At 71.4% G+C, this 41,999-nt stretch carries 43 protein-coding genes; 28 read left to right on the top strand and 15 right to left on the bottom strand.

The window, feature by feature from the left end:
- From AC1DV7_RS13795 to AC1DV7_RS13755, 9 genes are all read left to right on the top strand, one after another.
- Positions 1-840: molybdopterin dinucleotide binding domain-containing protein (locus AC1DV7_RS13795; protein ID WP_477597707.1), on the top strand; the 840-nt coding region annotated here is incomplete at its 5' end.
- A gap of 35 nt (positions 841-875) precedes the next feature.
- The gene (gene nuoH, locus AC1DV7_RS13790; protein ID WP_477597708.1) at positions 876-2,228 is read left to right on the top strand and encodes an NADH-quinone oxidoreductase subunit NuoH; all 1,353 of its coding nucleotides are present in this window, start codon (positions 876-878) and stop codon (positions 2,226-2,228) included.
- Positions 2,221-2,931 (top strand): NADH-quinone oxidoreductase subunit NuoI, encoded by a 711-nt coding sequence (gene nuoI / locus AC1DV7_RS13785; RefSeq protein ID WP_477597706.1) that lies wholly within the window; start codon positions 2,221-2,223, stop codon positions 2,929-2,931. The genes nuoH and nuoI overlap by 8 nt, the downstream gene beginning before the upstream one ends.
- A complete protein-coding gene (locus AC1DV7_RS13780; RefSeq protein ID WP_477597705.1) occupies positions 2,928-3,698 on the top strand; it encodes an NADH-quinone oxidoreductase subunit J in 771 nt (256 codons plus the stop codon). The genes nuoI and AC1DV7_RS13780 overlap by 4 nt, the downstream gene beginning before the upstream one ends.
- Entirely contained in the window at positions 3,695-3,994 is a 300-nt protein-coding gene (gene nuoK / locus AC1DV7_RS13775; protein WP_477597704.1) for an NADH-quinone oxidoreductase subunit NuoK, read from the top strand. The genes AC1DV7_RS13780 and nuoK (AC1DV7_RS13775) overlap by 4 nt, the downstream gene beginning before the upstream one ends.
- A gap of 12 nt (positions 3,995-4,006) precedes the next feature.
- Entirely contained in the window at positions 4,007-5,944 is a 1,938-nt protein-coding gene (gene nuoL / locus AC1DV7_RS13770) for an NADH-quinone oxidoreductase subunit L (protein WP_477597703.1), read from the top strand.
- Complete coding sequence (locus tag AC1DV7_RS13765) at positions 5,944-7,470, top strand: NADH-quinone oxidoreductase subunit M (protein ID WP_477597702.1); 1,527 nt, start codon at positions 5,944-5,946, stop codon at positions 7,468-7,470. Before nuoL ends, AC1DV7_RS13765 begins: the two co-directional genes overlap by 1 nt.
- On the top strand, positions 7,470-9,068 hold the full coding sequence (gene nuoN, locus AC1DV7_RS13760) for an NADH-quinone oxidoreductase subunit NuoN (RefSeq protein WP_477597701.1): 1,599 nt from the start codon (positions 7,470-7,472) through the stop codon (positions 9,066-9,068). Before AC1DV7_RS13765 ends, nuoN begins: the two co-directional genes overlap by 1 nt.
- A 14-nt stretch (positions 9,069-9,082) precedes the next feature.
- A complete protein-coding gene (locus AC1DV7_RS13755) occupies positions 9,083-10,087 on the top strand; it encodes a polyprenyl synthetase family protein (protein WP_477597700.1) in 1,005 nt (334 codons plus the stop codon).
- A gap of 74 nt (positions 10,088-10,161) precedes the next feature.
- Here AC1DV7_RS13755 and AC1DV7_RS13750 read toward each other — a convergent pair whose 3' ends face one another.
- Positions 10,162-12,183 (bottom strand): PhoX family protein, encoded by a 2,022-nt coding sequence (locus AC1DV7_RS13750; protein WP_477597699.1) that lies wholly within the window; start codon positions 12,181-12,183, stop codon positions 10,162-10,164.
- A 148-nt stretch (positions 12,184-12,331) separates the two neighbouring features.
- Here AC1DV7_RS13750 and AC1DV7_RS13745 point away from each other — a divergent pair, with 148 nt between their 5' ends.
- Positions 12,332-13,477 (top strand): amino acid deaminase/aldolase, encoded by a 1,146-nt coding sequence (locus AC1DV7_RS13745; protein ID WP_477597698.1) that lies wholly within the window; start codon positions 12,332-12,334, stop codon positions 13,475-13,477.
- Positions 13,474-14,802 carry a D-arabinono-1,4-lactone oxidase gene (locus tag AC1DV7_RS13740; protein WP_477597697.1) on the top strand — a complete coding sequence of 443 codons (1,329 nt, stop codon included), beginning with the start codon at positions 13,474-13,476 and terminating at the stop codon, positions 14,800-14,802. Before AC1DV7_RS13745 ends, AC1DV7_RS13740 begins: the two co-directional genes overlap by 4 nt.
- An 18-nt stretch (positions 14,803-14,820) precedes the next feature.
- Here the strand turns inward: AC1DV7_RS13740 and rarD are convergent, their stop codons facing one another.
- The 10 genes from rarD to AC1DV7_RS13690 all read right to left on the bottom strand — a co-directional run bounded on the left by rarD (position 14,821) and on the right by AC1DV7_RS13690 (position 23,797).
- Positions 14,821-15,678, bottom strand: coding sequence for an EamA family transporter RarD (gene rarD, locus AC1DV7_RS13735; RefSeq protein ID WP_477597696.1), 858 nt, complete (start codon positions 15,676-15,678; stop codon positions 14,821-14,823).
- Positions 15,679-15,767: 89 nt separating this feature from the next.
- Positions 15,768-16,865 carry a 2-oxoacid:ferredoxin oxidoreductase subunit beta gene (locus tag AC1DV7_RS13730; protein ID WP_477597695.1) on the bottom strand — a complete coding sequence of 366 codons (1,098 nt, stop codon included), beginning with the start codon at positions 16,863-16,865 and terminating at the stop codon, positions 15,768-15,770.
- A complete protein-coding gene (locus AC1DV7_RS13725) occupies positions 16,862-18,784 on the bottom strand; it encodes a 2-oxoacid:acceptor oxidoreductase subunit alpha (protein WP_477597694.1) in 1,923 nt (640 codons plus the stop codon). The genes AC1DV7_RS13730 and AC1DV7_RS13725 overlap by 4 nt, the downstream gene beginning before the upstream one ends.
- Before the next feature lie 214 nt (positions 18,785-18,998).
- Complete coding sequence (locus tag AC1DV7_RS13720) at positions 18,999-19,247, bottom strand: SCO4226 family nickel-binding protein (RefSeq protein ID WP_477597693.1); 249 nt, start codon at positions 19,245-19,247, stop codon at positions 18,999-19,001.
- Between the two features lie 37 nt (positions 19,248-19,284).
- Positions 19,285-20,055: an urease accessory protein UreD gene (locus tag AC1DV7_RS13715; RefSeq protein ID WP_477597692.1), complete on the bottom strand. Its 771-nt coding sequence runs from the start codon at positions 20,053-20,055 to the stop codon at positions 19,285-19,287.
- Positions 20,039-20,767, bottom strand: coding sequence for an urease accessory protein UreG (gene ureG, locus AC1DV7_RS13710; RefSeq protein WP_477597691.1), 729 nt, complete (start codon positions 20,765-20,767; stop codon positions 20,039-20,041). The genes AC1DV7_RS13715 and ureG overlap by 17 nt, the downstream gene beginning before the upstream one ends.
- A complete protein-coding gene (locus AC1DV7_RS13705; RefSeq protein WP_477597690.1) occupies positions 20,760-21,428 on the bottom strand; it encodes an urease accessory protein UreF in 669 nt (222 codons plus the stop codon). The genes ureG and AC1DV7_RS13705 overlap by 8 nt, the downstream gene beginning before the upstream one ends.
- Positions 21,429-21,436: 8 nt before the next feature.
- Positions 21,437-23,146: an urease subunit alpha gene (locus tag AC1DV7_RS13700; RefSeq protein WP_477597689.1), complete on the bottom strand. Its 1,710-nt coding sequence runs from the start codon at positions 23,144-23,146 to the stop codon at positions 21,437-21,439.
- Positions 23,139-23,492, bottom strand: a complete 354-nt coding sequence (gene ureB, locus AC1DV7_RS13695; RefSeq protein ID WP_477597688.1) for an urease subunit beta — start codon at positions 23,490-23,492, stop codon at positions 23,139-23,141. The genes AC1DV7_RS13700 and ureB overlap by 8 nt, the downstream gene beginning before the upstream one ends.
- A gap of 2 nt (positions 23,493-23,494) precedes the next feature.
- On the bottom strand, positions 23,495-23,797 hold the full coding sequence (locus tag AC1DV7_RS13690) for an urease subunit gamma (RefSeq protein ID WP_477597687.1): 303 nt from the start codon (positions 23,795-23,797) through the stop codon (positions 23,495-23,497).
- Positions 23,798-23,894: 97 nt separating this feature from the next.
- Here AC1DV7_RS13690 and AC1DV7_RS13685 point away from each other — a divergent pair, with 97 nt between their 5' ends.
- Complete coding sequence (locus AC1DV7_RS13685; protein WP_477597686.1) at positions 23,895-24,581, top strand: hypothetical protein; 687 nt, start codon at positions 23,895-23,897, stop codon at positions 24,579-24,581.
- A 116-nt stretch (positions 24,582-24,697) separates the two neighbouring features.
- Here the strand turns inward: AC1DV7_RS13685 and AC1DV7_RS13680 are convergent, their stop codons facing one another.
- Positions 24,698-26,170, bottom strand: a complete 1,473-nt coding sequence (locus AC1DV7_RS13680) for an HNH endonuclease signature motif containing protein (RefSeq protein WP_477597685.1) — start codon at positions 26,168-26,170, stop codon at positions 24,698-24,700.
- 94 nt (positions 26,171-26,264) lie between these two features.
- Here AC1DV7_RS13680 and AC1DV7_RS13675 point away from each other — a divergent pair, with 94 nt between their 5' ends.
- From AC1DV7_RS13675 to AC1DV7_RS13665, 3 genes are read left to right on the top strand one after another with little or no spacing between them, the layout of a single operon-like run.
- Positions 26,265-26,612 (top strand): DUF2087 domain-containing protein, encoded by a 348-nt coding sequence (locus AC1DV7_RS13675; protein WP_477597684.1) that lies wholly within the window; start codon positions 26,265-26,267, stop codon positions 26,610-26,612.
- A gap of 32 nt (positions 26,613-26,644) precedes the next feature.
- Positions 26,645-27,625, top strand: coding sequence for a glycoside hydrolase family 68 protein (locus AC1DV7_RS13670; RefSeq protein ID WP_477597683.1), 981 nt, complete (start codon positions 26,645-26,647; stop codon positions 27,623-27,625).
- A 54-nt stretch (positions 27,626-27,679) separates the two neighbouring features.
- The gene (locus AC1DV7_RS13665) at positions 27,680-28,219 is read left to right on the top strand and encodes a GNAT family N-acetyltransferase (RefSeq protein ID WP_477597682.1); all 540 of its coding nucleotides are present in this window, start codon (positions 27,680-27,682) and stop codon (positions 28,217-28,219) included.
- A gap of 73 nt (positions 28,220-28,292) precedes the next feature.
- On the opposite strand, the gene AC1DV7_RS13660 is transcribed toward AC1DV7_RS13665, so the two are convergent.
- Positions 28,293-28,796, bottom strand: a complete 504-nt coding sequence (locus AC1DV7_RS13660; RefSeq protein ID WP_477597681.1) for a DinB family protein — start codon at positions 28,794-28,796, stop codon at positions 28,293-28,295.
- 56 nt (positions 28,797-28,852) lie between these two features.
- Positions 28,853-29,500 carry an LON peptidase substrate-binding domain-containing protein gene (locus AC1DV7_RS13655; RefSeq protein WP_477597680.1) on the bottom strand — a complete coding sequence of 216 codons (648 nt, stop codon included), beginning with the start codon at positions 29,498-29,500 and terminating at the stop codon, positions 28,853-28,855.
- Between the two features lie 70 nt (positions 29,501-29,570).
- Between AC1DV7_RS13655 and AC1DV7_RS13650 the strand changes: the two genes are divergently transcribed.
- The 12 genes from AC1DV7_RS13650 to AC1DV7_RS13595 all read left to right on the top strand — a co-directional run bounded on the left by AC1DV7_RS13650 (position 29,571) and on the right by AC1DV7_RS13595 (position 39,713).
- Positions 29,571-29,930: an NADH-quinone oxidoreductase subunit A gene (locus AC1DV7_RS13650; protein WP_477597679.1), complete on the top strand. Its 360-nt coding sequence runs from the start codon at positions 29,571-29,573 to the stop codon at positions 29,928-29,930.
- Complete coding sequence (locus AC1DV7_RS13645) at positions 29,930-30,514, top strand: NADH-quinone oxidoreductase subunit B (protein WP_477597678.1); 585 nt, start codon at positions 29,930-29,932, stop codon at positions 30,512-30,514. The genes AC1DV7_RS13650 and AC1DV7_RS13645 overlap by 1 nt, the downstream gene beginning before the upstream one ends.
- Positions 30,511-31,041 carry an NADH-quinone oxidoreductase subunit C gene (locus AC1DV7_RS13640; RefSeq protein ID WP_477597677.1) on the top strand — a complete coding sequence of 177 codons (531 nt, stop codon included), beginning with the start codon at positions 30,511-30,513 and terminating at the stop codon, positions 31,039-31,041. The genes AC1DV7_RS13645 and AC1DV7_RS13640 overlap by 4 nt, the downstream gene beginning before the upstream one ends.
- Positions 31,038-31,997: a complex I subunit 1/NuoH family protein gene (locus AC1DV7_RS13635; RefSeq protein ID WP_477597676.1), complete on the top strand. Its 960-nt coding sequence runs from the start codon at positions 31,038-31,040 to the stop codon at positions 31,995-31,997. The genes AC1DV7_RS13640 and AC1DV7_RS13635 overlap by 4 nt, the downstream gene beginning before the upstream one ends.
- Positions 31,994-32,584, top strand: a complete 591-nt coding sequence (locus tag AC1DV7_RS13630; RefSeq protein ID WP_477597675.1) for a NuoI/complex I 23 kDa subunit family protein — start codon at positions 31,994-31,996, stop codon at positions 32,582-32,584. Before AC1DV7_RS13635 ends, AC1DV7_RS13630 begins: the two co-directional genes overlap by 4 nt.
- The gene (locus AC1DV7_RS13625; protein WP_477597674.1) at positions 32,581-33,084 is read left to right on the top strand and encodes an NADH-quinone oxidoreductase subunit J family protein; all 504 of its coding nucleotides are present in this window, start codon (positions 32,581-32,583) and stop codon (positions 33,082-33,084) included. The genes AC1DV7_RS13630 and AC1DV7_RS13625 overlap by 4 nt, the downstream gene beginning before the upstream one ends.
- On the top strand, positions 33,081-33,413 hold the full coding sequence (gene nuoK, locus AC1DV7_RS13620) for an NADH-quinone oxidoreductase subunit NuoK (RefSeq protein ID WP_477597673.1): 333 nt from the start codon (positions 33,081-33,083) through the stop codon (positions 33,411-33,413). Before AC1DV7_RS13625 ends, nuoK (AC1DV7_RS13620) begins: the two co-directional genes overlap by 4 nt.
- Entirely contained in the window at positions 33,410-35,281 is a 1,872-nt protein-coding gene (locus tag AC1DV7_RS13615; RefSeq protein ID WP_477597672.1) for an NADH-quinone oxidoreductase subunit 5 family protein, read from the top strand. Before nuoK (AC1DV7_RS13620) ends, AC1DV7_RS13615 begins: the two co-directional genes overlap by 4 nt.
- Positions 35,275-36,750, top strand: a complete 1,476-nt coding sequence (locus AC1DV7_RS13610) for a complex I subunit 4 family protein (protein ID WP_477597671.1) — start codon at positions 35,275-35,277, stop codon at positions 36,748-36,750. Before AC1DV7_RS13615 ends, AC1DV7_RS13610 begins: the two co-directional genes overlap by 7 nt.
- Positions 36,747-38,309: a proton-conducting transporter transmembrane domain-containing protein gene (locus AC1DV7_RS13605; RefSeq protein WP_477597670.1), complete on the top strand. Its 1,563-nt coding sequence runs from the start codon at positions 36,747-36,749 to the stop codon at positions 38,307-38,309. The genes AC1DV7_RS13610 and AC1DV7_RS13605 overlap by 4 nt, the downstream gene beginning before the upstream one ends.
- A gap of 55 nt (positions 38,310-38,364) precedes the next feature.
- On the top strand, positions 38,365-39,252 hold the full coding sequence (gene htpX / locus AC1DV7_RS13600) for a zinc metalloprotease HtpX (protein ID WP_477597669.1): 888 nt from the start codon (positions 38,365-38,367) through the stop codon (positions 39,250-39,252).
- A gap of 257 nt (positions 39,253-39,509) precedes the next feature.
- A complete protein-coding gene (locus AC1DV7_RS13595; protein WP_477597668.1) occupies positions 39,510-39,713 on the top strand; it encodes a cold-shock protein in 204 nt (67 codons plus the stop codon).
- 73 nt (positions 39,714-39,786) lie between these two features.
- On the opposite strand, the gene AC1DV7_RS13590 is transcribed toward AC1DV7_RS13595, so the two are convergent.
- Positions 39,787-40,179, bottom strand: coding sequence for a hypothetical protein (locus tag AC1DV7_RS13590; RefSeq protein ID WP_477597667.1), 393 nt, complete (start codon positions 40,177-40,179; stop codon positions 39,787-39,789).
- Positions 40,180-40,354: 175 nt separating this feature from the next.
- On the opposite strand from AC1DV7_RS13590, the gene pepN reads away from it, so the two are divergent.
- Positions 40,355-41,999, top strand: a 1,645-nt coding sequence (gene pepN, locus AC1DV7_RS13585; RefSeq protein WP_477597666.1) for an aminopeptidase N, incomplete at its 3' end; no start/stop codon positions are given.

The following is a 41,999-nucleotide window of genomic DNA, read 5'->3' as shown; positions in this document are numbered from 1 at the left end:
GGACGCCTGGTCTCCGACGCCGCCGCCCGCGAGCGGGTCGCCGAGGTCTGGGACGTCGTCGGGCTGCCCGACACCCCGGGACGCGACGGTGCCGCGATCATCGAGGCGGCCACGACGGGTGCGGTCAACGCGCTCGTCGTCGGTGGCGTCGACGCAGCCGACCTCGCGGACCCGCGGTCCGAGGAGGCCCTCGCCAAGACGTTCGTGGTGTCGCTGGAGATCCGCCCCTCGTCGGTGACGGCGGTGGCCGACGTGGTCCTGCCCGTCGCACCGCAGGCCGAGAAGGGCGGCACCTACGTCAACTGGGAGGGCCGCACGCGCACCTTCCAGCCGGCGCTCGACAGCAACGCCCAGTCCGACTACCGCGTCCTCGACATGCTCGCCGCCGAGCTGGGCGCCTTCCTCGGTGCCCGCACCCTGGCCGAGGTCCGGTCCGAGATGGCGGCCCTCGGGGCAGGCGCCGACACGCGTCCGCAGGCCCCGTCCACGCCCGTGCAGGCTCCGCCGACCTTCGGGTCGGGTGAGCTCGTCCTCGCGACCTGGCACCACCTGCTCGACCGGGGGTCGCTGCAGGACGGTGAGCCGTTCCTCGCCGGCACGGCGCCCACGGCGCTCGCCCGGGTCTCCCCGGCGACGGCCGAGTCCTTCGGCCTCGCCGACGGCGACACCGTGACCGTGTCGACCGCCCACGGCTCCGTCTCCGCCCCGGTGGCGGTGACCGTCGACATGGTCGACCACGTCGTGTGGCTGCCGACCAACTCCAGTGGCTCGACCGTGCGCGCTTCCCTCGGGGCGGTCGCCGGTGACGTCGTCACCCTCACCAAGGGAGGTGCCCAGTGAGCGCGGTGACGTATGCCGGGCAGGCGCTGAGCGCCATACCGCACCTGCCTGCGGGAGTGGGCGCGAACGTGCCGTTCGCCGACAACCCGACCCTCGACTTCACGGACACGCCCTGGTGGCTGCACCTGGTCAAGGCGCTGCTGGTCTTCGTCTTCCTACTGGTCAACACGCTCGTCGTCATCTGGTTCGAGCGGCGCGTCATCGGCCGCATGCAGCAGCGTCCCGGGCCCAACCGCACCGGACCGTTCGGCCTGCTCCAGACCCTCGCCGACGGCGTCAAGCTGGCGCTCAAGGAGGACCTGACGCCCAAGAACGCCGACAAGGTCGTCTTCGCGCTCGCCCCGGCGATCGCGGGCGCGATGGCGTTCGTGTCGTTCGCGATCATCCCCCTGGGGCCGACCGTGTCGATGTTCGGCCACCGCACGCCGCTGCAGCTCACCGACGTCCCCGTCGCCGTGCTGCTCGTGCTGGCCGTCGCCGGTGTCGGCGTCTACGGCATCGTGCTGGCCGGCTGGTCGTCCGGCTCGACCTACCCCCTGCTGGGTGGCCTGCGCTCGACCGCCCAGGTGATCTCCTACGAGATCGCGATGGGCCTGTCGCTCGTCGCGGTGTTCCTCTATGCCGGCTCGATGTCGACCTCGCAGATCGTCGCTGGCCAGAGGGACCTGTGGTACATCATCCCGGCGTTCTTCAGCTTCTTCGTCTACGTCGTGACCATGGTCGGCGAGACCAACCGCCTGCCGTTCGACCTCGCCGAGGGCGAGGGCGAGCTCACCGGTGGCTTCCACACCGAGTACTCCTCGCTGAAGTTCGCGATGTTCTTCCTCGGTGAGTACGTCAACATGTTCACCGTCTCCGCGCTGGCCACCACGATGTTCCTCGGTGGCTGGCAGGCGCCTCCCGGCATCGCGGCCATCAACGACGGCATGTTCAACCACGGTTGGTGGGGCCTGCTCTGGTTCGTCATCAAGCTCTGGCTGTTCATGTTCTTCTTCGTCTGGCTGCGTGGGTCGCTGCCCCGGGTGCGCTACGACCAGTTCATGCGGTTCGGCTGGAAGTTCCTCATCCCGGTCACCCTCGCGTGGGTCGTCGTGGTCGCCTTCATCCGGGCCAGCCAGCTCGGCTTCATCGAGGGCCCCTCGTTCACCCTCGCGGGTCGGCAGTACCCGCTGGTGAGCTTCATCTTCGTGGCCGTGGTCGCTGGTGCCGTGCTGCTCGCCTACTGGCTGTGGGAGGGCAAGCAGGCCGACAAGCAGGCTGCCAAGGACGCCACGGCGCCCGACGAGATCGACCCCTTCGCCGGCGGCTACCCGGTCCCACCCCTGCCCGGGCAGCGGCTGCGCGAACCGTCCCTCGCCATCACCGAGAAGGAGTCCGCTCGTGACTGACAAGAGCGCTGGCCAGAAGGCCGAGGCGAAGGGCGGGTTCTTCTCCGACCTGTTCGCCCCCGTCGGTGGCTTCGGCGTCACCTTCGCGACGATGTTCCGCAAGCTGGAGACCGAGGAGTACCCCGAGGAGAAGCGGCCGACCCAGCCGCGCTTCCACGGCCGTCACCAGCTCAACCGCCACCCTGACGGGCTCGAGAAGTGCGTCGGCTGCGAGCTGTGCGCGTGGGCCTGTCCGGCCGACGCGATCCTCGTCGAGGGCGCCTCCAACGACGACTCCGACGGTGGCACCGGGCGGTTCTCGCCCGGCGAGCGCTACGGCCGCGTCTACCAGATCAACTACCTGCGCTGCATCTTCTGCGGCCTGTGCATCGAGGCCTGCCCGACCCGCGCGCTCACGATGACCAACTTCTACGAGCTCGCGGACAACAACCGTGCCGACCTCATCTTCACCAAGGAGCAGCTGCTCGCCCCGCTCGCCGAGGGGATGCTCCCTGCGCCGCACCCGATGGTCGAGGGCCTCGAGGAGCGCGACTACTACCAGGGCAAGGTCGCCCGTGCGACGCCCGAGCAGGAGGCTTGGGTGAAGGCCCACGACGCCCAGCCCGAGGACGGGCTCGCCCCCGGTGGCGACCCGGTCGAGGGAGTCGACACCGTGACCACCCGACAGGTCGGCCGCGACACGACCGAGGCGGTGCGCCGATGACCAGCCTGGGAGAACAGATCGCGTTCTGGGTCCTCGCCCCGATCAGCGTCCTCGCGGCGACGGGACTGCTCTTCGCCAAGAAGGCCGTCCACGCTGCGCTCGGCATGGCGCTGGTGATGATCAACCTCGGCATCTTCTACATCGCCCAGGAGGCCGACTTCCTCGGCATCATCCAGATCTTCGTCTACACCGGCGCGGTCATGATGCTGTTCCTCTTCGTGCTCATGCTCGTCGGTGTCGACTCCTCCGACTCCCTCGTCGAGACGCTCAAGGGCCAGAAGTGGGTCGCACTGCTGCTGTCCCTCGGCCTCGCGGGGCTGCTGTTCACCGCGATCGGGCGCGTCCAGTTCCCGCCGATGAAGGGGCTGGCCTCGGTCAACGAGTCCAAGGGCAACGTGAGCGGCGTCGCCGAGCTGATCTTCGGCCAGTACGTCTGGGTCTTCGAGGTCACCTCCGCCCTGCTCATCACCGCCGCCCTCGGCGCGATGGTGCTGGCGCACCGCGAGCGCATCGGCGCCAAGCCCAGCCAGCGGCTGTGGTCCGAGCGTCGCATCCGTGACAACGTCAACGTCGCTGGTCTGCCGGCGCCGGGTGTCTACGCCCGCCACAACGCCGTCGACACCCCGGCCCTGCTGCCGGACGGCACCCCGAGCGAGCTGTCCGTCTCGCGGGTGCTGACCGCGCGCGAGCAGATCACCGTCCCGACCCGCCACGTCGATGCCCAGCACGCCATCGAGCACGAGATCGAGGAGGGCGACGCGCGATGAACCTCGTCAACTACATCTACCTCGCCACGCTGCTGTTCGCGATCGGCGGTGCCACCGTCCTGTTGCGGCGCAACGCCATCGTGGTGTTCATGGGCGTCGAGCTCATGCTCAACTCGGTCAACCTCATGTTCGTGACGTTCGCCCGGATGCACGGCAGCCTCGACGGGCAGGTGATCGCCCTGTTCGTCATGGTGGTCGCCGCCGCCGAGGTCGTCGTCGGCCTGGCGATCATCATCGCGATCTTCCGCGCCCGCCGGTCGGCCTCGGTCGACGACGCCAACCTGCTGAAGCTGTAAAGGGGCCACCCGGTGACTTCCCTCGCAACTCTCGCCACAGCCGACGGTGCCGCAGCAGCGGCCACCGGCTTCACGGCATACACGTGGCTCCTCGTGGCCCTCCCGATGCTGGGCGCCGCCGTGCTCCTGCTCGGGGGCCGCGCGGCCGACAGGTGGGGTCCGCTGCTCGCGGTCGCCCTGTCGTGGGGCTCCTTCGTCGTGGGCTTCATCCTCTGGATGCTCATGCTCGGCCGTGACGGTGAGGAGCGTGCCGCCGCGATCCACCTGTTCGAGTGGGTGCCCGCCGGGTCGTTCCACCTCGAGGCCGGCATGCTGCTCGACCAGCTGTCGATGACCTTCGTGCTGCTGGTGACCTTCGTCGGATCGCTGATCCTCGTCTACTCGCTGGGCTACATGGAGCACGACCCGGACAAGCGCCGGTTCTTCGCCTACCTCAACCTGTTCGTGGCCTCGATGCTGCTGCTCGTGCTGGCCGACTCCTACCTGCTGCTCTACGTCGGCTGGGAGGGCGTGGGCCTGGCGTCCTACCTGCTCATCGGGTTCTGGAACTACAACCCGGCCTACGCGACCGCGGCCAACAAGGCGTTCGTGGTCAACCGGGTCGGTGACTTCGGGCTGTCCGTCGCGATCATGATCATGTTCGCCGCGTTCGGCACGGTGACCTTCGCCGGCGTGCAGGAGGCAGCTGGTGGCGCGGGCGAGGGCGTCCTCACCGCGATCGGCCTCATGCTCCTGCTCGGCGCCTGCGGCAAGTCGGCGCAGTTCCCGCTGCAGAGCTGGCTCGGCGACGCCATGGCCGGCCCGACGCCCGTCTCGGCGCTGATCCACGCGGCGACGATGGTGACCGCCGGCGTCTACCTCGTCGTGCGCAGCAACTTCATCTTCGACCACGCCCCGACGGCCCAGCTCGTCGTCGTCATCGTCGGTGCGGTCACCCTGCTCTTCGGTGCGATCGTCGGCTGCGCCAAGGACGACATCAAGAAGGCGCTGGCCGCCTCGACGATGTCCCAGATCGGCTACATGATGCTGGCCGCCGGTCTCGGCCCGGTCGGCTACGCGTTCGCGATCTTCCACCTGCTCACGCACGGCTTCTTCAAGGCCGGCATGTTCCTCGGAGCCGGGTCGGTCATGCACGGCATGAACGACCAGGTCGACATGCGCCGCTTCGGCAACCTGTCCGGCGCCATGAAGATCACCTGGGTGACGTTCGGCCTCGGCTGGCTGGCGATCCTGGGTGTGCCGCCGTTCTCGGGCTTCTGGTCCAAGGACAAGATCATCGAGGCGGCGTTCATCGGCGAGGGCTGGCGTCCGTGGGTCTTCGGTGGTGCCGCCCTCATCGGCGCCGGCATCACCGCCTTCTACATGTCGCGCCTGTTCTTCATGACCTTCCACGGCAAGAAGCGCTGGTCCGACGACGTCCACCCGCACGAGTCGCCCCTGACCATGACCATCCCGATGATGGTGCTCGCGGTGGGGTCCGGCCTGCTCGGTCTGGTCCTGTCGCTCGGTGGCACCTTCACGCACTGGCTCGAGCCGGTGGTCGGTGGCCACGAGGAGGGCGAGCACCCGGTGATCTCCGTCCCTGTGCTGATGGTCCTCACGCTGCTGCTGGTCGCGGGTGGTGTCGCCCTGGCCTGGATGCGCTACTGGCGTGACGACGTCCCGCAGGTGCAGCCGGCCGGTTCGCTGCTGACCCAGGCCGCCCGCCGCGACCTCTACCAGGACGACGTCAACGAAGGCGTCTTCATGCGGCCGGGCATCCACCTGACCCGCGCGCTGGTCTTCGCCGACAACCGCGGTGTCGACGGGGGCGTCGGCGGCCTCGCCGCGCTCGTCGGTGGCACGTCCAGCCGCCTGCGTCGCCTGCAGAACGGCTTCGCACGCTCCTATGCCTTGACGATGCTCGCCGGTGTCGTCGCCTTCCTCGGTGCTCTGTGGGTGATCCAGTGATGACGAACTTCCCGTGGCTGACCGTTCTCGGGTTGATCCCGCTGATCGGTGCTGCCGTCGTGGCGGCTGTCCCGAGCGGGATGGCCGACCGCGCGAAGCAGGTGGCCCTGGGCACCTCCCTCGTGACGCTCGTGCTCGGCATCGCTGCCGCGCTCGAGTTCAAGACCAAGAGTGGCGAGCAGTTCCAGCTCGCCGAGCGCCACGAGTGGATCCCCCAGTTCGGGGTGTCGTATGCCGTGGGCGTGGACGGGATCGCGCTCGTCATGATCCTCATGGCGCTCGTGCTCACGCCGATCTGCATCCTCGCCTCGTGGCACGACGTCCCCGAGGGCGGCAAGCGCGAGAAGAACTACTTCGCGCTGATGCTGGTCCTCGAGACCTTCATGGTCGGGGTCTTCGCCGCCACGGACGTCTTCCTGTTCTACGTCTTCTTCGAGGCCATGCTGATCCCGGTCTACTTCCTCATCGGCCTCTACGGCGGTCCGCGCCGTCAGTACGCCGCGGTGAAGTTCCTGTTGTTCTCGCTGGCCGGTGGGCTGGTCATGCTGGTCGGCGTCATCGCGCTCTACCACTACGGCCCGGGAGGGTCCGACGGCTTCCTCGTCTCGACGCTGACCGGTCTCGACATCGCCGACGGCCCCGAGCGGCTGATCTTCGTCGCGTTCTTCTTCGCCTTCGCGGTCAAGGCGCCGATGTGGCCCGTCCACACCTGGCTGCCCGACGCCGCCACCGAGGCGCGGCCCGCGACCGCGGTGCTGCTGGTGGGCGTGCTCGACAAGGTCGGCACCTTCGGGATGATCCGGTTCTGCCTCCAGCTCTTCCCGGAGGCCTCGCAGTGGGCCACCCCGGTGGTGCTGGCGCTGGCGATCGTGTCGATCCTCTACGGCGCGCTGCTCGCCATCGGCCAGACCGACATCATGCGGCTGATCGCCTACACGTCGGTGAGCCACTTCGGCTTCATCATCCTGGGCATCTTCGCGATGACCTCCGTGGGTGGCGCGGGCGCGACGCTCTACATGCTCAACCACGGCTTCTCGACGGCGGCGCTGTTCCTCATCGCGGCGATGCTCATCGCACGCCGAGGCAGCAAGCGCATCCCCGACTTCGGCGGCTGGCAGCGGGTCACGCCCGGGCTGGCCGGCGTGTTCCTCGTGGCCGGCCTGTCGGGCCTGGCGCTGCCGGGGCTCAGCTCGTTCGTCTCGGAGTTCCTGGTGCTGGTCGGGACCTTCCAGCGCTACCAGGCCGTCGCGGTGATCGCCACGGCCGGGATCGTCCTGGCCGCGCTCTACATCCTGTTGATGGTCAAGCGGATGATGACCGGTCCGAAGCCCGAGCTCGAGGCGCCGGTCCGCGACATCACGACCCGCGAGAAGCTCGTGGTCGCCCCGCTGATCGCCGCCTTCCTGGTGCTCGGCTTCTATCCCAAGCCTGCCCTCGACCTGCTCAACCCGGCAGTCGCCACGACGTTGAAGCACGTCGGCGTCACCGACCCGGCACCCACCTCCGCTGACGGGAGCACGAAGTAATGCCCGCCGTGACAGTCACCCTCACCGGCCTGGCGCCGGCCGCCTTCGAGGTGGCCGACGTCGACTACGGCGCGATCGCCCCGATGCTCATCGTCGTCGGCGCCGCCCTCGTCGGAGTGCTCGTCGAGGCGTTCGCTCCCCGCGCCGTACGGCACACCATCCAGGTGGCGGTCGCCCTCGCCGGCCTCGTCGCCGCCTTCCTGGTCCTCGTGCTCGTGTCGGTCAAGGACGCCCACCAGGGCGGCACCCTGCGCCAGGCCGTGATCATGGACGGACCGGCGCTGTTCCTTCAGGGCGCGATCCTGCTGATGTCGATGCTCGGCATCCTCACCATGGCCGAGAAGTTCGGCGGTCAGGGCGCCGACGCCTTCACCCCGATGGGCGCGGCCATCCCCGGTTCGCCTCACGAGGCTGCCGCGCTGCGTGCGGGGCTGGCCACCAGCGAGGTCTTCCCGCTGACGATGTTCGCCGTGCTCGGCATGATGCTCTTCCCCGCAGCGGGCGACCTGCTCACCATGTTCGTGGCCCTCGAGGTGCTGTCCCTGCCGTTGTACCTGCTGTGTGGCCTGGCCCGTCGTCGTCGCCTGCTGTCGCAGGAGGCATCGCTCAAGTACTTCCTGCTGGGTGCCTTCAGCTCGGCCTTCTTCCTCTTCGGGGCGGCCCTGCTCTACGGCTACGCCGGCTCGCTCTACCTCGCCGACATCACCAAGGCGGTCAGCGCCTCGTCGGCCGCACTGGACGGGTTGTTGCTGCCGGGCGTGGTGTTCCTGCTCGTGGGCCTGCTGTTCAAGGTCGGCGCGGTGCCGTTCCACTCGTGGACCCCCGACGTCTACCAGGGCGCCCCGACGCCGGTCACCGGCTTCATGGCCGCCTGCACCAAGGTCGCGGCCTTCGGTGCGATCCTGCGCCTGGTCTACGTCGGCCTCGAAGCCAACCGCTGGGACTGGCGTGGGGGCGTCATCGGTGTCGCCGCGCTCACCATGGTGGTCGGCTCGGTGCTCTCGGTGACCCAGACCGACGTCAAGCGGCTGCTGGCCTACTCGTCGATCGCGCACGCGGGCTTCATCCTCGTGGCCGTGCTTGCCTTCGACAAGACCGGCGTCTCGGGCACGATGTTCTACCTCGTCGCCTACGGGTTCATGACGATCGCGGCCTTCGCCGTCGTCTCGATGGTCCGCCAGGGTGGCTCGGAGGCCTCGCACCTCTCGCAGTGGGCCGGCCTGGGCCGCAACCACCCCGTCGTGGCCGGGGTCTTCGCGTTCCTCCTGCTGGCCTTCGCCGGGATCCCGCTGACGTCCGGCTTCACCGCGAAGTTCGCAGCGTTCTCACCGGCGATCAACTTCGGTGGCCGCGCAGGGGTGGTGCTCGTCGTGATCGGCCTGCTGTGCAGCGTGATCACCGCCTTCGTCTACGTCCGACTGATCGTGCTCATGTACTTCACGGAGGCCCCGGCCGGTGAGGCGGTCGTCGCCCAGGTGGCGTCGCCGCTGACCACGATCGCGGTCACCGTGGGCACCCTCGTCACGCTCGTCCTCGGTGTGATGCCGGCGCAGGTCCTCGACCTGGCCGAGCGCTCGTCGGTCTTCCTGTTGAGATGACGCAGGCTGCTCAGATGAGCTCGACCCCCACCGCACACCTCCTGCCCGACACCTCCGCGCAGCTCGCGGCCAGGCTCCAGGAGGGCCTCGCCGAGGTCGACGCCCTGCTCCGGCGCGAGGTCGACCACGACGACGCGTTCATCGCCGAGGCCAACACGCACCTCATCGAGGCCGGCGGCAAGCGGTTCCGCCCGCTGCTGACGCTGCTGGCGGCCGAGCTGGGCAGTGGCGGCAACGCCGACGTGGTGGCCGCCGCGGCCGGCGTCGAGCTGACCCACGTCGCGTCCCTGTGCCACGACGACGTGATGGACGAGGCCGTCGTGCGCCGCGGTGCGCCCAGCGCCAACGCCAAGTACGGCAACTCGACCGCGATCCTCGTCGGCGACATGCTCTTCGGCACCGCGTCGTCGATCATCGCCGACCTCGGCGCCGAGGCGGTCAAGATCCAGGCCGAGACCTTCGTCCGGCTGTGCGCGGGGCAGATCCGCGACGACCGTCCCAGCCCGGATGGCGCGGACCGGATCAACTACTACCTGCAGGTGCTGGCCGACAAGACCGGCGTCCTCATCGCCACGGCCGCGCGCTACGGCGCGATGTTCTCCGGGTGCGACGCCGCCACCATCGAGATCATGCGCGAGTACGGCGAACGGCTCGGGATGGCCTTCCAGCTCGCGGACGACCTCATCGACGTCTCCTCGGACGCGGAGTCGCTGGGCAAGACGCCCGGCACGGACCTGCGCGAGGGCAAGGCGACCCTGCCGGTCCTCTACGCCCTGGCCTCCGACGACCCGGCCGACGCCCGGTTGCAGCAGCTGCTGCGCACCGACCTCGGTGCCGACGAGGACGCCCTGGCCGAGGCGCTGGAGCTGCTGCGCGCCAACCCGGCCATGGACCGGGCTCGCGAGCACACCGGGGCCGTCGCGCGCAGCGCCCAGGACGTCCTCGACCCGCTGCCCGACAGCGAGGCCAAGACCGCGTTGCGGGCACTGGCCACCAGCGTCGTCACCCGACTGGGCTGAGACCCGGCCTGCGGGCCCCCAGACGGGTATGCCGCGGGGCAGGGCCCCGCGGCATACCGCACCTTGCTTGGACGTCAGCGCGAGGGGTGGACCTGGATGACGGCCGGCCTGGGCTGGCCGCCGCCCTGGTACGGGAACTGGCTGAGCGGGTTGGCCGGCGAGGCGCCGGTCTGCTCACCGGGGTGCTGCACCGCCGCGAGCACGGTCTTCTGGTCCCACGTCACCAGGGGACCGCAGCACTCCGCGTAGGCCGGCACCGACAGGAACTGCTGCAGGTGGCCCTGGTGGGGCCCGGACAGCGGGAACAGGTACATCCCGTCGCAGGCGCCGAGGGCGTTGCCGTCCGTGGCGATCCACATGTTGCCGTCGTTGTCGAAGGCGACGTTGTCGGGGCACGAGATCGGGGAGACCTCGGACCGGTCGTAGCCGTTGAAGTAGGTCGTCGGGTCGGTCGGGTCACCGGCGATGAGGACGATCTTCCAGGTGAAGGTCGTCGTCGTGTCGTCGCCGGAGGTGGGGGTGATCTCGATGATGTGCCCGTGCTTGTTGTTGGCGCGCGGGTTGGCCTCGTCGATCTGGCTCGGCTGGCGGCTCGTGTTGTTGGTGCAGACCACGTAGGTGCGACCGTTGACGAGGTTTGGCTCGACGTCCTCGGGGCGGTCCATCTTGGTGGGGCCGACCTTGTCCGCGGCCAGGCGGGTCCAGATGAGCACCTCCTCGAGCGTGAACCCGGCGACCTGGCTCTGGTTGTCGACGACCAGCGGCAGCCACCGGCCCGACCCGTCGCTGATGCCGTCCTCGAAGCCGTCACCGGTGAACTTGGCGACGTAGAGGTCACCCGACGACAGCAGGGTCAGGTTGTGCGCCCGTGCCTTGGCCGAGCTGCCCGGACGGAAGCGGCCGTGCGAGACGAACTTGTAGAGGTAGTCGAAACGCTCGTCGTCGCCGAGGTAGGCGACCACCCTGCCGTCGGGCGCCACCGTGACGTTGGCGCCCTCGTGCTTGAGCCGGCCCAGCGCGGTGTGCTTGACCGGGGTCGAGGACGGGTCCGACGGGTCGAGCTCGACGATCCAGCCGAACCGGTTGGGCTCGTTCGGCTGCTGCGTGGCGTCGAAGCGGGAGTCCACGCGCTCCCAGCCGCGACCCTTGGAACCGGTGAGCCCGTACCGCTTGTACGCGTCGACCTGGTCAGCCGGAGCGGTCGCTGCCGAGAAGTAGCCGTTGAAGTTCTCTTCACCGGAAAGGACTGTGCCCCAAGGGGTTTGGCCACCGGAGCAGTTGCCGAAGGTGCCGAGGACGCGCGTACCCGTCGGGTCGGCGGTCGTCCGCAGCAGCCGGTGACCAGCCGCAGGGCCGTCGAACGCGAACGGCGTCGTGGCCGTGACGCGGCGGTTGGCGGCGTCACCCCGGACGTACTCCCACGGCCGCGAGGCGGAGGCCCGGCGCAGCGCGACGACGGACATGCCGTGGGCGGCCATGGTGATCCGGATCTGCTCGGGCGTCAGGGAGGCCGATCCCGCGTAGCCGCGGAACATCAGCTCGTCGTTGGTGTACTCGTTGTTGCAGACCAGGGTCGCCTGGTTGGTGTCGTGGCCGCGCAGGAGCGTCGTGTAGTCGTTGTTGTAGCCGAACTGACCCTCCTGGGCCGCCGGGCTCTGGTGGTCGAAGTCGAAGTCGGGCGCGCCCGCGAGGATCGGGTCGCCCCAGGCGATCACCGTCGACCACTCGAAGCCGTCGGGCACGACGACGCGGTCCGTGCCGGCGGGTTGAGGCGCGATGGGCGTGAACCCGAACGGCGAACGGTTGCCGCTGGCGGCCGGCGTGGCGGCGGCTGCGGCAGGGGCCGCAGCCGCGGACTGCGTGCCGGCGAACGTGCCGAGGCCGACGACCGCCGCGATGACGCTGCCACCCTTGAGCACCGACCGGCGTGAGGCGCCAGCCGTGACGAGGTCGCCGAAGTACTCGTGGCCGGTCTGGTTCGGCACGGGCTTGCTGCACGCGTCGTCGCACTTGAAGTGACAGGTCATGGCGCTCCGGCCGCCCTGGTGGACGGTGAGCAGGGGGAGCTGGGCGCGCTCGGGCGCGGGTGCTGACATGGGGGTTCCTCCGGTGTGTGGACAAGACGGATGGCTGCGGTGGGTCCATCGCCAACCTAGGAACGCCAGGCGGAATCCCCCTCGCACGCCGGTGAACTTCGCGTGACTTGCGGTGAACAGGCGGTGCTGCGTCGATAGGGTCGCCACTGTGACTCACCCCTGGGACGCCGCAACCCGTGGCCTGCCGGCCCCGCTCGCTGCCGTGGACCTCGCCGCGTTCGACGCCAACGCCGCTGATCTCGTCCGCCGGGCCGGGGGCGTCCCCATCCGGGTGGCGTCCAAGTCGGTCCGCTGTCGCCCCCTGGTCGAGCGCGTCCTGTCCCAGCCCGGTTTCGCCGGGGTCATGTCGTATGCCGTCCGCGAGGCCTTGTGGCTGGTGTCCAGGGGAGTGCGTGACGTGTTCGTCGCCTACCCCTGTGTCGACCGCGCTGTCCTCGACGAGGTGACGGCCTCGGCCGAGGCGGCCCAGCAGGTGACGCTCACCATCGACTCGGTCGAGCACGTGCAGCTGCTCGCGTCGCTGGACCGCCCGCACGGCCTGCGGGTCGCCGTCGACGTCGACGCGTCGCTGCGGGTCGGCCCGGTCCACCTGGGGGTGAGGCGCTCGCCGCTGCGGACGCCCGCCGAGGTGCGAGCCGTCGCGCAGGCCGCGCTCGATGCCGGGCTGTCGGTGGTCGGCCTGATGTTCTACGACGCGCAGATCGCCGGGCTGCCGGACTCCTCGCCCGCAGTGCGGATGATGAAGCGGCGTTCGGCGGCATCACTGCTCGAGCGCCGGGGCGCGGTGGTGTCCGCGGTCCGCGCGATCACCCAGCTCGAGTTCGTCAACGCGGGTGGCACCGGCTCGCTGCACGTGACCGGCCGCGATCCCGCGATCACCGAGCTGGCGGCCGGGTCCGGGCTGTTCGGCCCCGCGCTCTTCGACGGCTACGACGACTTCAGCCCGCGACCGGCTGCGGCCTTCGCGCTCGACGTCGTGCGGCGTCCGGGGCCGGGTTTCGTGACCGCCTTCGGCGGTGGGTACGTGGCATCCGGACCCCCCGGGTGGTCGCGCCTGCCTCGCCCCTTCGGCCGTTCCGACGTCGCCCTCGTGAAGGCCGAGGGTACGGGAGAGGTCCAGACTCCGTTGGAGGGCAACGGAACCCACGACCTGTCGCTCGGTGACCGGGTGTGGTTCCGGCACGCCAAGGCGGGTGAGCTGTGCGAGAGGTTCGACGCCCTGCACCTGCTGACGGGTGACCAGCTCGTCGAGACCGTGCCCACGTACCGCGGCGAGGGGAAGAACTTCGGATGAGCCCGGCCGGACCGACCGCCACCGCCCCGGTGTGGACCAACTGGGCGGGCAACCAGACCAGCCACCCGGCTGAGGTCGCCTCGCCGGCGACCGTCGAGGGTGTGGCCGAGGTGGTCGCCGCTGCCGCGACCCGGGGCCAAGTGGTCAAGGCCGTGGGGGCGGGCCACTCGTTCACCTCCGTGGCGGCCACGAGCGGCGTGCAGGTGCGACTCGACCGGCTGTCCGGGGTCACCCACGTCGACCTCGAGCGGCGTCGGGTGAGGGTCCTCGCAGGCACCCCGCTGCACGTCCTCAACCCCACCCTCCAGGCCCTCGGCCTGGCCCTGCCCAACCTCGGGGACATCGACCGGCAGACCATCGCAGGGGCGATCTCCACCGGCACCCACGGCACCGGCATACGGCACCAGGGCATCGCCGCCGCGGTCGCCGGACTGACCATGGTCCTCGCGGACGGCACCGTGCTCAGCTGCTCCGCCGACCACGAGCCCGAGGTGTTCGCGGCCGCGAGGGTGGGTCTGGGGGCGCTCGGCATCCTCACCGAGGTCGAGCTGCAGTGCGTGCCCGCGTTCCGCCTGCACGCGCAGGAGTTCGGGGCCGACCTGCACGAGGTGCTCGACCACGTCCAGACCGAGGTGCAGTCCCACGACCACGTCGACATGCACTGGTTCCCCCTGACCGACCGGGTGCTGGTCAAGCACAACGACAAGGTCGCCGAGGACGCCCCGGGGGCGCCGCTCCCGCGCTGGCGGGCCTGGCTCGACGACGACTTCCTGTCGAACCGGGTCTACGAGGCCACCAGCCGCACCGCGACCCGCTGGCCCGCGATCGTACCGTCGCTCAACGCCGTCAGTGCCCGCCTGCTGGGCGCCCGGGAGTACACCGACGACTCGTGGCGGGTCTTCGTCGCGGAGCGGAACGTGCGGTTCCGCGAGACCGAGTACGCGATCCCGAGGTCGTCGTTCGTCGACGTCGTCCTGGAGCTGCGGGCGTGGCTGGCCGCGCACCGCGCACCGCTGACGGTCCCGGTCGAGCTCCGCTTCGTGGGGGCGGACGACATCTGGCTCTCCACGGCCTACGAGCGCGAGAACGCGTACGTCGCGGTGCACCAGTACCACCGGATGGACGACCACGGGGCCTTCGCCGCCTTCGAGGCGATCGTCGCCGAGCACCAGGGCCGGCCGCACTGGGGCAAGCTGCACACCCTGGGGGCCGACCGGCTGCGCCAGCTCTACCCGCGGTTCGACGACTTCCTCGCGGTGCGCGACCGGCTGGACCCCGAGCGCAGGTTCGCCAACGACTACCTCACCACTGTCCTGGGTCGATGAGGTCGAGGGGGCTGCTGGCTAGAGGTTGCCCTCGGTGAGGTCGGTCCGCGAGCGCCCCGGGTAGTGGCGGATCGAGTCGAAGCTCAACACTGCCAACGCGACCCACACGATGCCGAACCCGACCCAGCGGGTGGTGCTCAGGTGCTCGCCCAGCAGCAGGACACCACACAGCAGCTGAAGCACCGGGGTGATGAACTGCAGCAGGCCGATCGTGACCAGCGGCACCCGGCGGGCGGCGGCCGCGAAGAGCAGCAGCGGGCCGGCGGTGGCGGCGCCCGACAGGACGAGCAGTGCCGTGTGCCAGGCGCCGTCGGTGCTGAACGTCGTGTCGCTGCGGGCGGTCAGCACGGCAAGCAGGACCACCGCGATGGGGGCGAGGACCGTGGTCTCGGCAGCGAGCGAGTGCATCGCGTCGAGGCTCGCGCCGACCTTCTTCTTGACCAGGCCGTACAGCCCGAACGAGCAGGCGAGGGACAGCGCGATCACCGGCACGGAGCCGGAGGCGACGCTGAGGTAGACGCCGGCCAGCGCCCCGATCCCGACCGCCACCCACTGCAGGGGTCGCAGCCGCTCCCGCAGGACGACCACGCCGAGGGCCACGGTCACGATGGGGTTGAGGAAGTACCCCAGGGCCGCCTCCGTCGTCCTGCCCCCGATCACGGCGGCGACGTAGATGACCCAGTTCACGGCGATGAGCAGTGCTGCCGCGGTCACGGCGAGCCCGAGGCGCGGGCGCCGGAAGAGCTGTGCCGCCCAGCCCAGGTCGCGACGGACCAGCAGGACGAGGACGCAGAGCAGCAGCGTCCACAGGATGCGGTGGGTGAGGATCTCCCACGCGCCGGCAGGCTTCAGCGCGGCGAAGTAGAGGGGGAACATGCCCCAGATGGCATACGCCAGCAAGCCGTATGCAGCGCCGCGGCGTTGGTCGTCGGGCCCCACCTAGGCGTGGGGCCGGCAGGTGTGGGTCACGCGACCGTCCAGGTGTCGCGGCCGTGGATGAGCGCCTCGAGGTCGGCGTCCGTGGGACGCCCGCCCGCAGTGTCGATCGCGGCGTCCACCTGGGCGCGCACGAGGTCGTCGTACGTCGGGCGGTCGACGCTGCGGAAGATGCCCATCGGGACATGCGTCATCTGGGGGGAGTCGAGCCGCGACAGCGCGAACGCCTGGGTGGGGTCGGGCGCCGCGACGTCGTGCACGACCACGTCACGCCCCGCGGACTCGGCCTCGGCGACGAACTCGAAGGTCCCGGCCCCGGCGCGCACCAGCACCTGGCGGTCACCCTCGGGGCCGACCTGCACGGGCTCGCCGTGGGCGAGGTGGACGATCCGGGCCTCCTGCTCGCTGCGGTCCTTGATGAGGTCGAAGGCGCCGTCGTTGAAGATCGGGCAGTTCTGGTAGATCTCCACGAGCGCGGTCCCCCGGTGCTCGGCGGCCGCCCGCAGGACCTCGGTGAGGTGCTTGCGGTCGGAGTCCATGGTGCGGGCGACGAACGTCGCCTCGGCGCCGAGGGCCAGCGAGACGGGGTTGAACGGGTGGTCCACCGAGCCCATCGGCGTCGACTTGGTGACCTTGCCGATCTCGGACGTGGGGGAGTACTGGCCCTTGGTCAGGCCGTAGATCTGGTTGTTGAACAACAGGATCGTGAGGTTGACGTTCCGGCGCAGGGCATGGATGAGGTGGTTACCACCGATCGACAGCGCGTCACCGTCGCCGGTCACGACCCACACGGACAGGTCCTCGCGGCTGGTGGCCAGCCCCGTCGCGATGGCGGGCGCGCGGCCGTGGATCGAGTGCATGCCGTACGTGTCGAGGTAGTACGGGAAGCGCGACGAGCAGCCGATGCCGGAGACGAACACGATGTTCTCGCGCTTGAGGCCCAGGTCGGGCAGGAAGCCCTGCACGGCCGCGAGGATCGCGTAGTCGCCGCAGCCCGGGCACCAGCGCACCTCCTGGTCGGAGGTGAACTCCCTCTTCGTCTGCTTGGGGGCGTCGTCGGCGAGGCGCGGGACGCCGGCGGTGCCGCCCGGCGCTCCGGTGCCCGGCATCCCGAGGTCGGTGCTCATGCGTGTCCTCCCTTGAGGGCGACCGTCTCGGGGGTCGCGACGGGCGTCGGGTGGTCGTCGCCCGAGGAGAGCGACACGATGGCGTCGGCGAGCTCGACCGTCGTGAACGGCAGGCCGCGCACCTGGGTGAAGGAGTGCACGTCGACGAGGTAGCGGGCCCGCAGCAGCAGGGCGAGCTGGCCCATGTTCATCTCGGGCACGAGCACGCGGTCGTAGCGGCGCAGGACCTCGCCGATGTTGGCGGGGAAGGGGTTGAGGTGGCGCAGGTGCGCTCGCGCCACCCGGGCGCCCGTGTTGCGCACCGACCGGACCGCGGCGGCGATCGGGCCGTACGTCGAGCCCCAGCCGAGCACGAGGACCTGCGCCTCGCCGCTGGGGTCGTCGACCTCGAGGTCGCCGATCGTGTCGGCGATCCCGGCGACCTTGGCCGCCCGCAGGCGCGTCATCAGGTCGTGGTTGTCGGGGTCGTAGGAGATGTTGCCGGTGACGTTGGCCTTCTCGATGCCGCCGATGCGGTGCTCGAGGCCCGCCGTGCCGGGCACGGCCCAGGGCCGGGCCAGCGTCGTCTCGTCGCGCTTGTACGGGTGGAAGACCGGCTCGCCCTTGGCGTCGGTGTCGTTGGGCTGGTCCGCGAACCGCACCGTCAGGTCGGGCAGGTCGGAGACGGCCGGGAGCCGCCAGGGCTCCGACCCGTTGGCGAGGTAGCCGTCGGAGAGCAGGAAGACCGGCGTGCGGTAGGTCGTCGCGATGCGGACGGCCTCGAGCGCGGCGTCGAAGTTGTCGGCGGGGGACTGCGGCGCGACGATCGGCACCGGCGACTCGCCGTTGCGGCCGAACATCGCCTGCAGCAGGTCGGACTGCTCGGTCTTGGTGGGCAGACCCGTGGAGGGTCCGCCGCGCTGCACGTCGACGATGACGAGCGGCAGCTCGAGCGAGACGGCCAGGCCGATGGTCTCGGACTTGAGGGCGACGCCGGGGCCGGACGTGGTCGTCACGCCGATGGCCCCGCCGAAGCTCGCGCCGAGCGCGGCGCCGATGCCGGCGATCTCGTCCTCGGCCTGCAGGGTGGTGACGCCGTAGCGCTTGAGCCCCGAGAGCGTGTGCAGGATGTCGGATGCGGGCGTGATGGGGTACGAGCCCAGCACGAGCGGGATGCCGGCACGGTGGGCCGCGGTCACCAGGCCGTACGCGAGCGCGACGTTGCCGGTGATGTTGCGGTAGGTGCCCGGGGCCATCTTGGCGGGGGCGATCTCGTAGGAGACGGCGAAGTCCTCGGTCGTCTCGCCGTAGTTGAGCCCGGCCTTGAGGGCTGCCAGGTTGGCGGCGAGGATGTCCGGCTTGCTGCCGAACTTCTTCGCGAGGAACGCCTCGGTGCCGCTGGTCGGCCGGTGGTACATCCACGACAGCAGGCCGAGCGCGAACATGTTCTTGGCGCGCTCCTTGTCCTTGCGGGACAGGGTGTCGAACGCGGCGAGCGCCTCGACCGTGATGCTCGTGAGCGCCACGGGGTGCACGTGCCAGGACTCCAGCGTGCCGTCGTCGAGGGGGTTGGAGTCGTAGCCGACCTTGGCGAGGTTGCGCTTGGTGAACTCGTCGGTGTTGGCGATGAGCGTGGCGCCGCGCGGCAGGTCGCGCAGGTTGGCCTTGAGCGCGGCCGGGTTCATCGCCACCAGGACGTCGGGGGCGTCGCCGGGGGTGAGCACGTCGTGGTCGGCGAAGTGCAGCTGGAAGCTCGAGACGCCCGGCAGGGTGCCCTGGGGTGCCCGGATCTCGGCGGGGAAGTTGGGCAGCGTGGACAGGTCGTTGCCCAGCGCGGCGGTCTCTGAGGTGAAGCGGTCCCCGGTGAGCTGCATGCCGTCGCCGGAGTCCCCGGCGAAGCGGATGACGACACGGTCGAGCTTCTCGACGATCTTGCTCATGCGGTCCTGACGGTGGTGGACGAACAGTTCACGCGGACTGTCGCCCCGGGGCGTCCGGTGGCGCTGGCCCACGGACGGCTGAGCACAGCCCTGCTCATCCATCGTACGTCGCCGGGGGTGAGGTAAACCTGACCACCCTGCTTTTGAGACACGTAACACGACGTTATGGGGCGCCACCCGTCAGGACCACGGGTGGTGCCGCCGGTCGGCGTCGTCAGGCCGTGACGGTGATCTCGTGGATCTCGTCGTAGGGGTGGCCGGCTCGCTCGTGGATGCGCTGGATCGCTTCCTTGTCCGGGCCCTCGGAGAGGCAGAAGACGTGGCCGGTCGTGGGGTCGCCCCAGGCCTGCTTGAAGTCCACCGACTCCTCGTCCTGGATGGCGAGGTCGGCCCGGTGCGCCTCGAGCAGTGCCTCGGCGGTGACTCCCGGCATGTTGGTGTGGACGTCCATGAACTGCGCCATGGGTGTTCCCCTTTCCCTGTGTGGTCGTCCGGCCACGCTACGCGGGGGAAGGAGCGCCGAGATCCGTCAAATTGGTGGGGGCCGGGCCCACCACGAGCTGGGATCGCCAAGCCTCCCAGACGGAGGGGATCGTGGAGTGGTGGGCCTCGCGCACCAGCTCGCGAGAGACGGCCCCCTGTTCGTGCAGCCGGTATGCCGGGTGCCCCGGCACCGGGCCGGGTCGCCAGCCCAGGGCGGTCACCGTGTCGACCACGCGCGCGTCGCCGAGCGCGCCGGGGCCCAGCCCCGCACGCACGGCGAGGTCCTCGACGAGGGCCGGCCGACCGGCATACGCCATGGTCGTGTGGCAGTCGAGGCGTCCACCATCCTGGCCGGCGCGGCCGAGGGCGACCCGGTCGCGCAGCAACAGGCGCCCACCGTCGGCGACATCGACAGTGAGCGTGCGGGCGACCTGCGCGCCGTCGGTCACGACGAGCGGCTCCCCTGACCAGCACAGGGTGGCGCCGGGGTGGACGTGCAGCTCGACGTCGACCAGGGCGCCCGACCCACGGCCGTGGTAGGCGACGGTGCCCGCGACGTCATACAGGTCCAGCCGCAGCCCACCGCCCACCTCGACCACGAGGCGCAGGTGGTCCCCGCCGAGCAGCGACGCGGTGGTGGCCACCAGCGCCACCTGCGCACCGGCGGCGTCGTGGCGCACGACGCGGGGACTCACCAGCCCGGCGGACAGGTCGAGGCGGCACCGCGCGCCGTTCGCGCCCGGGGTCATCGTGACGCGGGCGGTGCGGACGTCAGTGTGAGTGGGCACCGTCACCGCCGGCGTGGGTGTGCTGCGGCTCGTCCGCGTGGCTGTGCGGTGCCATCGGGCCGGGGTCGACGGGCACGTGCTGCCCGGCCCGGTGCGTGGCGAGCACCTCGAGGACCCAGGAGCGCAGCTCGCGCACCGACGCGGGGTCGGTCCGCGAGAGCGCGATGACGGGACGCCCGTCGCGCGCGGCCTCGCCCTGTCGCTTCATGAGCACGGCGTCGACGCCGACGTACGGCGCGAGGTCGGTCTTGTTGACGACGAGCAGGTCGGCGCGCGAGATGCCTGGTCCGCCCTTGCGGACGACGTCGCCACCACCGGCGACGTCGAGGACGAAGACCTGGGCGTCGACGAGGGCGGGGGAGAAGGTCGCGGTGAGGTTGTCGCCGCCGGACTCGACGAGCACGAGGTCGAGCGGCGCGAAGTCGGCCTCGAGGTCCTCGACCGCCAGCAGGTTGGCGGTGACGTCGTCGCGGATCGCGGTGTGGGGGCACGCCCCGGTCTCGACGGCACGGATCCGGTCGGGGTCGAGCACCCCCGCGGCGCGCAGCATCCGGGCGTCCTCGTCGGTGTAGATGTCGTTGGTGACCACCCCCAGCCGGAGCTCGTCGGCGAGCTCGCGACAGACCATCGCGATGAGGCTGGACTTGCCGGTGCCGACCGGCCCGGCGACGCCGAGCCGGAACGCGCGGGTGGTGGTCTGGGGATCAGGCACTGAACAACCTCCTGCTGTGGTGGGCGTGCTGGTGCTGCCAGCTCTCCATGAGGGGCGCCGACGGTGCCGGTATGGCGGTGGGCTCGGTCAGGTGGCCGACGTCGCCGACCAGGCGCTCCACCCCGGGCCCTGAGTGCAGGAGCCACTCGGCGACCTCGGCGGGGTCGAGGGGGCAGAGCTTGAGGGCGGCGGCGCAGAGCGACTGGACGTCGTCGTACGCGACGAGGCGCGCCGTGCGCGCACCGTCGAGGCCCCCCGCTGCGGCCATCGCCCCCACGGCTACCGGTCGAGCGGGCGCGCTCAGCGTGGCCAGTGCTCCTGCCGTCGCGCTCCCCGGCCAGAGCCGCTGCGCGAGCCGTCGCTGGCCGCGACCGACCGCACGCGAAGCGGCCCTCACCACCTCGCTCGGGGTGCGTGCCGCCCAGGCGTCGTCGACCGGCTGGAGGGCAAGGCCGGCGAGGGTGTGGTGCCGCGCGACCACGGCCGTGGCCGCGTCCACCACGACGCAGGAGGCCAGCCGGGTCGCGATGAAGTCGGGGATGTCAGCGGGCTCGAGGCCTCCGAGCAGCGCCGGCTCGAGACCGGACGACTGCGTGTGCCCGCCGACGGGCAGGCGGCCGTCGGCCAGCATCATGGCCGCGAACTCGGGGTGGGGGAGCATCGTGGCGCTCAGAACAGTGAATAGCGTTGGGCGAGAGGGAGTTCCGCCGCAGGTGACGGCTCGACGAGCTCGCCGTCGATGCGGATCGCGAAGGACTCCGGGTCGACCTCGATGGCGGGCGTGGTGGTGTTGTTGCGCATCTGCGCCTTGGTCACCTCACGGGTGGGTCGCACGGCGCGCAGGTCCCGGCGCAGCCGGAGGCGCTCACCCAGCCCGTCCTCGAGCGCGACCGGTGCCACGAAGGTGAGGGACACGTCGGCGCCCGCACCGCCCTCGGCGACCAGCGCCGGACGCATGAGGACCGGTTGCGGGGTGGGGATCGACGCGTTCGGGTCGCCCAGCGCGGCATACACGATCGACCCACCCTTGATGACGAGGTCGGGACGCCACCCGAAGAACTTCGGGTCCCACAGCACGAGGTCGGCGAGCTTCCCGGCCTCGACGCTGCCGACCTCGTGGTCGATGCCGTGCGCGATCGCGGGGTTGATCGTGTACTTGGCGACGTAGCGTCGGGCGCGCTCGTTGTCCGCCGGGAGGCTCTCGCCGAGGCGTCCGCGACGCGCCTTCATCACGTGGGCGACCTGCCAGGTGCGGGTGACGACCTCGCCGATCCGGCCCATCGCCTGGGCGTCGCCGCTCGTCATGGACAGTGCGCCGAGGTCGTGGAGGATGTCCTCGGCGGCGATGGTGGTGGCGCGGATCCGGCTCTCCGCGAAGGCCAGGTCCTCGGGCACCGCGGGGTTGAGGTGGTGGCAGACCATCAGCATGTCGAGGTGCTCGGCCACGGTGTTGACGGTGTGCGGCAGGGTCGGGTTGGTGGAGCCGGGCAGGACGTTGGGCAGGCCCGCGATCGTGATGATGTCGGGGGCGTGGCCCCCGCCCGCGCCCTCGGTGTGGAACGCGTGGATGCTGCGTCCGCCGATCGCGCGGATCGTCGAGTCGACGTAGCCGGCCTCGTTGAGGCTGTCGCTGTGCAGCGCCACCTGCAGGCCGAACTCGTCGGCTGCGCGCAGGGCTGCGTCGATGGCCGCCGGCGTGGCGCCCCAGTCCTCGTGCACCTTGTAGGCCGCGGCCCCGCCGCGAGCCTGCTCCTCCAACCCGGCGGCGCTCACCGTGTTGCCCTTGCCCATCAGCAGCAGGTTGACGGGCAGGTGGTCGAGGCCACGCAGGACCGACTGCAGGTGCCAAGGGCCGGGCGTGACCGTCGTCGCCCGGGAGCCCTCGGAGGGTCCGGTGCCGCCACCGCCGAGGGTGGTCAGTCCTGACGCCAAGGCCTCGTGGACCTGGCTGGTCGAGAGGAAGTGGACGTGCAGGTCGACGCCCCCCGCCGTGAGGATGCGTCCCTCGCCCGAGATGACGTCGGTGCCCGGGCCGATCTCGAGGTCGGGGTGGACGCCGTCAGCGATGTCCGGGTTGCCGCTGCGCCCCAGGGCGACGATCCGGCCGCCCCGGATGCCGACGTCGGCGCGGACGACGCCCCAGTGGTCGAGCACGACGGCGTTGGTGATGACGGTGTCGAGCGCGCCCTCGGCGCGCGTCCGCAGGCCCTGTGCCATCGACTCGCGGATCGACTTGCCGCCGCCGAAGACGGCCTCCTCGCCGCCGAAGGTGAGGTCGTCCTCGACCTCGACCCACAGGTCGGTGTCGCCGAGACGCACCTGGTCGCCGGTCGTCGGGCCGTACAGCGCGGCATACCGCTCGCGGTCGAGGTCAGCCATCGAGGGAGCCCTCCTCGCCGCGGTCGGTGAGCTGCAGGCCCGGCACCCGGCGGCGGCCGCGCAGCGCCACGGCGGTCACCTCGCGGCTCACGCCCGGCTCGAACCGCACCGACGTCCCGCTGGGGATGTCGAGGCGGAAGCCGCGGGCAGCCGCGCGGTCGAAGTCCAGGGCGGTGTTGCTGTCGGGCAGGTGGAGGTGGGAGCCGATCTGCACCGGTCGGTCCCCGGTGTTGACGATGACCAGCGTGAGGCGTTCGTCGTCGGCGCGGTCGGCGTTGATGGTGACGGTGCCCGGCCGCACCCGGATCGCGCCGGGTGCCGTGGGGTCGGAGCTGGTGGCGGCCATGGTCAGGCGATCGGGTGGTGGAGGGTCACGAGCTTGCGGCCGTCGGGGAAGGTCGCCTCGACCTGGACGTCGGCGATCATCTCGGGTACGCCCGTCATGACCTCGTCGCGGGCGAGGACGCTGCGTCCCTGCTCCATGAGGTCGGCGACCAGGGCGCCCTCACGGGCGCGCTCGATCACCCAGGTCGACAGCAGTGCGACGGCCTCGGGGTGGTTGAGCCTCACGCCCCGCGAGAGCCGGTCGCGAGCCACCATGCCGGCCACCGACAGCAGCAGCTTCTCGGTGTCCGCGGGGGACAGGTGCATCGCGGCCTCCTCGGGGTGACGTGGGCGAGGGCCCAGTAGACCAAGGCAGTGTTTCGCGGGGATTTCGTCGGCGCCACCGCTGGTCTAGCGTCGGTGCGTGACCCCCGGCCGGAACCTGCGCGTGGTGGTGCTGCCGAGCCCGCTGCTGGGACCGGCGACGTACGAGCCCTTGGCGGCATCTCTCGAGTCCCTCGGCTGCTCGGTCACGGTCGCGGACCTGCCGGTGGTGCCGACCACACCGCAGACGGTGCTGGCCGGGTTCGAGTCGGTGCTGGCTGCAGGGTGCGACGTCGTCCTCGCCCACAGCAACGCGGGCTACTACCTCCCGGCGCTCGTCGAGCGGCGGGCTGTCGCGGTGGTCGCGATGGACGCCGCGCTGCCCACTCAGGACGCGTGCGAGACCCGGCTGGCGCCGGCGCAGTTCGCTGAGCTCATCCACTCCCTGCCGCTGACCGGTGGCCGCCTGCCGCCTTGGCCGGACTGGTGGGAGCACTCCGAGGTCCGCCCCCTCTTTCCCGACGAGGGATGGTTCGAACGTGTCCGCCGCGAGGCGCCTCGGCTGCTGCCGGCCTATTTCACCGGTCGGCTACCCGTTCCGAGGGCGTGGGCGTCGGGTCCGCGGGCCTACGTCGCCTTCGGAGACACGTATGCCGACGAGGTCGCCTTCGCGGAGACCTCGGGGTGGTTGGTCCATCGGTTCGACGGCCACCACCTCGCGCACCTGGCCGCGCCCGACGAGGTCGCTCGGCTCGTGCGATCGGCGTGTGACGACCTGCTCGGCTGACAGGCGGCGGTCCGAGGCGCCACAAGGTCGTCCGTTCCTCGGCATGAGCGCGATCAACCGCATGAGTGTGCGCTCGCTGGCAGCGGAGTCAGGACACGAGGCTGTCGGCCCTGGTCTCATGCCGCCCGGCGGTCGTGGCGGTCGAACGGCCACGTCACGTGGGTGCGTCCGTCGGGAGCCGTCCACGTGCACATGCCCACCGTGTCCATCTCGACGGTCCAGCCGGCATGGTGCTTGAACCCGTGGTGGGTGGCACACAGCGCCTGGAGGTTCGAGACCGCGGTCCGACCCTGCGGGAACCGCACCACGTGGTCGAGCTGACATCGCCGCGCTGGGGTGCCGCAGCCGGGGAACCGGCAGGTCCCGTCGCGTGACCGCACCGCTCGGGCAGTGCGTGCATTGGGCCGGTATGCCGTGGGGTCCTGCCAGCGGACCGCCCCGGTGAGCTGGTCGGTGCGGGCCAGCCGCACGGTGACGTCAGGGTCGGCGAGCAGGTCCGCGACATCGGCAGGGAGCAGCGAGCCCATCGTCGCGACGTGCGACGGACCGGACACGAACCACGACAGGTCGCCATGCTGGTGAAGGACACCGTCGTCGAGCTCTTCGCACGCGAGCTGGTCGTAGCTCTCGGAGTCCGTGCGCTCTCCGCCTGCGTCGTCGTCGGTGCGCTGGTCGGCCCCGAGCCGCTGCCTCGCTCCGAAGCCTGCCCCGGGCGTGCACCGCGACCCGGCGCGCGGGCGGAGGCCCACGCCCACCTCGCAGTCGATCGGCGCGACGAGCTCAACCGTGGTGGTGATCGTCGCGTTGGCCTCGATGAGGTCGCTCAGGGCATCGGCACGGGCGGCTCCGACGAGCGTGCCGGGACTGGCCCGCACGTACTCGGCCGCCAGCCCGTCGATCGCGCCCCACAGCCGCCGGGCCGTGGCCGTGGGCAGGTCAGCGACCAGCCTCGTCATGCCGATCACGTCACCGGGCTGGACCCGCACGTCGCGCCGGGCGTGCGCGCGGGCGGCTAGCACCGCGGCGTCCTCGGGCGCGCACCGCACCGCACAGGCGCGCGCGCGACGGCGCAGAGCGGACGTCGGCAGCGCGGTCACGTCGGACTCGAGCAGGCGCGCCTCGAACTCGGCGATCCGGGCTGGGTCCACGGCGCACGACTCMTGCACGACGGCCTCGACGCGGTAGGGCTCGAGGTCACCGGCCCACGCGAGCCGCTGCACGTCGGGGAGGGCGCACACCAGGCGGCGAGCCCGCGCCACCCGCGACGACATGGTGCGGGGCGCCACGTGGAGCAACGCGGCCAATGAACCAGCCGCGATCTGGTCGCCCGTGGTGTGGAAGGGACGTCCACCGCGCGCGGCGAGGTCGGCTGCCTCCTGCTCGCACCGCTCGTCGCAGCGTCGCGCCACGGTCTCGACGGCGCTGGCCTGGCGCGCGATGACGGCGTTGACTACGCGCTGGGTCGCCGCCACCAAGGCCTCTGCCTCGGCCAGGTCGAGGGCCGCGATCGCCTCGTCGGACAGGCCGAACACGAGCTTCGCGAGGGCCGCGGGCTCCAGGTCGGTCACCGTCGAGAGGTCTTCGAACATGTGTTCGATTTTACCCGATGGCAGCGATCGCCACAATGGTTGTCCACAGCGAATTCCATTGGTGGACAACGAGAATGCGGGTTACCGTCGGCCCATGCACCGCCCCAGTCTCGACGATGCCCTGGCGCACGAGGAGCAGGTCCTGCGGGCGTTTGTCCTCCCCGACGGGAGCCTGAGGTCGATCCCCACCAAGATCACCAAGCGGCTCGTCATCCTCAACCTCATCGCCCAGCAGTTCGAGATCGGACGGACGTACCCGGAGGTCGAGGTCAACGCGGCGCTGCGAACCTTCCACGACGACGTCGCGGCGTTGCGTCGCTACCTCGTCGAGGAGGGGTTCCTCGGGCGGCGCGACGGCCAGTACTGGCGAGCCGGCGGCACCGTCGAACCTGCGGTCGCGCCTGCGGCCGACCCCCCGGTCCGTCCCACGGTCCAGCCCTAGAGGAACCCCGGAACTGCTGCCACACTCTGCGCATGCTGCGCCTCGACGACCTCTGGATCTGGGACTCGTGGGTCGCCGACGACGGCGACCTCTACCACCTCTTCTTCCTGCAGGCGCCGCGCGCGCTCGGAGACCCCGGCAAGCGCCATACGGCCGCGCGGGTCGGCCACGCGACCTCCCGCGACCTCGTCACGTGGGACTACCTGGGCGAGACGTTCGGCCCGGCGGAGTCCGGCTTCGACGACCTCGCCATCTGGACCGGGTCGGTGCTGCACGACGGAGCCCGGTGGCGCATGTTCTATACAGCCGTCTCCACCGCCGGCCACCACATCTACGACCAGCGGGTGGGGTCGGCGGTGAGCGACGACCTGCACCACTGGACCCGCGTGTCCGACGAGCCCTCGGTGCGCGTCGACGGTCAGTGGTACAAGAACCTCGCCAACAGCCCTGCCCCGACGCAGGGCCCCGACCTCGAGGGGTCCAGTGAGACCTGGCGTGACCCCCTGGTGTTCGCCGACCCCGACGGCGAGGGCTGGCACATGCTGGTGAGCGCTCGTGCCCGGGAGGCCGGACGCAACGACGACGGGGTCGTCGCCCACGCCACCAGCGACGACCTCGAACACTGGCGGCTCGGCCCGCCACTGTGTGAGCCGGGCGCCGGCTTCGGCCAGCTGGAGGTGTTGCAGGACAAGCAGATCGACGGCCGTTGGGTGCTCGTGTTCACCTGCCACCCGCAGGAGATGACGGCCGAGCGCATCGAGCGGTCGGGTCGTTACTGCACCTGGTCGGTCCCTGGACCGGGGCCGCTCGGGCCGTGGGACATCCAGCAGGCCCGCCCGTTCACCCTGGAGCCCGACCTCTTCGCCGCCCCGCTGGTGCAGCTGCGTGATGGCTCGTGGGTCATCGTCGGCTTCCGCAACCTCGAGCCCCAGGGCATCGACGCCTTCGAGATCATCGACCCGATCCCCGTGACCCTCGACGCGGACGGCTACCTCGTCGCGCGCGAGGCCTAGCCTCCGCCCAAACTCGGGTGCCTGAGCCGGGGAGCCCCGCCTAGGGTCGCTCCCATGCTGATCCGCCAGGAGCTCCGCGAGGACGCCGACGCCGTCCGTGCCATCCACCGGGCGGCGTTCGCGAAGCCCGCGACCAGTGACCAGCAGGCGACCGACGGATCCGTCGAGGCCCGCCTCGTCGACGTGCTGCGCGACCACGGCGACCTGCTCGCGCCGCTGTGCCTCGTGGCGGAGCGCGACGGTGAGGTGGTCGGCCACGTGGCCGTGAGCCGCGGCCTGCTCGACGACGAACCAGCGCCGCTCGTGGCCCTCGGACCGCTCGGTGTCCGCCCCGATGCCCAGCGTCTCGGCGTGGGCTCGGCCCTCATGCACGCCACCCTGGCCGCCGCCGACGCCCTCGGTGAGCGGGGTGTGATCCTGCTCGGCCACCCCGAGTACTACCCGAGGTTCGGCTTCGAGCCTGCCGTCGACCACGGCATCACGCCTCCGCAGCCCTGGGGGCCGCAGTACTTCATGCTGCGCCGCCTCACCGCGTGGGGGACCGGCCTGCGCGGTCGGTTCCGCTACGCGCCGGCCTTCGAGGCGCTGGACTGAGCAGCCGGCGGGCCAGGGGCCGGGCCGGCCAGTGGCCAGCCAGCCAGCCAGCCAGCCTGGCTGGGCCAGGCCGTCAGTCGCCGGTCCGGCCGTCCGCGAGCTCGCGCAGGATGTCGAGGTGGCCGTTGTGCCGGGAGTTCTCCTCGACGAGGTGCAACAGCACCCAGCGCAGGGTCGGGTGCTCCCCGGACCGGAGCGGGGTCACCGACCGGTCGTCGAGGTCGAGCCGCGCCACGATGGCGTCGGTTCGCTCCGCCTGGGCGGCGAACTCCGCCAGCGTCTCCTCCAGCGGCGTGCTCGCCCCCAAGCTGAACTCGCGGTCCGGCTCCTCCCGGGTCCACGGCCCGAGGTCAGGGCCGCCGACGAACCGGTTCTCGACCCACGAGTGCTCCACCCAGCGCAGGTGGTTGACCACCCCACCCAGGGTCATCAGCGGCGACCCCGGCAGGGGCGCGGCGCCCACGTGCTCGGCCGCCAGCTCGCGCACCTTCCCCACCGCGACGTCGCGGGTGTACTGCAGCATCGTGAGCAGCGTGGTGCGCTCGTCCCAGGACCTCGGGGTCTCATCAGGCGTCATGGGTCGAACCCTGTCCGAACCACCGGGGCCTGCGCCACCGGGTTTCGGCGAAGGGTTCAGTTGGGGTTGTACGTGTGGCTCGTCGGCGGCGGCACCACGCCGAGGGTCTGGGCCAGCGCGTGCTCGCGCTGGACGAGCAGCAGGCCGAGCCGCAGACGGGTCTCGGTGTCGGGGGCGGCGAGCAGCCGCTGACGGTCGCCGAGGTCGAGCCCCACCGCGGCCCCGACGGCATACGAGAGGTCCACGTCGTCGGTGGGCCACTGCGGCTCCTGCGCCCCGACGGTTCGTGCGTACCCGTGCAGCGCCCGGCGCAGCCGGGCTGCGAGGGCACTCGCCGCCTCCGCGTCGCCCGTGGGCTCACCGAGGACGGTCACCTCCCCCGTGAGGTATGCCGTGCCGGCGCTGGGCGCGAGCGCGTCGAGGTGGAAGCGGCGCACCCCGGTGCCGAGCACGAGGTAGCGGCCGTCGCCCGCGCTCGCGGCTCGGTCCACCCGGGCGACGCAGCCGACCTCGTGCAGGTCGTGGGCCGCGTCCGGCCCCACCTCGTGGCCCTGGCGGATCGCGACGACGCCGAACTCCGGGACCTCCGTGGCGTTCACGAGGTCGCTCAGCAGCTCGACGTAGCGCGGCTCGAAGATCTGCAGCGGCAGCTGTGCCCCCGGCACCAGCACGGTCCCGAGGGGGAAGAGGGGCAGCCTGGCCACCTCACCACCGTAGGTCCGCGGGACGCGGCGCAACACCCCTGTGGCGAAGCGGCCCACTAGGCTGCCAAGCGTGTCGCCCTACGTCGTCGTCGCTGCGGTGGTCGTGGTCGGCCTGCTGCTCTTCGTGGCCGCGATGGGTGCCCGCACCCTGCTCGCCCCGAAGGCGCCGACCCGCGCCAAGCTGACGACGTACGAGTCGGGTGTCGACCCGGTCGGCCGGGACTGGGCGCAGACCCAGGTCCGCTACTTCGTCTACGCCTTCCTCTACGTCATCTTCGCCGTGGACGCCGTCTACCTCTTCCCGTGGGCCCTGGTACTGCGGTCGAGCTCCCTCGGGGCCGTGTCGCTCGTGGAGATCGCCGTCTTCATCGGCGTGCTGCTCGTCGGTCTCGTCCACGCGGCCCGTCGTGGCCTGCTGAGGTGGCTCTGATGGCCGCGGTCGAGCTCCCCATGCCCCGGGTCGGTCTCGCTGCCGACCACGCGCCGACGCCGATCAAGATCGTCCTCAACTGGGGGCGCCGGTACTCCCTCTGGGTCTTCAACTTCGGCCTCGCCTGCTGCGCGATCGAGTTCATCGCGGCCTCGATGGCGCGGCACGACTTCATCCGGCTCGGCGTCATCCCCTTCGCCCCCGGCCCGAGACAGGCCGACCTCATGGTCGTCAGCGGCACGGTGACGGACAAGATGGCCCCAGCCGTGCGCCGGCTCTACGACCAGATGCCCGAGCCCAAGTACGTCATCTCGTTCGGCGCCTGCTCCAACTCCGGCGGTCCCTACTGGGACTCCTACTGCGTCACCAAGGGCGTCGACACGATCATCCCGGTCGACGTCTACGTCCCCGGATGCCCGCCGCGCCCAGAGGCCTTGCTGCAGGGCATCCTCAAGCTCCAGGAGAAGATCGCCTCGGAGTCCTTGTCCACCAAGGGAATCCGCGCGAAGTACGCAGGCCACCGCACCGCCAGCGCCGGTGAGGTCACGCGCGGGCTGCTGGCCCCACCCGAGGCGTCGTCGTGACCGACCGGCAGAGCCTCGAGCGTCGCGAGGTCGACCCCGCCGACTGGGTGCAGGCGGTCACGGAGGCGCGCGACGCGGCATACACGTTCTTCGACTGGCTCACGGCAGTCGACCAGGCCGACGCGGACGAGGCCGCGGGCCTCGACGTCGTCTGCCACCTGCTCGACGGTTCGACGCCGGGAGCGTTGCGCCGCATCATGATCCGGACGCGGGTGCCCGAGGGCCAGGCGCTCGCGAGCATCACCGGGGTCTTCCGCGGTGCGGCGTGGCACGAGCGCGAGACCCACGAGATGTTCGGGCTCGACTTCGAGGGCTTCGACGACGGCACGGGCCAGGGACTGCGACCGCTGTTGCTTCCCGACGGCTTCGAGGGCACCCCGCTGCGCAAGTCGTTCGTCCTCGCGGCTCGGGCGTCCAAGCAGTGGCCCGGCGCCAAGGAGCCCGGGGAGAGCGAGCACGCCAAGCCGACGGGTCGCCGCCGGGTCAGCGCGCCGGGCGTCCCCGACCCCGAGTGGGGGCCACGGTGAACGACGCCCTCGACGTCACTGTGCGTGCGGTGGGAACGCTCGCCGCCTTCCTCGTCCTGCCACTGCTCGTGGGCCAGACCGAGCACAAGGTCATGGCGCACATGCAGGGGCGCCTCGGCCCGATGTATGCCGGGGGGTTCCACGGGTGGGCCCAGCTGGTGGCCGACGGGGTGAAGTTCGTCCAGAAGGAGGACATCACCCCGGCCGCGGCCGACCGTCGGGTGTTCCGGTTCGCCCCCGCCGTGGCGCTCATCCCGTACCTGGTCGCGATGGCCGTGATCCCCCTCAGCGCCGAGGTCGTCGCCGCCGACCTGCCCGGCTCCGCCGTGTTCGTCCTCGCGGTGACCGCGGTCGGCATCCTCGGGACCCTCATGGCCGGGTGGGCGAGCGCCAACAAGTACTCGCTGCTCGGCGCGATGCGGGCCGCCGCCCAGCTGCTGTCCTACGAGCTGCCCCTGGTGCTGGCGGTCGCGAGCGTCTGCCTTGCCGCCGGGTCGCTGTCGCTGGGTGGCATCGCGCAGGCGTGGTCGCCGTGGTGGCTGCTGTGGCAGCTGCCCGGCGCCGTCGTGTTCCTCGTCGCCGCCGTCGCCGAGCTGCAGCGGCCGCCGTTCGACATGCCGGTGGCCGACTCCGAGATCGTGTTCGGCGCCTACACCGAGTACACCGGGCTGCGGTTCGCGTTCTTCCTGCTGAGCGAGTACGCCGGCATCGTCGTCATGTCCCTGTTGTTCGCCGTGCTCTACCTCGGGGGCTGGCGTGGTCTGGCGAGCGACCAGCTCGGGGTCGTGTGGACGCTGCTGAAGGGGTTCTGCATCGCGGTCCTCGTGATCTGGCTGCGGGTGGCGTGGCCGCGGCTGCGAGAGGACCAGCTGCAGCGCCTCGCCTGGCTCGTCCTGGTGCCGCTGGCCCTCGCCCAGCTCGCACTGACCGGTGTGTGGGTGGTGGTGACGGCATGAGCGACGACGAGCAGAAGCTGCCCGGCATCGGCCTGCCGGGCATCCTCAAGGGACTGGCCACCACGGCGCGGACCATGGCCCGGCCCACCCACACCGCCGAGTACCCCGATGCGCCGCCGCACCTGCCGCCGCGCACCCGCGGGGTCATCGCGCTGCTCGAGGAGAACTGCACCTCGTGCATGCTCTGCGCGCGCGAGTGCCCTGACTGGTGCATCTACATCGACTCCCACAAGGAGACGATCCCGGCGACCACCCCAGGCGGCCGCGAACGCCAGCGCAACGTGCTCGACCGGTTCGCCATCGACTTCAGCCTCTGCATGTACTGCGGCATCTGCATCGAGGTCTGCCCGTTCGACGCCCTGCACTGGAGCCCCGAGTTCGAGTACTCCGAGCTCGACATCCGGGACCTGCTCCACGAGAAGGGCCGGCTCGGCCAGTGGATGCCGACGGTGCCCCCGCCGTCAGCCCTCGACGAGCACGCGGCCGAACCCGCGGAGATTGCGGCGAGCGCCAAGCCGGCCCGCGTCCCGCGGTCAGCGACGCCACCCACCCGGGTCGTGGGAGCGGCGGACGAGGAGGTCACGTGACGTCGCTCGACGTGGCCTTCGCCGCGGTGGGGCTGATCGCCGCGGTCAGCGGCCTGCTCGCCGTGACCACGCGCCACGTCGTGCACGCCGCCCTGTGGCTCGTCCTGTGCCTCGGCTCGGTGGCCGGCTGCTACCTCGTGCTCGGCGCCGAGTTCGTGGCGCTCGTGCAGCTGCTCGTCTACGTCGGCGCCGTGGTGGTGCTGGTGCTGTTCGCCCTGATGCTGACGCGCGCACCCATCGGCCCGAACCCCGAGGTGTCCACCAGCCGGCTGCACCGCGTGCTGGCCGCCGTGCTCGGCGCAGCGGTGACGGCGTTGCTCGCGTCGGCGCTCGTCCCCCTCACCGGAGCGGCAGTGCCACGGCACGAGACCCGCACGGGTGAGCTCGCCGAGCAGCTCTTCGGCACCTGGGTCTGGCCGTTCGAGGTCCTGTCCCTCCTGCTGCTGGTCGCGCTCATAGCCGCCCTGGCCGTCTCGCGCCTGGCGGGGGGCGAGCGGTGATCCACCTGCTCGGCCCCTACCTGCTGGCCGCGGTCCTCGCCGGCCTCGGCACGTACGGCATCCTGGCGCGGCGCAATGCGGTCCTCGTGCTCATCGGCGTCGAGCTCGTGCTCAACGCCGCCACCCTGCTGCTCGTCTCGGTTGCTGCCGGTGCCGGTGACCGGTGGGCGGCCGGCGCCGTGCTGACGTTGTTCGTGATCACGATCGCCGCGGCCGAGGTGGTCGTGGCGCTCGCGGTGGTCCTCGCCGTGTTCCGGCAGCGCGGCACGATCGACCTGACGGAGGCCGTGGACGCCAGCGCCGACGCCGAGCAGCGGGTCGTGCGGTGACCGCGACGTCCGTCCGGCTCGTGGTGCTGCTGCCGGCGCTGGCCGCGCTGGCGGGACTGCTGCTCGCCCGGGGGCGGGACGCCATGGCACGCCTCGTGGCGACCGGCGTCGCGGCCATCACCCTGCTGGCTGCGCTGATCCAGATGGTCGGCGTCCACGCCGACGGCCCGGCGCACGTCATCGGCACCGTCCCCGCGCTCGAGACCGGCAGCCTGCGGATCCCGTTGCAGCTGCAGGCGACCGACGCCACCGCCCTCATCGCCGTAGTGGTCGGGATCGTCGGCCTGGCCGTGCAGGTCTTCGCCGCCTGGTACCTGCGCGACGACGACCGCTACGGCATCTTCGCCGCCACCGTCTCGCTGTTCTGCGCAGGCATGCTGCTGACCGTCCAGTCCGCCGACCTCGTCCTCACCCTCGTCGGCTGGGAGGTCATGGGCTGGTGCTCGTACCTGCTGATCGGCCACTGGAGCCGCAAGGAGTCCGCCCGCCGCGCGGCGCTCAAGGCGTTCCTCGTGACCCGGTTCGCCGACGTGGGCTTCGTGCTCGGCGTGGTGATCCTGGCCGCGCAGGTCCGGTCCACGGCCTACGCCCGCGTCCTGCAGGAGTGGGGGCCCGTGCAGGACTGCCCCGACGCCGGTGCCTGCGTCGCCCCCGACCGGGGTGTGCTCACCCTGGCGATGGTGCTCCTGGTCGTCGGCATCCTCGGCAAGTCGGGCATGGTGCCGTTCCACGACTGGCTCCCCGACGCCATGGAAGGCCCCACCCCGGCGTCCGCGCTGATCCATGCGGCGACCATGGTCGCGGCTGGCACCTTCGTGCTGGCCCAGCTGTTCGACCTGCTCGTCGTCGCCGACGGCGCCCGATGGCTGCTGGCCGTCAGCACGGCCGTGACGATGGTCTGGGCTGCCTTGCTGGCCTTCGGCCAGAGCGACCTCAAGCGGCTCCTCGCGTACTCCACGCTGAGCCAGGTGGCCCTCATGCTCTCGGCGCTCGCCGTGGCGCCGGCCGACGAGGGGCCGGGCGCCGGGGTGCTCCACCTCTACTCGCACGCCTTCTTCAAGGCGTTGCTGTTCCTCGCGATCGGCTGGCTGAGCGTCATCGTCGGCGGGACGGCGGCCACGACCCTGCGCGGCGGCCTGCGCGGCCACCTCTTCATCCGCCCGGCGCTCTTCGTCGGGTTGCTCTCGCTCGCAGGGGTCCCCCCGCTGGTCGGGTTCGCCTCCAAGGAGCACGTACTCGCCGCGGCCGAGGCGGGCGCCGGGGCCGGAGAGGTCCGTGGCTGGCTCGTCCTGGCAGCGGCCCTCGTCACGGTCGTGCTGACTGCCGCCTACTGCATGCGCGCCTGGGTCGTCCTCGATGACCTCGACTCGGCAGACATCGAGCGCCACGAGGCCGACAAGGCCGGGCTCGGGGTTCGCGCAGTGGTCACCGCACTGGTGGTCCTGACGGTGCTCGGTGGGCTCGTGGTCTTCACCCCGCTGGTCGAGCTGGGCACCCACGTGAGCTGGTGGATGGCCCTGCTGAGCCTCCTGCTCATCGCCGGGGCGGGCTTCGCGATCGCCCGCACGGCGCGGGGGGAGGATCCTGCGGAGCGACTCGTCGGCGCACGAATCCCCTTGTTCGACAACGGGTTCGGTGTCGACCGCCTGTACGTCGCCGCAACTGCCCCGGTGCTGGCGCTCGCCCGCCTCGTCGTTTTCCTCGACCGTGAGGTGATCGACGCGTACGTGCGGGGGGCCGCTGCCGCGACCATGATCGGCGGGCGGGGCGGCAACCGCGTGCACTCGACCGAACGCGCCGCCTCGGCCCTGGCCTGGGTGGCCGCCGGCGTCGTCGCCGTGGCCCTCGCGGGGGTGGCGCTGTGGTGATCCTCCTCAGCCTCGTGGTGCCGGTCGCCGTCGCCGTCTGGCTGCTCACGGCCGGGAGGGGCCTCGCGCACCGTCCCGCGAACCTCCTCGCGACCGCCGCGAGTGTCGTCACCCTGGCCGCCGTCCTCCTGGCCGTCATCCTGCGGCCCACCGTCGACCGGGCCTGGGTGCCCAGCCTGGGGCTGCGCTGGCAGCTCGAGGTCGACGGCATCAGCGCCCCCCTGCTGCTGCTCACCGCCGTCCTCGGGGTGGGCGTCGTCCTACACACCATGGACCGACCCCCGACCGGGGGGACGACCGGCGCCTTCCACGGCTGCCTCCTGCTCGTCGAGTTCGGGGCGCTCGCGACGTTCTACGCCCGCGACGCGGTGCTGTTCTTCATCGCCTTCGAGCTCGTCCTCGTGCCGATGTGGGTCCTCATCAGCCGCTTCGGCGACCCCCACGACCCCGGTGCCCGCGCCGACGCCGGGGGCCGCTTCGTCCTCTACACCGCGTTCGGCTCGACGCTCATGCTGGTCGGCATCCTCGCCCTCGTCACCCAGGCCGGCACCTCGGACCTCGACGTGCTCGCGCAGGGCGGCGGGCACGGCATACCCGTCCACACCCAGGTGGTCGTCGCCGGTCTGCTCGTCGCGGGGCTGGCCGTCAAGGTCCCGGTCTTCCCCCTGCACACCTGGCTGCCGCCCGCCCACACGACCGCCCCCACCGCGGGGTCGGTGCTGCTGGCCGCGGTGCTGCTCAAGATGGGCACGTACGGCCTGGTCCGGCTACCGCTCGCCTCGGTCCCCGACGGGTTCGCCCGGGTCGCGCCCGTCCTGGCCGTGCTCGGTGGCATCGGCATCCTCTGGGGAGGCCTCGCCTGCCTCGTCGAGCGGGACCTGAAGCGGCTCGTCGCGTACTCCAGCGTCGCCCACATGGGCTTCGTCGTCCTGGGGCTTGCCAGCGGCACCCGGACGGGGCTGCAGGCCGCGCTGTTCGCGAACGTCGCGCACGGCGTCGTCTCCGCCCTGCTGTTCGTCGTGGTCGGCGGCCTCAAGGAACGCTGGGGCAGTGCCGACCTCACGACGGCGCGGGCCGCACTGCGCGAGGTCACGCCCCGGCTGGGCTTCGCGCTGGTCGTCGGCCTCGCGGCCTCGCTGGGGCTGCCCGGCCTCGCCGGGTTCTGGGGCGAGTTCCTCGCCGTGTATGCCGCGTGGTCACCGGCCGACGGCCGCCCCCTCGCGTTGTTCCGCACCCTCGCCGTCGTGGCCGCCCTGGGCACCGTCCTCGCCGCGGCCTACAGCCTGCGCGTCGCCCGCACCGTCTGGGCGGGGGAGCGCACCGAGCCGTCCATCACCGACAGCCGCGACAGCGAGTGGGACGTCGTGGCCGTGCTCGTGGCCGCGACCGTCGCGCTCGGCGTGGCACCTGGCCCCCTGCTGGCGATGACGGGTGACGCGGTCACCACCCTGCTCGGGGCGGGCTCGTGAGCACCGCGCTCGCAGCGGCGGCGGCCGCACCCGGGGTCGTGTCCTTCGACTGGCTCGCCCTCACGCCGGTGCTCGCGCCGGCCCTGGGGGCGGTGCTCATCCTCCTGGTCGACGCGCTGTTCCCCCGGCTGCAACGGTTCCACCCCGTCGTGGGCCTCGTGGCGCTCGCCGTCGGGCTGGTCGCCGCGGTGCCGGGAGCCGTCGGCAACGCGGGCGGTCCCCTGCCCGTCTTCGGGTCCGACGGCCGGCTGGTGTCGGACCCCGTGCGCACGCTGTGCATCCCCGCCGTCGACGGCGCCTGCCTCTACGAGGCGGGTGTCCTCGCGAGCGCACTGCAGCTGGCGGCGCTCGGTGCCGCGGCCGTCGTGCTGCTCCTGGCCTGGCCCACAGGTGAGCGCACCGACGGGCTGCGTGGCGGTCCGGCTGTCGTCGTCTCGCTGGTCCTCGCCGCGACAGCCGGCGCGTGCGGGGTCGCCGGGGCCAGCGACCTCGGCTCATGGCTCGTGTGCCTCGAGCTGGCCACCCTGCCGGCGATCGCGCTGGTCGCCCTGCGGGGCACCTGGGCAGCAGCCCGCGGCGCCCTGGCCCTCCTCACGACCTCGGTGGTGTCGTTCGCGATGGTTGCGCTGGGCGCCGCCCTGTGGCTGGTGGCCACCGGTGAGGCGGTGTTCTCGGCGGCCGCCGCCGAGGCGGCGCTCGCGGACGCCGACCGCCGTGCCGTCCTCGTGCTGGGCGTCCTGTTCCTGCTCGGCGGGGTGGGCTTCAAGCTCTCCCTCGTCCCCTTCCACGCCTGGACCCCCCAGGCGTATGCCGGTGGGTCAGACCCCGTGGCAGCCTTCCTCGCCGGGACCTCCAAGGTCGCAGCGCTCGCCGCGCTGCTCGTGGTGGTGCGCCCCCTGGCCGACGTCGACGCACCCGTGCTGGTGGCCCTCGGGCTGCTGGCGGCGGTGTCCATGACCGTGGGCAACGTCCTGGCCCTCGTGCAGGACGACCCGGTCCGACTGCTGGCCTGGTCGACCGTCGCCCAGGCCGGGTGGGTGGTCCTTCCCCTGTCGGCGATGGCCGACGAGTCGCCGGCGGCGTCGGGCGGCTACCTGCTCGCCTACGTGGTCGCGACCCTCGTCGCGTTCAGTGTCGTCCACGTCGTCACCTCGTCCACGCCCGCCCGAGGGTCGACGCGCGACCGGCGCAGCCTCGCGGCATACACCGGTCTGCTGCGCTCGCACCCCCTGCTCGGGGGAACCCTCGCGCTGGCCCTGGTCTCGCTCGCGGGACTGCCCCCGGGCGTGGTGGGACTGGTCGCCAAGGTCGTCGCGCTGCGCCCGGTCGTCGGGGCCGAGCAGTGGGCGCTCGCCCTGGTCGCCGTGGCCAACGCGGTCATCGGCGTGGCCGTCTACCTGCGCTGGTTCGCGATCCTGCTCCGGGACCCGGACGAGGGACCGGCTGGATCGCTCATCCGGCGGGTCCCCAGGCCGGCGCTCGCGGCTCTGGTGCTGTCGTCCGTGGTGCTGGTCGCGACGAGCGTGCTGCCGCAGCTGGTGTTCGGCCTCACCACCTGACGCGCTGTGCCCCGGGCCTCGGAACGGCGCGCCCGGCGTCTGCGTTAATGGGAGCATGCACAACCACTTCAACGGGCTCAAGACCGCCGCCCTCTTCGCCGGCATCTTCGCCATGCTCCTCGGCATCGGCGGGCTCATCGCGAGCTCGACCGGCAACGCGTCCTTCATCTGGCTGTTCGCACTGTTCGGCGTCGGCATGACGTTCTACGGCTACTGGAACTCCGACAAGCTCGCCATCAAGGCGATGCACGCCTACCCCGTCAGCGAGGCGCAGGCCCCGGCGATGTACCGCATCGTCCGCGAGCTCTCGACCGCCGCCGGCAAGCCGATGCCCAAGCTCTACATCAGCCCGACCGCGGCCCCCAACGCCTTCGCCACCGGCCGCAACCCCGAGAACGCCGCCGTCTGCTGCACCGAGGGCATCCTGGGCCTGCTCGACGAGCGCGAGCTGCGTGGGGTGCTCGGGCACGAGCTGATGCACGTCTACAACCGCGACATCCTCACCGGCTCGGTCGCGGCGGCCATCGCCGGCGTGATCACCTCGGTGGCGCAGATGCTGATGTTCGCGAGCATGTTCGGTGGCGGCGGCAACGACGAGGACCGTCCCAACCCCATTGCGCTGCTCGCGATGGCGTTGCTGGCGCCGTTCGCGGCGATGATCATCCAGATGGCGATCAGCCGGACGCGCGAGTACGACGCCGACGAGGACGGGGCCCGGCTGACCGGCGACCCGCTCGCACTCGCGTCGGCGCTGCGCAAGCTCGAGACCGGCGTCCAGCAGGCGCCTCTGCAGCCCACCCCGGCGATCCAGAACTCCAGCCACATGATGATCGCCAACCCGTTCCGGCCCCAGGACGTGTCGCGCTTCTTCTCGACGCACCCGCCCATGACCGAGCGCATCGCCCGCCTCGAGCAGCAGGCCTACGGCTTCCGCCAGCGCTGAGCAACGGCGACCGTCACGCTGAGCGGCGGCGCCTGTCAGCGCTGAGCGGCGGCGCCCCGAACCAGCCGCTCGGCCCCGGTGGAACACAACTGGGCAGAACCCGGTTACACTGGTCGCAGTTGCAGTTCCTCGTGAGATGGGCCCGCCAAACCGTGGGCCCATTTTTCATACATCGGCTTTGTTCCGTGTCGCGGTGATGTCGCAGCTGGTGGTCCACATCCGTGGGCCGCGTCGGCCATTATGAAAAGAGATATCCCATGGCACAGGGAACAGTGAAGTGGTTCAACGCTGAGAAGGGCTTCGGCTTCATCGCCCAGGACGGCGGCGGCCCCGACGTCTTCGTGCACTACAGCGCGATCGAGTCCAGCGGCTACCGCTCGCTCGACGAGGCACAGCGTGTCGAGTTCGACATCACGCAGGGCCCCAAGGGCCCCCAGGCTGAGAAGGTCTCGATCGTCTGATCAGGCTTCCACCTGACGAGAGCCCCCGACCGCCAAGGTCGGGGGCTCTCGTGCGCCCAGGGACTGTCGGGCCTCACTGGCGGGTCCACACGACCCCGCTGGGGTCGGTCAGGACATCCGCCCCGGGGACGTAGGTGACCTCCAGGGAGATCCGGCCGAAGATGTTGCCCCCGGGAACGCAGACGAGGACGCCCGTGACCACCAGGGTGTCGTCCTGCGTGGACCCGTGTCCTGCGAACCGGGCGGGCGGGCCGCCACAGACGTTGGCGCTGTCGTCGTAGTAGCGCAGGGTGAGCGACCCGCCGGGTGAGCCGGTGATGGTCTGGACCTGGTGGCTGCCGTCCGTGTCGGTCGACTCCCACGTTCCGATGAACCCGCTGCCGGCCGCCGTGGCCGCGGATGGTGCGGCCACTCCAGCGAACGCGGCCAGTGCCGCTGCTGCGACAAGACACCCGATCCGACGCATTGCTCGCTCCCTTCGTACGGTCCCTGTGCCCCTGTCCGCCAGGGGAGACCGTTTCCGATCCTCGTCCGCGGGCGAGGGCGCGGGAATGGCCCAGCGGGGTCATCAGTCGCCACCCGATCGGGCCAGGGGGGCCAGGCGGACCGGGCACCCAGCAGCCACTGGTTAGATCGTGGGCATGCCCTCACTGTCGCGAGCAGAAGCGCGCCTGCGTTCCGACCTCCTGGCCGTCGACCGGATGGAGTTGGACCTGGACCTCGACCGGGGACCCGAGGTCTTCGGCTCCTCCGTCCGGATCACGTTCCGGTGCACCGAGGCCGGGGCGAGCACGTTCCTCGACGTCAAGCCGGGCGAGCTGGTGTCGCTGACCCTCAACGGTGACCCCGTCGACGTCGCGGGTCTCGATGACGGCCGGATCACCCTGACCGGCCTCGCCGCCGAGAACGTCCTCGAGTGCGAGGCGGTCATGACCTACAGCCGGGACGGCCAGGGGCTGCACCGTGCGGTCGACCCCGCCGACGGTGAGCACTACGTCTATGGCCACTTGTTCCTCGACGCCGGCCCGCGCGTGTTCGCGTGCTTCGACCAGCCCGACCTCAAGGCCCCGTATGCCGTGTCCGTCACCGCCCCGGAGGCCTGGCTCGTCGTGGGGAACGGAGCGGCCCGACAGGTGGCTCCGGGGCGGTGGGAGCTCGAGCCGACCAAGCCGCTGGCGACGTACTTCGTCACGGTCTGTGCCGGGCCCTACACGTCCGTGCTCGACGAGCACGACGGCATACCGCTCGGGATCCACGCGCGCGCCTCGCTCAAGGAGGCCCTGGAACGGGAGGCGCCGCAGATGCTCGAGGTCACCAAGGCGAGCTTCGACTACTACCACCAGCTGTTCGGCATCCGGTACCCGTTCGGGGAGTACCACCAGGTCTTCGTCCCCGAGTTCAACGCCGGCGCGATGGAGAACCCGGGCTGTGTGACGTTCCGCGACACGATGGTCTTCCGCGGCGCGGCGGCGCGCGACGAGCTGCTCGCCCGCAGCAACACCATCACGCACGAGATGGCGCACATGTGGTTCGGCGACCTCGTCACCATGCAGTGGTGGGACGACCTGTGGCTCAACGAGTCGTTCGCCGAGTACATGGCCCACCGCACCTGCGTCGACGCGACGGAGTTCGACGACGCGTGGGTGGACTTCAGCGTTGCCCGCAAGGCCTGGGGGTATGCCGCCGAGCGCACCCCCTCGACGCACCCCGTGGCAGGGTCGGCCGCGCGCGACGCCCAGGCGGCGCTGCAGGACTTCGACGGCATCTCGTACGCCAAGGGCGCCTCCACCCTGCGGCAGCTGATCGCCCACATCGGTGACGAGGCGTTCATCGCCGGGGTGACGGCATACCTGCAGGACAACGCCTTCGGCAACGGCACGCTCGCCGACTTCCTCGCTGCCATCGAGGCGGCCAGTGGCCGGGACCTCGAGCCCTGGAGCCGCGCCTGGCTGCTGACCGCGGGGGTCGACGTCCTGTCGGTCGACCAGGAGTCCGGCACGATCCACCGGACGGTGCCACAGCAGTTCCCCGCCGAGCGACCGCACACGTTCGACGTGGCCGGCTTCCGCGACGGCGCCGAGGTGTTCCGCGAGTCGGTGACCCTGACGGGGTCCTCGACACCCGTGGCGGCCCTTCGCGACGGGCCGCGCGCCGACCTCGTGGTGCCGAACGCCGGTGACCTGACCTGGGCCACGGTGCTGCTGGACGACGCCACGGTCGCCGCGCTGCCGACGACCCTCGCGGCGGTGCCCGACGTGCAGGCGCGGGCAGTGCTGTGGGTCTCGC

It is taken from the genome of Pedococcus sp. P2_E4 (assembly GCF_056403935.1).
The sequence above is the reverse complement of the archived record's forward strand: the minus strand, read 5'-3'. Positions and strand labels throughout refer to the sequence as shown.

Bases quoted from the DNA above. Each gene is read 5' to 3' on its own strand.
- AC1DV7_RS13705 (WP_477597690.1), bottom strand. From the start codon at position 21,428: ATGCTCCCCCACCCCGAGTTCGCGGCCATGATGCTGGCCGACGGCCGC.
- AC1DV7_RS13700 (WP_477597689.1), bottom strand. From the start codon at position 23,146: ATGGCTGACCTCGACCGCGAGCGGTATGCCGCGCTGTACGGCCCGACG.
- AC1DV7_RS13740 (WP_477597697.1), top strand. From the start codon at position 13,474: ATGAGCCCGGCCGGACCGACCGCCACCGCCCCGGTGTGGACCAACTGG.
- AC1DV7_RS13765 (WP_477597702.1), top strand. From the start codon at position 5,944: ATGACGAACTTCCCGTGGCTGACCGTTCTCGGGTTGATCCCGCTGATC.
- AC1DV7_RS13670 (WP_477597683.1), top strand. From the start codon at position 26,645: ATGCTGCGCCTCGACGACCTCTGGATCTGGGACTCGTGGGTCGCCGAC.
- ureB (WP_477597688.1), bottom strand. From the start codon at position 23,492: ATGGCCGCCACCAGCTCCGACCCCACGGCACCCGGCGCGATCCGGGTG.
- AC1DV7_RS13730 (WP_477597695.1), bottom strand. From the start codon at position 16,865: ATGAGCACCGACCTCGGGATGCCGGGCACCGGAGCGCCGGGCGGCACC.
- AC1DV7_RS13590 (WP_477597667.1), bottom strand. From the start codon at position 40,179: ATGCGTCGGATCGGGTGTCTTGTCGCAGCAGCGGCACTGGCCGCGTTC.
- AC1DV7_RS13755 (WP_477597700.1), top strand. From the start codon at position 9,083: ATGAGCTCGACCCCCACCGCACACCTCCTGCCCGACACCTCCGCGCAG.
- htpX (WP_477597669.1), top strand. From the start codon at position 38,365: ATGCACAACCACTTCAACGGGCTCAAGACCGCCGCCCTCTTCGCCGGC.
- AC1DV7_RS13645 (WP_477597678.1), top strand. From the start codon at position 29,930: ATGGCCGCGGTCGAGCTCCCCATGCCCCGGGTCGGTCTCGCTGCCGAC.
- AC1DV7_RS13595 (WP_477597668.1), top strand. From the start codon at position 39,510: ATGGCACAGGGAACAGTGAAGTGGTTCAACGCTGAGAAGGGCTTCGGC.
- rarD (WP_477597696.1), bottom strand. From the start codon at position 15,678: ATGTTCCCCCTCTACTTCGCCGCGCTGAAGCCTGCCGGCGCGTGGGAG.
- AC1DV7_RS13660 (WP_477597681.1), bottom strand. From the start codon at position 28,796: ATGACGCCTGATGAGACCCCGAGGTCCTGGGACGAGCGCACCACGCTG.
- AC1DV7_RS13690 (WP_477597687.1), bottom strand. From the start codon at position 23,797: ATGCACCTGTCCCCCGCGGACACCGAGAAGCTGCTGCTGTCGGTGGCC.
- AC1DV7_RS13630 (WP_477597675.1), top strand. From the start codon at position 31,994: ATGAGCGACGACGAGCAGAAGCTGCCCGGCATCGGCCTGCCGGGCATC.
- AC1DV7_RS13780 (WP_477597705.1), top strand. From the start codon at position 2,928: ATGACCAGCCTGGGAGAACAGATCGCGTTCTGGGTCCTCGCCCCGATC.
- AC1DV7_RS13675 (WP_477597684.1), top strand. From the start codon at position 26,265: ATGCACCGCCCCAGTCTCGACGATGCCCTGGCGCACGAGGAGCAGGTC.
- AC1DV7_RS13725 (WP_477597694.1), bottom strand. From the start codon at position 18,784: ATGAGCAAGATCGTCGAGAAGCTCGACCGTGTCGTCATCCGCTTCGCC.
- AC1DV7_RS13665 (WP_477597682.1), top strand. From the start codon at position 27,680: ATGCTGATCCGCCAGGAGCTCCGCGAGGACGCCGACGCCGTCCGTGCC.
- AC1DV7_RS13720 (WP_477597693.1), bottom strand. From the start codon at position 19,247: ATGGCGCAGTTCATGGACGTCCACACCAACATGCCGGGAGTCACCGCC.
- AC1DV7_RS13750 (WP_477597699.1), bottom strand. From the start codon at position 12,183: ATGTCAGCACCCGCGCCCGAGCGCGCCCAGCTCCCCCTGCTCACCGTC.
- nuoK (WP_477597704.1), top strand. From the start codon at position 3,695: ATGAACCTCGTCAACTACATCTACCTCGCCACGCTGCTGTTCGCGATC.
- nuoN (WP_477597701.1), top strand. From the start codon at position 7,470: ATGCCCGCCGTGACAGTCACCCTCACCGGCCTGGCGCCGGCCGCCTTC.